Here is a 56,816-nt window from a genome sequence, read left to right as displayed (position 1 = left end):
GCGGCGGCCCTGCAGCAGCGCTGGTCGAGTCTCCAGACCACCCTGGAGGCCCTGGGACCGCCGCGGCGGGTCAGCCACCGATGGGGGCCCTGGCAGGCCACGATCCCCTGGCGCGGCGACACGGTCGTGCTGGTCCACACCGCCCTGCCCAGGGTGAACCACCGGCTGGAGCTGTGGCTCCAGCTCCTGCTCGCCGCCGCCGCCACCGAGCCCCCCGCGGCTGGCCCCCGCCGGGGCGTGCTGGTCGCCCGCAAGGCCGATGTCTTCGCTCCGGTCCTGAGCCTCACCCCCCCGGACGCCGCGGAAGCCCGCGGGGAACTCGAACGGCTGGCGGCCCTGCAGGAGGCCTGGCGGGCCCGGGGCTGGCCCGTCCCCCCCGAGACGGGCTGGAGTCACGTGGTGGCGGAAGCCAAGCAGGCGGGCGAGGGGTTTGGGAAGGCCGCCGGCATCTGGGAGGGTTCGGGCTTCAGCCGCGGTGAGCGCGAGCAGGAGGAGATGGAAGCCTGCTTCGGTGCCGCCCTGCCGGCGGACGAGCTGCTGACCCCGGAGCTGCTGGAGCTGGCCGTCACATTGTTCTCCCCGCTGCTGACGGCGGAGTCGGCACCATGAGCGCAGTGATCCCCGAGGCCTTCGACCCCAACAGCTTCGACCTCGACGACGGGGTCGTGCTGCTGGAGGCCAGCGCCGGCACGGGAAAGACCTTCGCCCTGGCCCATCTGGTGCTGCGGCTTCTGACCGAACGGCGGCTGGGCCTGCGGCAGCTGCTGGTGGTCACCTACACCAACGCGGCGGCGGCGGAACTGCGGGATCGCATCGGTCGGCGGGTCCAGGACGCCCTCAACGGCCTCCAGACCTGCGGCGAGTGGCAGGCGCCCGATGCGGTGCTGGAGCAGTGGCTGGCGCAGCTGCCGGCGGCAGCCGAAGCCCGCGCCACCATGCAGGGGCTGCTGCTGCTCGCCCTCGAGGAGCTCGACGCCGCCGACATCACCACCATCCATGGCTTCTGCCAGCGCAACCTGCGGCGCCAGGCCATGGAGGCGGCCAGCCCCCCCGACCTGACCCTCGAGACCGACGCCACGGAACTGGTGCGCCAGGTGGCCCACGACTACTGGCAGCAGCAGGTGCTGGCCCTGCCGCCCCACCTGGTGGAGGGACTGGTCCAGGCCACCGGCCTGGAGGATCTGGAGCGGCTGCTGCTGCAGCTCGATGGCGACCCCGGCCTGAGCCTCGACCCCCTGCCGGCGGGCCTGGATCTGGAGCGGCCCCTGGTCGGGCAGCTGAAGGTCCTGTGGGAGGCCCCGTGGGAGCGGTTCCGGCACGCCTGGGCCACGGAAGGCGCCGCCCTGGAGCAGGCGTTCCGGGCCAGCGCAGCCCAGTGGCGCGCCGCCGGGGCCGGCAGCACCACGCCCTACGCGGCCAGGCCCCGGAAGGACCACTGCGGTCTCGTCGAGGGCTGGCTCACCGGCCAGCCGGCGGGGGGCAGCTACACCGCCACCTGGGCCGAGAAGGAGCTGGGCACCTACTTCCACCCCGATCCCTTCAGCCAGGTGGCCCGGAAGCTGGAAGGGCCGGCGCGGGAGATCTCCCTGCCCTGCCCCGCACTGATGGAAGCGGTGGCCGGGGTGCGGGAAGGGCCGGCGGAGGCGGTGCTGCTGCACGGCTGCCACTGGGGCCGGGCCGAAGTGGCCCGCCGCCGCGCCCGCAGTGGCAGCGCCGGTTTCGCCCAGCTGCTCGAAGGGCTGGATCCCGGAGCGGACGCCACCGCCCCGACCCCCCTGCTCCGGGCGGTCGGCAACCGCTACCGGGCTGCCCTGATCGACGAATTCCAGGACACCGACCCGGTCCAGTGGCGCATCCTGCGGCTGGCCTTCGCTGACGGGGCCCATCTTCTGGTGATGGTGGGCGATCCGAAACAGGCCATCTACCGCTTCCGCGGCGGCGATCTCGACACCTACCGCCGGGCCCGTCTGGCGGCCGGCAGGGCCCACGCCCTGCTGGAGAACCGGCGCTCCAGCCTGGCCCTGCTCGGCAGCCTCAACCGGCTGATGGCGCCGGCGGGTCTGCCCCGCTCCGCCCTGCCGGTGCCGGCGGTGGAGGCCCGCGCCAGTCGCCACGGCCCCGATGGGCTGGCGCCGGTGCGGCTGCTCTGGCTGGGGGGCGAGCGGGTCGCGGGGGAGCCCCCTCCGGCCAAGGGGGAGCTGGAGGCGCGACTGCCCGCCCTCGTGGCCGCTGGCGTCCAGGAGCTGCTGGAGCAGGCCCCCGTCCTGGATCCGGGCGATGGCCGGGAGGCCCGGGCCCTGGCCGCCGGCCAGATCGCCCTGCTGGTCCACAACCACCGCCAGGCGGAGGAGCAGCGCCGCGCCCTGGAACGGCGGGGCATCGCCAGCCGTCTGGTGAGCAAGGCCGACGTGTTCGCCAGCCCGGCGGCCACCGCCCTGCAGCGCCTGCTGGATGCCCTCGCCGATCCGGCCGATCCCAACCGGCTGCGGCTGCTGGCCGCCTCCCCCCTGCTCGGCTGGTCGGCCCGGCGGATCGCCGCCGCGGGTGATGGGGAATGGAGCGACCTGGCCGGGCAGCTCCAGGCCCTGGCCCAGGAGCTGCCCCAGCGGGGACCGCTCGGGGTGCTCTCCCGGCTGGTGGATGGTGAAGGCCTGGCCCGGCTCAGTGCCGGCGGTCGGCTGCTGGCGGATCTGCAGCAGGTGGCGGAGCTGCTGCAGGAACGGCTGCACAGCGAACGGCTCGGGCTGGTGGCGGCCGCCGACTGGCTGCGGCGCCTGCGGCTGGACCGCACCAGGGCCACCGGGCCCATTCCGGACTCCCATCAGGCCCACAGCGACAAGGTGGACGAGGCGGTGACCGTGATCACCGTCCACCGCAGCAAGGGACTGGAATTTCCCGTGGTGATCTGCCCCTACCTCTGGCAGGCGGGTGGCACCCCCCCGGGGCGGGGGACGCAGGCGGGAGCCCGCTGGCAGCCGCAGCAGGGGGAAGAGGCCCACCTCGACCTGCACCTGCGCAGTCACTGGGGCCAGGGCTGGCGGGCCCATCGTCAGCACCGGGACGCGGAGCGGGCCGAGCGGGAACGGCTGGCCTATGTGGCCGTCACCCGGGCCCAGCACCTGCTGGTGCTCGCCTGGGGACCCGCAAAGGGCCAGCAGGCCAGCCCGCTCTTCCCCTGGCTGTTCCCGGATCAGCCCCTGCCCGATCCCGACGACGACGCCGTCGCCGCAACCGGTGATGGGGACTGGCGCCAGCGGCTGGAGGCGGAGATCGAGCGGCGGGAGCTGGGCCTGGCTGTGTGGGACCCCCGCCCGGCGCCGATCGAGCCCCGGGCCGCGGGAGGAGCGGTCGATGGGGGCGAAGGGCTGCGCTGCGGACCGGTGCCCCGGCGTTCCCTCGACACCAGCTGGGGCCGCAGCAGCTACACCGCCTGGACCCGCACCGCCCACTCCCGCGCCCACGCCGGCGCAGGGTCGGCGGCGGCCCTGGATGAAGGCAGGGACACCAGCGATCCCAGTCCGGAGGGGGAAACTCCGCTGACCGGGGCCGACGCTGACCTGTGGCCGGAGCAGGGCCCCCTGGCCGGCTTCGCCCGCGGGGCCACGGCCGGCGATGGCCTGCACCGCATGCTGGAGCAGCTCGACTACCGCCAGCCCTGCGACGCCGAGGCGAACCGGCAGGTGGTGGAGCGGGAACGGCGCCGGGCCGGACTGGCGGAGGGGCCCGTCGAGCCCCTGCTGCAGGGCCTGGAGCAGATGCGTCTGAGTCCCTTCGGCGGTGAACTGGGCAGCCTGCGGGTGGCCGATCTGGGGCCCGAACGGCGGCTGAACGAGATGAACTTCGACCTCACCCTCGGCTTCGCCCGGGCCGGCGGGCTGGCGGCAGCCTTCCGCGATCACCCCGGCGGGGCCTTCGGCGCCGCCTACGCCGAAGCGGTGGGGTCCCTGCCGGTGGCCAGCCGCGGCTTCCTCACCGGCTCCATCGATCTGGTCTTCACCGCCCCAGGGGGCGATGGAGAGGAACGCTGGTGGGTGGCCGACTGGAAGAGCAACTGGATGGGCCGGCGGGATGGGGAGGGTCGGCCCCTCGCCTGCGGTCCGCGCCACTATCACCGGGGTGCGATGGCGGCGCTGATGGCGGACAGCCACTACCCCCTGCAGGCCCACCTCTACCTGGTGGCCCTGCACCGCTACCTGGGCTGGCGGCTGCCCGGTTACCTGCCGGAGCGGCATCTGGGGGGGTATGCCTACGTGTTCCTGCGTGGAACTCCGGGGGAGGATGGCCAGCGGGCCCTCCCCGGTGCGGTGCCCGGCATGTTCGTGGAACGTCCGCCGCTGCAGCGGATCCTGGCGCTGGATGACGCCCTGGGGGGACACCGGCCTGCCGGCGATGGCGAGGAGGGAGGGTGCTGAAAGGCTCCGGGGAGCAGCTCCAGCCCTGGGTGGAAGCCCTGGCCGCTGCCCTGGCTGAGGCCCTGCCCCGGCTGCACGGCACCGCCGCCGATCCCCTCGTCGCTGAGGTGGTCGCAGCCCTGACCGCCGCCCTGGCCCGGGGGGAACTGGAACTGGACCTGGCGGGAGCGGCTCCCCCGGAGGTGAGTGAACCGCTCTGGCCCCAGGGGCACCTGCAGGCCCTGCGGAGGAGCCCCCTCTGCCAGGACCCCGACGGGCCCCTGGCCCTGGAGGGATCGGGTCTGCAGTGGCGCCGCTGGCAGCGGCAGCGGCAGCAGGTGATCGACACCCTGGTGGGATGGGCCCGCTCCCTGGAGGCCCCGCCGCCTGCCGAAGGCTCAACGGCCACCTCCGGCCCGCTTCGCCTCGATGACCGCCAGCGGGAGGCGGTGGCGGCGGTGCTCGGCCACGGACTGGTGCTGCTGGAGGGCGGTCCGGGCACCGGCAAGACCAGCACGGTGGCGGCCATGATCGCGGCTCATCGGGCCCGGGACCCCGACGCCCGCATCCACCTGGCGGCGCCCACCGGCAAGGCGGCGGCGCGGCTGCGGGCCGCCACCGGGGGCAGCCTGCCCTGCACGACCCTGCACCGGCTGCTGGAGAGCCGGGGGGAGCGCTTCGGGCGCCATCGGGGCCGTCCCCTCGACCTGGATCTGCTTGTGGTGGATGAGGTGTCGATGGTCGACCTCGGCCTGATGGGGGCCCTGCTGGAGGCGCTGCCTGAGAGCTGCCGGCTCGTGCTGGTGGGCGACTCCGCCCAGCTGCCCCCGATCGCCCCGGGGGCGGTGCTGCAGGAACTGCAGCGGCCCGACCGCCGGCAGCGGCTGGGCGCAGCCGCCATCACCCTGGACACCACGTACCGCAACGCCGGGGCGATCGCCAGCGTGGCCGCCGTCCTGCGCCGGGCGATCGCCGCCGGGCCGGACGGGCAGGATCCGGACCCGGTGGCCCTGATCCTGCCCCAGCTGCGCCAGCTGAACAGCGCCGACAATCTGGAGTGGCGACCCTGCTCCCCCCGAACGCTGCCGCAGGCGCTGGTGACCCGGCTCCGGGACCACCAGGCCTCCCTGGCCCGGCGGGCGGAACGCTGCGCGCCCGGCTCCCCGCAGGGCTGCCGGGAGCTGCTCGCCGAGCGGGACCGGCTGCTGGTGATGGCCCCCCGGCGCCAGGGACGCTGGGGCCTGGAAGCGATCCATCAGGCCCTGCTGGGTTCGCGCCTGGAGGGTGAACTGCAGGATCTGCCCACCGGCACTCCCGTGCTCTGCCGCCGCAACCTGCCGGAACTGGATCTGGCCAACGGGGACGTGGGGGTGCTGGTGGGAGGACCGGGCCCCGCGGCCCGCCTGCTGTTCGGCGACGGGGACGGGGAGGGTTTCTGGATCCACCCCGGCCAGCTGGCGGGAGCCGCCGAACCCGCCCTGGCCCTCACGGTTCACAAGGCCCAGGGGAGCGAAGCGGAGCAGGTGATCGTGCTGTTCCCCAGCGGTGGGCAGCGGGACCGGCGCCTGCTCTACACCGCCCTGACCCGGGCACGGGCGGGGGCCCTGCTGCTGACGGCGACGGCGCCCGACGATGACGGGGACAGAGCTCCGGGTGAGCGAACGTAAGCGTTCTTCATGCATTGCCACAGGCGGCAATGTGCCAACGAAAGGTGAACCGCTCGACCGGGATTTCAACCCCCGTTCCATACTTCCTCCATCGGCGCGGTACCCCCGGGCCGAGCTCGCCGGAGCCCCTGCTCCAATAGTCTCCACCTCTGGGATCACTCCCCCCCAGGGAGCCCCTTCATTCCCGGGGACCCCCCCGGTGAATGGCCTCCTGCATCGTCACGAAGGACTGTCCCGGCATCATCGGGGCCTGTCCTTCAGGTGCCCCGAGGTCAACAGGGACAGCCCCATGGATTCCCTGGCCCCAGGTGGCGCCGGTCAGTCTTTTCCCACCGCAGGCCTGTCAGGCGCCAGCCATCAGGGCGCTCCGATGACGGCGCCGCTCCCATGACGGCCGGGCCCTGCGGCGGGATGGCCCACGTCCATCGCAGCCCGTTTCCGGTGGATCCCTTTCATGGCTGAGCGTGTCCAGCGCCCCTGGGGGTGGTTCGAGACCCTGGCCACGGGACACGGTTATCTGGTCAAGCGGCTGAGGATCAGCGCCCAACACCGGATCAGCCTGCAGCGCCATCACCACCGCAGCGAACACTGGGTGGTGGTCGAAGGCGAGGGGGTGATGACGTGCGACGGCCGGAGCTTCGCCGCCGCCGCCGGCTCCACCCTGTTCATCCCCAGTGGCGGGCGGCACCGGGCGGCGGCCGGATCGACGGATCTGGAGATCATCGAGGTGCAGCGGGGCGAGGACCTGCGGGAGGACGACATCGAGCGTTTCGACGACGATTACGGCCGGGTGATAAGATCAGGCCTCAACCTTTGAGCATGGGCAAGGCAGCCCGGGTGCGAGACACCCATTCCCAAGGTCCGCTGCCGGCCTGCGTTGAAGGATTCACCAGGCTCCAGCATCCCGTGACCCAGATTATTGACGGCAGCACCCTCGCCGGTGCCGCCGATTCCCAGGCGGCCATCGAGCAGCCCGATGAGGACGTGCTCGCCACGCCTGCCGTTGTCGACGACACCAGCCAGCCCCCCACCAGCGCCTTCGCCACCTTCGGCCTGTGCCGGGAACTGCTTGATGGCCTGGCGGCCATCGGCTTCGAGGAACCCTCACCGATCCAGAAGGCCGCCATCCCCGAGCTGATGCTCGGCCGCGACCTGGTGGGCCAGGCCCAGACAGGCACAGGCAAGACGGCCGCCTTCGGCCTGCCCCTGCTGGAACGGCTCGAACCCGGCCTGCGCACCCCCCAGGTGCTGGTGCTCACCCCCACCCGGGAGCTGGCCATGCAGGTGGCGGAAGCCTTCAACAGCTATGCCTCCTCGATGAAGGGCGTCAAGGTGTTGCCGATCTACGGCGGCGCCGACTTCCGCGACCAGATCCAGCATCTGCGCCGGGGGGTGCAGATCGTGGTGGGCACCCCGGGCCGGGTGATGGATCACATGCGCCAGGGCACCCTCGACCTCTCCGGGCTGCGCAGCCTGGTGCTGGATGAAGCTGACGAGATGCTCCGCATGGGCTTCATCGATGACGTCCAGTGGGTGCTTGAGCAACTGCCTGCCGAACGTCAGGTGGTGCTGTTCTCCGCCACCATGCCCAACGAGATCCGGCGCATCTCGCAGAAGTATCTCAACGATCCGGCGGAAGTCACCATCCGCCAGAAGGCGGCCGATGGCCGCCGGATCCGCCAGCGCCACCTGGTGGTGAACGGCCCCCAGAAACTCGAAGCCCTCGAGCGGGTGCTGGAGGCCGAGGGCAGCGAGGGGGTCATCATCTTCGCCCGCACCAAGGCCATCACCCTCACCGTGGCCGAGTCCCTGGAGCAGCACGGCTACGACGTGGCCGTGCTCAACGGCGACGTGCCCCAGAACCAGCGGGAGCGCACGATCGAACGCCTGCGGGATGGGCGGGTCAACGTGCTGGTGGCCACTGATGTGGCCGCCAGGGGACTGGATGTCGATCGCATCGGCCTGGTGATCAACTACGACATCCCCTTCGACGGCGAGGCCTACGTGCACCGCATCGGCCGTACCGGCCGGGCGGGACGCAACGGAGAGGCGATCCTCTTCCTGACCCCGCGGGAGCGGCGCTTCTTGGGAGGACTGGAGCGGGCCGTCAACCAGCCCATCGAGGCCATGGAAGTGCCCGGCAACGCCAGCATCAACCAGCACCGTCTCGACCGCCTGCGCGAGAAACTCACCCTCGCCCTGCAGCAGCCGGCCGGAAACCCCGAGGAGCGGGCCCTGCTGGGCGAGATCCTGCAACGGGTCGCCCAGGAACAGAGCTGCAGCCCCGACCAGCTGGCGCTGGCGGCCCTGGAGCTGAGCCTCGGCGGCAAACCCCTGCTGCTGCAGGGGGAGGAGCGCTGGGGTCAGTCGCGCCCCGGGGCGCCCAGCGCCCGGGATCGCGATCGGGATCGGAGCGAGCGCCGACCCTTCCAGGACCGTCACTCAGAGCGGAGTGAGGACGGGCCTGAGGAGAACATGGAACGCTTCCGTATCGAAGTGGGCTGGCGCGACAGGGTCAAGCCGGGCAACATTGTTGGCGCCATCGCCAATGAGTCAGGCCTCACCGGCCGATCGATCGGAAAGATCCGCATCTTCGACGCCCACAGCACCGTCGATCTGCCCAAGGGCATGCCCGACGATGTCTTTGCCGACCTTCGTCGCCTGCGGGTGATGAACAAGGAACTTCAGATCTCCCGACTGGGCTCCTGATTCCCCTCCCCGGCGCTGAACGCGCCGTTCACCCATGCCTCCCCTGCAGCGGAACCACCACCGGCCCCATGGAATTCACCTCCCGGCAGGGCCGGTCGGCCTGATCCTCGTCCTGGTGGCACTGGCCGGCATCATTCCTCTGGAGCGAGAGGCCAAAGCGGGCACCGGTCCCATCATTGAGGTGGTCCGTTCCTTCTGCCTCTCAGCCTTCGAGACGGAACTGGCCCAGTCCGGCAAGAAGGCCCCTGACGGGATGGCCAACTTCGCCTGCAGCTGCGTGGCCGACCGGATCTCCAGCGGCAGCAGCATCGCCTCCGCCCGCAGCAGCTGCAAGGCCGCCACGGCAAGGCGGTACCCCATCTGAGCCGACATGACGACGACGGCTGCCGGCCGCAGGATCAGGCGCAGATCCGGGTCACCTCCTCACAGGCCATCACCTGCAGCTGGCTCACCGAAAGCCTTTCCACGGCCGCGATGAGAGACGTCTGGACCTCGTGACTTTCCGAGGCCACCAGCGTCTGCAGCAGATCAAAGAGATCCTGGGAAGCCAGCTCACCATCCTCTCTCCAGGTGAGACTCCAGGGGACGGGGGCGGTTTTCATAGGGTGGGCTCGATCAGGGTTTGCTGACAATGAAGCACCTGGAGGCGGGGCAAGCAAAATTTTCGACTTGCTTCAGATTTGCTTCAAGCTTCTCCATGGGCTTCCGGGGCCCAGTTGTAGGCTTCCAGCAGTTCCATGCCGCTCCGGCTCCCTTCGGCACGCATCGCCGGCTCGGGCCTCCCAGGGATCGCTCCCTTCCAGGGATCCGGTCTCCCCATCTCGCCCACCGCCTGCTTCCCCTGGGATTCCCGACACCGGAGGAATCCGTTCCAGCTTTTTCATTGCATGACCATCTACGTCGGCAACCTCTCGTTCCAGGCCGAACGCGAAGACCTTCTTGATCTCTTCGGCCAATACGGGGAGGTTCGTCAGTGCAGCCTTCCCCTTGACCGTGAAACAGGCCGCAAGCGTGGCTTCGCCTTCATCGAACTCGCCGACGATGCCGCCGAGCAGAAGGCCATCGATGACCTTCAGGACGTGGAATGGATGGGCCGGATGATCCGGGTCAACAAGGCGACCCCCCGTGAGGGCGGTGGCGGTGGTGGTGGTGGCCGGCCCGGCGGCGGCTATGGCGGCGGCGGCGGTCGTTCCGGTGGCGGCGGCGGCTACGGCGGTGGCGGGCGATCCGGCGGTGGCGGTGGTGGTGGTGGCGGATACGGTGGCGGTGGCGGCAATCGCTGGTGACCCCCCGCGGCCCCGGCCGTTGAAGCCGGTCGCCCGATGAACATCCCGGCTGCGGGGCTGCGGCGCCTCCAGACGAGCCTGCGGCCCCACCGCAGGCTCGTCTGGATGGCGGCCGCCTGCTCCGTTCTCAACAAGCTCTTCGACCTGGCTCCACCTGTCCTGATCGGTCTGGCGGTGGACGTGGTGGTGCAGCAGCGCACCTCCTGGCTGGCCGGACTCGGCTTCCGCACCGTACCCGGGCAGCTGGGGGTGCTGGCGGTGCTCTCGTTCCTGATCTGGAGCGCCGAATCCCTCTTCGAATACCTCTACGCCCTGCTGTGGCGCAACCTGGCCCAGACCGTGCAGCACGAACTGCGCATCGAGGCCTACGACCATCTCCAGCACCTGGAGATGGCTTTCTTCGAGGCCGGCAGCAGCGGACGCCTGCTCACCATCCTCAACGACGACATCAACCAGCTGGAGCGCTTCCTCGACCAGGGCGCCAACGAGATCCTGCAGCTGATCACCACTGTGCTGGCGGTGGGCGGGGCCATGCTCGTGCTCTCCCCCGCCGTGGCGGGGGTCTCCTTCCTGCCGATCCCCGTGATCCTCTGGGGATCGCTCCGCTTTCAGCGCCGCCTCGCCCCCCGCTACCGGGAGGTGCGGGAACGGGCCGGTGATCTGGCCAGCCGTCTGAGCAACAACCTGGGCGGCATGCTCACCATCAAGAGCTATGCGGCCGAGGACTGGGAGAAGCAGCGGCTGACCGAGCAGAGCCAGGCCTACCGCGCCAGCAACGGCGGGGCCATCCGCCTGTCGGCCGCCTTCATCCCCCTGATCCGCTTCGCGATCCTGTTCGCCTTCCTGGCGATCCTGGTGATCGGCGGCCTGCAGGCCTGGAGCGGCGCCATCGCCGTGGGCACCTACAGCTTCCTGGTGTTCATCACCCAGCGCCTGCTCTGGCCCCTCACCACCCTGGGCCGCACCCTCGATGACTACCAGAGGGCCATGGCCTCCACCCACCGGGTGATGGATCTGCTTGACACCCCGATCGCCATCCCCAGCGGCCACCGTCCCCTGCCCTTCGCCAGCGTCCGCGGCCACATCCGCTTCGAGGGGGTCGGCTTCGCCTACGAAGGCCGCGATCCGCTGCTTCGCCACTTCGATCTGGAGGTGCCCGCCGGCACCACCGTGGGCATCGTGGGGGCCACCGGTTCCGGCAAGAGCACCATCGTCAAGCTGCTGCTGCGGCTCTATGCCATCCAGGAAGGCCGCATCCTGCTCGATGGCCAGCCGATCGAAGCCCTCTCCCTGCAGGACCTGCGCCGGGCCATCGGGCTGGTGAGCCAGGAGGTGTTCCTGTTCCACGGCAGCGTGGCCGACAACATCGCCTACGGCAGCTTCGGCGCCGGCAGGGCCGCCATCGAGCGGGCCGCCGGCCTGGCCGAGGCGGCGGCCTTCATCACCGCCCTGCCCGATGGCTACGACACCGTGGTGGGCGAGCGGGGCCAGCGCCTGTCCGGCGGCCAACGGCAGCGCATCGCCCTGGCCAGGGCGATCCTCAAGGACCCGCCGGTGCTGGTGCTGGATGAGGCCACCGCGGCCGTCGACAATGAAACAGAGGCCGCCATCCAGCGCTCCCTCGAACGGATCACCGCCGAGCGCACCACCCTGGTGATCGCCCACCGGCTGAGCACGGTCCGCCACGCCGACCGCATCGTGGTGATGGAGCAGGGGCGGATCGTGGAGAGCGGCCGTCACGACGACCTGCTGGCCGCCAACGGGGCCTATGCCGCCCTGTGGCGCGTTCAGACGGGCCTGCGCCCGGAGGAAGCCCTGCGCTGAGCGGAGGTGTCTTAGCTTGTAGGACGATGAAGATTTCCCAGAACAGCCCGGGACGCCGGCGCGGGCAACGCGTCCCCGTCCTGATCGCCATGGCCATCGGGCTTGTGGGAGGAGCGCTGCTGGCGGGCCCCCTGGCCCAGATGATCTCCGCAAGGACCGGTTCCGAGGGGGACACGGCCGTCACCAATCCCTTCGCCGCCTGGAGCGGCGGCATGGGCGGCCAGGACCTGCTGATCCTCGGCACCGACGTGGGCGGCGGCAACACCGACGTGATCGCCACCCTGCACATTGAGGGGGATCGCACCGAGATCACCCAGATCCCCCGTGACACCTACATCGAAGCCGAAAGCTTCGGACCGGTGAAGATCAACGCCCTCTACAGCCTGGGCGGCACCGACGCGGTGAAGCGGGAGGTCTCCCAGCGCCTGGGCCGTCCGATCCAGCACCATCTGGTGGTCAATCTCTCCGCCATCCGTCAGATGGCCGACATGCTGGGGGGCATCGAGGTGGACGTGCCCAAACGCATGTTCTACGTCGACCGCAGCCAGGGGCTCTCCATCGATCTGCAACCCGGGGTTCAGACCCTGCGCGGCAAGGACCTGGAGGGATTCCTGCGCTTCCGCCACGACGAGACCGGCGACCTGGGCCGCATGGATCGCCAGCAGCTGGCCCTCAAGTCGCTGTTCCGCAAACTCACCCGGCCCGAGTACCTGGTGCGGCTGCCGGCCCTGATGATGGCTGCCCGCAAGGAGATCCGAACGGACCTAGGACCGATGGAGCTGGGGGGCCTGATCACGGCCATGGGGCGCACCCAGCTCAACACCCAGCGGCTCGACGGTCGCCCCTTCTACAAGGACGGCATCAGCTACTGGGACGCCACCTGGCCGAGCCCGTCCGGTCAACCGCTGGAGGCCGAAAACAGCGAGGACCGTCTGGTGAACGGGGACCGCCACCGCTTCCTCTTCTGACGACCCCGGGCCGATGCCACCGGAGAGCAGCCGGCCAGCCTGAGCGCCCATAGGCTCCTGGCTGCCGTGGTCCCGGAAGTCCGTGCGATCCGCCTTGTTGCGCAACAGCCTCAGACTCGGGGTGGCCGCGTTCCTCACTGCCGCCCTGTCCCTCTGGTTCGAGCGCATCGCCTTCGTCTGGTACCCGATGCTGGCGGTGATCACCGTCATGGAGGACGGCGACGACCTGAGCCTGCAGGCCGCCCGGGTGCGGGTGTTCGGCACCATGACCGGCGGCCTGGTGACCTTCCTGGTGCACACCCTGCTGGACGGCTGGGCGGGGGTGCTGCTGTCGCTGCTGTTGCTGCTCCCCCTGCTGCGCTGGCTGGGCTGGCAGTCGGCCGCGGGGACGGCGACCCTGGTGAGCCTGATGTTCCTGATGATCCCGAGCCATGTGGCCCTGAACTGGAGCTACGTGTTCAACCGCACGCTCGACACGGCCGTCGGCTGCGTGATCGCCATCCTGGTGGGTCTGCTGTTCTGGCCGCGGCGGGGATTCGATCGGCTGCAGCGGCTGGAGGAGGGGCTGCGCCGGGTCTACGCCGACCAACTGGAACGCCAGCGACGCTGGATCGGGGGTTCGGGGGAGCGGCCCCAGCCCCTGCCCCCCGCCAGACTCAGCCGGGACCTGGTGGCCATGGAAGGACTGGTGGCCCAGGAACGGCGGGGGCCCCATGCGGGTCGTCTGCAACGGCAGCGCTGGTCCCAGCGGCTCCAGCTCTGGGCCTCGGTGCAGCACCACTGGGTGCAGTGGGAGCGGCTGCTGGACGGCCTGCCTGAGCTCCTGGCCACCCCGGACGAGCCCGGAGTGGAGGGGAGGGAGGATCCGCTGCGGACAGGCATGGCGCGCATGGCCGCCCTGCTGGAGGGGCACACCGATCCGGCACCGCCCCGGGATCCCCTGCCCTGGCAGGGCCTGGGCAGGGACCGGTCGATCCCTCTGCTGCCCCTGCTGGCCCTGGCGGAGGAACAGCAGCCCCTGATCGCCAGCCTGCGGACCCTGGCCCTGGCGGCCCGATGCTGATCCGCCGCTCCGAGCTGAGGCTGGCCCTGGCCGCCGGGCTGATGAACGGGTTCGGCGCCCTGGCCCCCGTCCCCTTCGGCTTCTACGCCCCGATGGCGGTGCTGGTGGTCTGCACCGGCACCTATGGCGGCTCGATCGGTCTGGGCCGGCAGCGGCTGCTGGGATCGGTGGCGGGAGCGCTGGTGCTGCTGGTCTCCTATGCCGGCCTGCAGCATCTGCCCATCCCCCTGGGACTGAGCCTTTCCCTGATCGGCATGCGGCTGCTGGGGGCGGCGCTGGGTCTGGAGGTGGGATACAAGGTGGGCAGCAACATCATCGTCATGGGCTGGCTCGTCCACGACAGCGACCTTGACCTGTGGGTGCCGGTGCGGCTCTTCTGGACCGTGGCCGGCATCCTGGTGGCCCTGCTGAGCCTGCGCCTCTTCTGGCCCGATCTGGCGGTGGACGGGAATCGGCGGCGGCTTTGCCAGTTGCTGACTGACCTCGGCGCCGCCCTGACCGTCCAGGCCGAGCGCATCGGAGGGGCTCCGTCCCCTGGTGTTGCAACGGCCGGTGCGGAAACGGTGCAACGCCTGCGCCGAGAACTGGTGTGCCTGCGCGGCGCCATGCCTGCGGTGGCCGATGAACTCGGCAACAACCCCACCAGCCATCCCACCTACCGGCTCTTCGAGGTGATGAACGGAGCCGGATCCCAGCTCGTCGGGGTGGTGGACGGCCTGCGGCTGCTGCCCCACGCCGGCGGCGATCTGGGGCCCCTCGGCGACATCCAGGCCGCCGAGGCCGAACTGCTGAAGGCTGTGGCGGAACGGCTGGAGCAATGGAGCCAGCGCCTGGCGATGCCGCACCGCCACCGGCCCCCACCCCCCGCCGCGGTCCTGGAGACGCCGGCCCGCTGGCAGGCCATGGAGCGATGGCTCCATGATCCGGATCTGGAGAGCTTCGAGCTCCACCAGCTCCAGCGCAACGCCAGCCGGCTGCTGCTCTGCGGCCAGGCCCTGCGCAGCATCGAACAGGCGGAACAGCGCTGGCAGATTCTGGCGGCGGACCCCCGTTGACCATGGCCGCTGCCGACCCGCTCCCCCCTGGGGCGGAGAAACCGGGCGAGACGGGGCCTGCCCGATTGAATCGATCTGGATCTGGAGCTCCTCGCCCAGGGACTTCGGTGATGGCCTGGTGATCCAGGGGTCCTGCCCGCGTGGCCCTCGACCTGCTGATCTTCGGCCTGGCCTGCAGTGGATCCTCAACTCCGGCGGTGCCGCTCGTCTGCCCATGGTCTTTGCCATCGGGGTCCAACTGGGTTTCAGCTCCTGGGAGTCCGGGATGACGATGTCGAGCAGACTGGGCGCCGGATGGGACATGCAGCGCACCATGGGGGGCAGTGGAGCGGAGCGGTCCCGGGGCAGGCGCAGCGGCGTGGCGCTGATCCTGGGGTTCAGCCTCTGGCCTGCCGTCCTGGTGGGCCCGCCGGCGGTCGCCCAGCCCCTGCCCCTGCGGGGGGCCGGCGCCCAGGAACGGCTGGAGCGCAACTGGAGAGAGCTGGATCGTCAGATCAAAGCCCTTGATGCCCTGCTGCCCTCCGCAGACGAGCCCCGTCCGAGCGATGGTCTGGCCATGCCGGCGCTGCCGCAGACGCTGCTGGCCCCGAATGCCCCCCCAACGGCACCACTGCGGCCCCAGGCGGCGACACCCCCGGCGCCGCTGGCGCTGCCGGAGGCCGGCAGCCTGGGAGCCGGCCTGATCCAGGGCCTCAGCCTGGACCAGGCCCTGGCGATCGGCTTCGCCAACAGCCCCAGCGTGCAGGCCCTCCGCGAAGAGGTGGCGGCAGCCCTGGCTGAACTGCAGAGCCGCATGGGCGCCTACTGGCCACGGATCTCGGCCTTCGCCGGCGGGGGCACCGACCAGGGCAGCACCAGCTTCTTCTCACCGACAGGAACCGGAACTCTCTTCCCCCCCAGCAGTCCCTTCTTCATCCCCCCCGGAGGACGGGCCTCCTTCAACACCAACAACCAGGCGGTGACCGCCGGCCTGCAGCTGCACTACGAGCTGCTGGACTTCGCCCGTACCCCCAGGGCCCAGGCCGCCCTGGCGGGCCTGCAGAGCGCCCGCCAGGAGTACGCCGAGGCCCTGCGGCGGCTTCAGCTCAGCCTGAGCGAGAGCTACTACCAGCTGCAGCGGGCCGACCAGCTCGTGCGCATCCGTGACGCGGCGGTGCGCAACGACCTGCTGATCCTTCAGGACAGCCTGGATCTCAAGCAGGCCGGACTGGTGCCCCGGCTCGACGTGCTGCGCCGCCAGGCCATCGAGGCCAGCGACCAGGAGCTGCTGATCGCAGCCCTGGCGGAACGGGCGATCGCCCGGCGGCGCTTGGCGGCCCTGCTCAATCTGCCGCCCGAACTGACCCCGGCCGCCAGCGATCCGATCCGCCTGCAGCCCCGCTGGCCGCTCGATCTGGAGGCCAGCCTGCTGGCCTCTTACCGGAACAACCCGGAACTGGAGGCGATCCTGGCGACCCGCGACGCCCTGCTGCGCCAGAAGGATGCGGTGGCCGCCGGGCTGCTGCCGAAGCTGTCCCTGTTCGCCAGCGCCGGCGCCAGCGCGGCCAACGCCAACAGCTGGAACGTGCGCAGCGCCGACGGCGGCTGCTGCGGCGCCACCGTGGCCACCTCCCTCAACACCTACGGCAGCGACTGGTCGGTGGGCCTGACGCTGAGCTGGCTGCTCTTCGATGCGGGCAGCACCCGGGGCGAGGAAAGGGCCCTGGCCCGCCGCAGTGCGGCCGCGGCCCAGCGGTACGCGGCTCGCCGCAATGACATCCGGCTGCGGATCGAGCAGGCCTTCCTCGGCCACGAAGCCAGCCTGGCCCGGCTGGTGGCGGCCCGGCGCGGGGTTGCCGCGGGCCTGGAGGCTTTCCGCGACGCCCGCCTCCGCTACCAGGCGGGACTGAGCAGCGAACTCGATCTCTCCAACACCCAGGAGAGGCTGATAACCAGCCTGGTCCAGCGGCTGGAGGCCACCGTGAACGTGAACGTCACCTACGCCCAGCTGCTGCGCGAACTGCTGCCCATGCCCACCGATCCGGCCGCCCCGGTTCCGGCGCTTCTTCAGTGGACGCCATGACCCCCCCCGTACCCGTCATCGGCACCGATGCCGTTGCGGCGGCAGAGGACGGGAGCCTGACCTGCGGGCAGGTGATCACCCTGCTGCTGGCCGCTCCGCTGCTGCTGCTGCTGCTGCAGCCCTACCAGTGGATCTCGGCCCTGGGGTTCCGGCTGCAGAAGCTCTGGCCCCTGGGCGACGGGGGCGGGATCAGGCCGATGAGCCTGCTCCTGGTGTTTGCCGGCACGGTGCTGCTGGCCCTGCTGGCCAACGGCCCCCTGAAGGGCGGCAGGGGCGGGGGGCTGACGGGGGTGCTGGCCCTGCAGATGGTGCAGGTTTCCGTGGGGCCAACCCGCACCGCAGCGCTCAGATCCCTCGATCTGCGCGGCCAGCTGGCCCGCCTGCCCCTGCTGGTGCTCACCCACGGCGCCAGCCTCACGGTGGGTCTGGAGTCCCCCTCCGCCTCCCTGGGCGCGAGCCTGCTGCTGGCGCTTCGGCACAGGGCCGCTCCCCTGCAGCGCCTGCCCCTGCCGGTGCTGCTGGCGACCGGAGCGGGCGCCGGCCTGGGCATCGCCTTCCATTCCGTGCTGCTGGGGGTCACCTACGCCGTGGAGGAACTGTGCCGCCGGCGATCGGCCGCCCTGATCAACGGAACCCTGCTGATGGCTGGCCTGGGCGTGGTCCTCAGTGGAGCCACGGGCCTGTGGCCCATGATCCCCGATGCCGCTCCCGCCCACCATGCGGGCATCAACACGCTGGTGGATCTCGACGGCCGCCTGCTGGGACGGATGGGGCTCCTGATCCTGGTGGCGGGCGGGCTGGGGGGAGTGTTCAGCGCCTTCACCGCCTGGATGGCGCACCGCTGGAGCCTCTGGCTCTCCAGACCCCGGCCCCCGGGCGATCGGCCCGTTCAGCGCCTGCTGCTGGCGGCCGTTCTGGCCGGGCTGGTGATGGCCCTGGCGGCGATCGCCAGCAATGGCTGGAGCCTCAACGATGGACAGTTGCTGATCCTCCAGATGGCCTACGGAGAGAATCCCCCCGGACTCGACCTGTTCCCCTGGCGCCTGCTGGCGTCGGTGCTGAGCATCGCCATCGGCGCCCCCGGGGGAGTGATGCACGATGCCATGTCCCTGGGAGCCCTGCTGGCGGGCCCTTTCAGCGGGGATCTGCCATCGCCGGAGCGTCAGCTGCTGGTGTGGTGCGGGGCGACGGCCCTGTTCAGCGGCGCCTGCCGCACCCCTCTGTTCTGCGCCCTGTTCGTGGCCCAGATCGCCGGGACCATCGCCCTCTCACCACTCCTGCTGCTGGTGGCCGCCCTGGCGGCACCGGTCGGCGGCTGGGTGCGCCAGGACACATGGAATGAAGTGCAGCTGGAGCGCTGGCTTGAGAATCACCATGGCACCGGGGGAAGTGCGATGAAGGGAGGGTGAGTATACGGGGGCGGTACATTGTCTGACCAGGAAACAGACCCCCAGGTGTGATCTGGTTTCGCTTGGAGGCATGACAAGTTCAGGAAAAACACGATAAAATTGCAACTTCAGTCATCAGGTAAAGACGCGTCAGCAACCGGCGATTCCGCCAGCGCTCCCCTTCCCATGAAAGGGGGTCAGGATTTTTGGCAGCATCAGCCGCAGCTTCTGCCACAGCCATCCCCTCGACAACCCTGCGGCCTCCGGTGGCCGGTCAGCTTCCCTTTCCCACCATCCATCAGAGCCAGCCATTGAAACCTCCTTCCACCCCTGAAGACGAAATGCAAAGGCTGGCGAAGCTGCGTTCCCTATGCATCCTGGACACAACGAAGGAGAGTCGGTTTGACCGGCTCACCCGGATGGCTCAGCGCATCTTCAACGTGCCGATCTCCCTGGTGAGCCTTGTGGACGAAAATCGGCAATGGTTCAAGTCCTGCATCGGTCTGGATGCCTCGGAAACATTGAGAGACATCTCCTTCTGCGGACATGCCATTCTCGGATCGGAGGTCTTCATCGTGGAAGATGCTCTTCAAGATGGGAGATTCTCCGACAATCCCCTGGTGGTGGATGACCCTCACATCCGCTTCTATGCCGGTTGCCCCCTCATCCTTGACAACCGCAAGCTGGGAACGCTCTGCATCATCGATCAATCGCCCCGGTCCCTGGATCCGGATCAGATCGACACCCTCAAAGACCTCGCCGCCATGGTCGAGCACGAACTGGCAGTCACCCTGCTCGCCACCAAGGACGAACTCACCGGCCTCTCCAACCGACGCGGTTTCCTGTCCCTGGCCCAGCAGAGTCTCCAACTCTGCACCCGGCAGGGTACTCCGGTTTCCCTTCTCTTCCTCGACCTTGACCGCTTCAAGGCCATCAACGACAACCACGGCCATGAGGAGGGGGATCGGGCCCTGATCACGTTCGCCGAACGCATCCAGCATGTCTGTCGCGATTCCGATGTCATTGCCCGGCTGGGGGGTGATGAATTCACCGTGCTGCTGATCAATGCCACCCAGGCTCAGGCGGAGAAGGTGATCCTCCGGCTGAAGGACGCCCTGAACCACGACAATCGTCTTTCAGACAAAGATTATGAGATTGAATTTTCCTACGGAATCACGGCATTCCAACCGGAAAAACATGAAACCATTGCAGAACTGCTTGCTGATGGTGATGCGTTGATGTACGACCTCAAACGCCTTCGCAACATCGATCGCGATGAGGACGACGACAGCGAGCGGTTCTCCACAGATTCCGAGGCCTCCTGGGCCAGCTTCGTCAACAGATTCCAGGAAACCGCAGGCTGAACAGCCGCACGGATCCCCACACCGATCATGGGGCTCATTCAGGACGTGAGGCCAACCAGCGTTCGACGCGGTATCCCAGGATCACCACCAGCACCACGAGCCAGAACCACAGTTCCGGCGGATTGGCATTGCAGAGCACCACCAGCAGCACCGCTTCACTGACCAGCCAGGGCAGCTCCTGACGCAGCAGGGGATTGCGGATCCGCAGCCGGCTGCGTCGGCTCACGGCAGACCGCCAGGCTGGCGCAGGGGAGGACGGTCCCAGAGGCGATCGATCCGCAGGCTGCGGTAGCCGCCGGTGAGGGAGCGAAGTCCGGGCAGCACGTAGGTGATCGGTGGGCGCCACTCCACATAGGCATGGCCGGCGATCGTGAGTCCCTCGCGAACGGGAAACACGCTGCTGCCGTTCGAGAGGGTCCAGTCATACCCATCCCGGCTGGTGGGGTCGCGCTGAAGGCTGATCTCAGCGCGCATCACCGGTCCCCGCTTGAGCAGGTCGCGGGCCAGCTGGGGATTGCCGATGGTGGTGGAGATGTCCTCCTCCGTGGCCGGCAGGGTCAGCACCCGGCGCACCGTGCCCACGATCCCTCCGAAGCGGCCCCGCTGGTCCCACAGGGGCACCACCTCCACCGGCAGACCCACCGGCAGGCGGCGGGCATCGGCAGGCGCGAAATAGGCCACCGCCTGCAGCCTCGGCGCGTCCTTGCCCGCAGCATCGGGCCGCCCCAGGGTGCCCAGGCGCTGGCCGGTGGCCACCGTCTGGCCCTGGATCACCTGCAGATCCAGCACCGTGCCGTCCCGGTCGGCGAGCACCTGGCCGTCGTAGGCCAGCCGGGCTTCGGTGACCCTGATCTGGCGGCGCAGGTCGTCGATCCGATACCGGCGCTGCAGGGCCTGGGTCTGGATGTCCAGCTCCACCTGCTCGTAGCGGGTGAGCAACTCCTTCTCCTGGATCCGCACGGCGTCGAGACTGACGCCATTGCTGGTGAGGCCCTGCTCGGCAGCCACCACCTCGGCAGCCAGGGGGGCCACCACCTCCCGACCACTCAGCCAGCGAAGGTTGCGCACCTTCTCGGCGTAGGTGGCCCCCAGGGCCTCGTAGCGGCGGCGGTCCTGGGCCAGCTTGGCCAGCGCAGTGTCGACGCTGAGCTTCTCGCTGGCCAGACGCAGGGCATCCCTTCGGTCCAGATCCCTGTTGTGGCGCTCCAGCTGGGCCAGGTTGCCCCGCTGCTGCTGCAGCTGGCGGTCGAGCACCGGCAGATGGAGCTCGATCAGCACCTGCCCCCGCTGCACCCTGTCCCCCACTGTCACCCGCAGACGGCGGACCTGGCCGCCGGAACGGGCATCAAGCAGGCCGGCATTATCTGGATAGAGGAGCACCCCCTGGCCCATCACTTCGGTGGGAACCGGCCAGAACAGCACCCACAGTCCCAGGGCCCCGCCCATGGCCACGAGGCAGGCAGCCACCTGACCCCGGTCGCCCAGACCCCGCCAGCGCCGCCCCAGGCCCGCCACCGGCCGGCGGGGCCGTGGTGCACCGGACGGGGAAGCGGAGGAGTCCATCGGCGCCAGCATGCAGGATGGATCGGCGCCTGTCAGCCCGGCAGGGTTCCCAATCTCGCCAGGGTCGACAGTTCGGAGCCGTCCGTGATGGCTGCCGCCAGCAGGGGGGCAAGCACCGGCACCTGGGCGAAGGCACCGCCGAAGCCGCTGAAGACCCAGAGACCCGCCGCCCCCGGCACGGGACCCACCAGGGGAACGGCGCCGATGCAGAACGCCACCGGGACCTGCAGGAAGGGACCTGGCAGAGCGGCCAGGACCGGATCAAGTCCGGCCAGGCCCCGGCGCAGGTGGCTCTCCATCGCCGCCGCCGCCGGCGGGATGCCGGCGGCCAGCCCCGGCCGCACCAGGCTGCTCTGGCCCAGCAGCAGCCCCTGCCCCCAGGGGGCGAAACCGGCATCCACGATCCAGCGCTCCTCCTGCAGCGCCGCGGCGCCCCCCTCCAGGGCCGGGCGCTGCCAGCGGCGGGGCTGCACGATGCGGCAGGCCGCGGCATGGCGCACCCAGCGGCTGGGTGGCGACCTCGGCAGGTTGGATCGATCCTGCAGAGTGAGCACGCCGGCCCAGCTGGCCCGCAGCCGCTCGGGCAGGCCGGGAGCCAGCTGGCGGCAACCGGCCCCCGCCGCCAGCACCACCTGATCCACCGTCAGGAGCGGGCCCGGCTCCAGATCCAGCAGCCAGCCACCGGAACCGGGCCGCGGCGGACCCACCACCCGGGCACGGCGCCGGGCAACCCCGGCAGCCGCCAGCGCCCCAGGCAGGGCGGCCATCAGCACGGTGCTGTCCACCTGGGCGAACGGGGGCCGCAGCAGCGGGGTGGCCCAGCCGCCGCCATGGAGCCGCAGCCCGCAGCCCCGCCAGCCGAGCGGGCCATGGCGGGCCTCGAGCCGGTGCCAGGCGGCCGGAGCCCGGCGGATCAGCCCGCCAAGGGGACCGGGAGCTCCGGCCCACCAGGCCACGCCGCCGTAGCTGAGGGCCGTGGCCCCGTCGCTGCCGGCATCGATGAGCACCACGGCCAGCCCCCGCTCCGCCAGCTCCAGGGCCAGCAGGCTGCCGGCCAGCCCCCCCCCCACCACAGCCACCCGGACCTGGCGAGCCCCCGCCGGTCCCGGTGCGGTCACGCTCAGATCTGCAGGGTGAAGGAGCCGATCACCACCCCGAACAGGTCCTTCACCTTGGTCCAGCGGGCCTCGTTGGTGCTGGCGGCGAAGGTATAGAGCCGGCCACGGTCCACCACCACCGTGGCCAGCTCGTGGCGGTCCCGGTCGGCCAGATGGACCCGGTATTCGAGATCGAAGTAGGTGTGGCCTCCCTGCTCCCGTTCGCGGGCTTCCACCAGCTCGGCATCACGGCCGCTGCCCTCCGGCGAAATCACGCTGCGGCGCAGGGTCTCCCCCACCTCGACCGCGCTGCCCAGCTGGCTGAGGTCCCGCTCCGGGGTGACCTCGGACACCACCAGGCTGAGGGTCTCGTCGCTGTTGATCAGATCGTGGAAGACCACCTGGGGGCCATCGCTCACCTGCACCCGGGTCCAGCCGGTGGGATAGAGGAAGGCGTAGCGCCCGTCGGGACTCTGGAAGGAATTGAGGCCCGCGGCGGCGGCACTGCAACCCACCAGCACCAGGGTCAGCAGCAGCCCCGTCAGCAGGGAGCCCAGGCCCCGGCGGCGCCCGTTGCGGCGAGCGGAGGCCGGTGGAGCACCGGGGACGGGGGCGGCGGAAGAACCCATGGCGCGAAGCGGGGCAAGGGGGCGGGCGGGAGCCATGGGCCATCTTCACCCGGCGCCCCCCCGCTCCGCGCGCCAGGCCCCTCCTAGATTCTCCCCATCTGCAGCGGTTCGCTGAGCGGTTTCACCCGACCCCTGGCCCGGCTGATCGACCAGTTCGAGCGCCTGCCGGGCATCGGCCCCCGCACGGCCCAGCGGCTGGCCCTGCATCTGCTGCGCCAGCCGGAGGAGCAGATCCGCAGCTTCGCCGATGCCCTGCTGGCGGCCCGCAGCCAGGTGGGGCAGTGCCGCGGCTGCTTCCATCTCTCGGCCGAGGAGTTCTGTGAGATCTGCCGCAACGAGGAGCGCCGCAACGGCCAGGTGTGCGTGGTGGCCGACTCCCGCGACCTGCTGGCGATGGAGCGCACCCACGAATTCCACGGGGGTTACCACGTGCTGGGGGGACTGATCTCGCCGATGGATGGGGTGGGCCCCGAACTGCTGCAGATCCAGCCCCTGGTGGAGCGGGTGGACCGGGACGGGATCACCGAGGTGATCCTGGCCCTCACCCCCAGCGTCGAGGGGGACACCACCAGCCTCTACCTGGCCCGGCTGCTGAAGCCCTTCACCAGCGTCACCCGCATCGCCTACGGCCTGCCGGTGGGGGGGGAGCTGGAATACGCCGATGAGGTCACCCTGGCGCGGGCCTTCGAAGGCCGCCGCCGGATGGAATGAGCCCGCAGCCATGACCAGCACCAGCCGCTACAGCGCCATCCCTCCCGCCGAGCGGCTGCCGGACTGGATCCGCCGGCCCCTGGGGGAGGCCTCGGCCCTGGAGCGGGTGCAGGGGGTGGTGAAGCAGCAGCGGCTGCACACCATCTGCGAGGAGGGCCGCTGTCCCAACCGGGGGGAGTGCTACGCCGCCGGCACCGCCACCTTCCTGCTGGGCGGGCCCATCTGCACCCGCAGCTGCGCCTTCTGCCAGGTGGACAAGGGCCGGGCCCCCGTTCCCCTCGATGGCAGCGAGCCGGAGCGGGTGGCCGAGGCGGTGCAGGTGCTGGGGCTGCGCTACGTGGTGCTCACCGCCGTGGCCCGCGACGACCTGGCCGACCACGGTGCCGGCCTGTTCACTGCCACGATGGCGGCGATTCGCCGGCGTGATCCCGCCGTGGCGATCGAACTGCTCACCCCCGATTTCTGGGGCGGCCACCCGGACCCGGAGGCGGGCCGCCGGGCCCAGCGCCAGCGGCTGGCCACGGTGCTGGCCGCCGCTCCGGTGTGCTTCAACCACAACCTGGAGACGGTGGAGCGCCTGCAGGGAGAGGTGCGCCGCGGCGCCACCTACCGCCGCTCCCTGGAGCTGCTGGCCGCCGCCCGGGAACTGGCGCCGGCGATCCCCACCAAATCCGGTCTGATGCTGGGCCTCGGCGAAAGCCGCCAGGAGGTGGTGGCCAGCCTGGAGCAGCTGCGGGCGGCCGGCTGCCAGCGGCTCACCCTGGGCCAGTACCTGCGGCCCTCCCTGGCCCACATCCCGGTGGCCCGCTACTGGAGGCCGGAGGAGTTCGAAGAGTTGGGCGCCGTCGCCCGGGGCCTGGGCTTCCTCCAGGTGCGCAGCGGCCCCCTGGTGCGCAGCAGCTACCACGCCGGTGAGGATGGATCAGTGCCCACTTGTGAGCCTCAGCGGCTGCGGCCGTAGAAGCCCGTGAAGGTGGCCGTGCCCAGGCTGTTGGCGTTCACCATGTAACCCGCCAGGGCAGCGGAGGCGCCCTCGGGAACCTCCAGCTTCGCCACCTTCAGGGCATGGAGCGTGAACACGTAGCGATGGGGGCTGTCCCCCACCGGCGGGCAGGGACCACCCCAGCCCGGGATGCCGTAGTCGGTGCGGATCTGGCGGGCCCCGGCGGGCAGGCCGGCGCCACCAGCGCTCCCCGCACCGGAGGGCAGTCCCCTCAGGCCGGCGGGCAGGTCGAGCAGCAGCCAGTGCCACCAGCCGCTGCCTCCGGTGGGGGCGTCGGGATCGTGCACCAGCAGGGCGAAGCTGCGGGTGCCCGCCGGTGGTCCGCTCCAGGCCAGGGCAGGGGAGATGTTGGCGCCGGTGCAGCCGAAGCCGTCGAACACCTGGCGCAGCCCGATGGTGCCGCCGGCGGGGATGTCGCTGCTGCGCAGGCTGAACGGGACGGCCCGGGCGCCCGGAGCGGCCACCATCAGGGCAAGGGCCAGAACGACGGATCGCATCAGCGATGGGGGCCGGCGGAACCCACACCCTATCGATCATCCCGGATCCGCGGTTCAGAGCCGCAGCAGGAAGCCGTCCCGGCGGTGGAAATCGGGTTCGGGGCCGGGATGGGCCAGGGCCCAGTAGCTCAGCTCCCCCGCGGCGGACGCGATCACGGCCGTCACCCCGAGGTGGAGCCGCGTCGCGGCCGCCAGGGCCGGGGGCAGGGGGATGGCCGCCCGCAGGGTCAGGCGGCACTCGCCGGAGTCCAGCTGGAGGCTGGGGGTCCCGCAGGCGGACTCGGGCCGGAGGCCGGAGCGGTAGTCCTCGAGCCTGTAGAGGTTCCAGTGCCCGGCCGGTGACAGGTTGACCTCCCAGTAGGGGCCCTGTTCCCCGGTGGCCAGAAAACACTCGAAGCAGGTGGTCGTCCAGAGCTCGTCGCGGCGCCCCGGGGCCTGGGCCCAGGGTGGCAGCCGCAGCGTCTGGAGGGGACCCTCCAGGTGATAGATCAGGCTCAGCCGGCCGTCCTGGCGCTCCACCCGGCCGCTCAGCCGCAGGGCCGGCGGCACGACGCCGGGATCGAAGGGATGGAGGCCGAACGCAGCGCCAGAGGGAAGGGCCATCACCGACACGCGGGGGAATGGTGGGCCCGCAGATCCGCGATCAGGGCAGCGATCTGACGCTCCTGGGCCTCGATGCTCCGCGTCAGGCGGAACTGCACCATGGCCCGCTGCAGGTTGTGGCCAGGATGGTCCGCCCGGAAATAGACATCACCGGCCAGATGGTCGGTGAAGAAGCGCAGACCGAGCTCGAAGCTGATCAGGCGGATGGCGGACTGGAGATGGTCGTAGTCCGCATCGGTGAGAAAACCCGCCGCCGCGGCCAGGTAGCCGCCCAGCACCTGCCGGCAGCGCTCGAGGTCGAAACGCACGCTGTCCAGATCGCTGGTTTCCTCCCCCGCCGGATTGCAGCACGAACGCAGACAGTCGCCGATGTCGTAGTGAATCAGCCCCGGCTTCACCGTGTCCAGGTCCACCAGCGCCACCGCCAGGCCGGTGTGCACATCCAGCATCACGTTGCTGACCTTCGGGTCCCCATGGATGGGCCTCGGCACGAGCAGCCCCCGCGCCCGCGCCTGCTCCAGCACCGGGGCGAAGTCGCGACGGTCCTCCACGAAGGCACGGCAGTGGTGAACATCGGTCCCCGTCACCCCTGCTGCACTCGCCAGCACCGCGTCGTAGTGGGCCAGATAGGAGGGGGTCACATGGAAGCCCTCCAGGGTGTCCGCCAGCCGCTCCGGAGGCAGGTCACTGATCAGGTGATGGAACAGTCCAAGGCCGTAGCCCACCTCCCGGGCCTGATCAGCCGAGGCCACCACGTCGAAGCTGCGGGCGGCTTCGACGAAGGTGAGCAGGCGCCAGAACTCATCGCCCCGTTCCACCCAGGCCCGACCGTCCCGCCGCGCCCGCACCACCTGAGGCAGTTCCCAGCGGCGCTCCCCCCGCACGGGACAGGCCCGCGCCAGTCGCTTGCCCACGTGCTCCCCGATGGTGAGGATGTTGGCCATCACCAGATCGGGCCGGCGGAACACCCGCTGGTTCAGACGCTGCAGCACGTAGCGCCGCCCGGGGGAGCCCTCGGTGCTCACCTGATAGGTGTCGTTGACGTTGCCGCTGCCCAGGGGCTCGACGCTCGCGACCGGTCCGGGCAGGTCAAAGGCCGCTGCCATGGCCTTCAGCCCGTCGCCGCCGTCATCAAGAGTCATCCGTCCGTGCACCGGGGCCGGCGCTGCGGATGATGGCACGGGGGCCGGAGCGATCCGGGGGGGCCAGGCTGGCGGCGAATCAGACCGGTGCCGTGTGGCGAAGCCATCGCTCGCAGCGCCGCAGCCCTTCGCCGCAGTCTGCCTGCATCAGCAGGCCGGCGCCGCCCCAGAGCAGCCGCGGGGCCAGATCCAGCGGATCGCCGCCCAGCTCCCGCAGGGGGACGAAGCCGAGGCGGCGGAAGTAGCGCACCAGCCGCCGGTGCTGGCGATCCCCGTCGCGGATGGCCAGCAGCCGGGCCGTGCGGCAGGGGGTGGTTTCCAGGGCCCAGGCGAAGGTGGCGGCCCAGATCAGCGGCCCGACGGCCTGGGTGTCCTGACCCTGCACGCGCATGGTGTCCAGCCGCAGACCGTCCCGCGCCGGCAGAAACCAGCCCTTGAGCTCCCCCAGCAGCAGCGGCGCAGCCTCCGGCCGGGGCCGGGCCAGCACCACCCGCACCCCCCGCACCCCCACCCACCCACCGACACGCAGCCGCAGCAGCAGACCCCGGGCCCGGGCCCCCTGCTCCACGGCCGCCAGGGTCAGCATGGGGAGGGCGACACCACCGGAGCTGGCGGCCGGCGGGGAAAGGGCTCGGCCGTCAGCACCGCCTTCAGGGGCAGGGGCCCATGGATGTGGGGGAAGCGCTCTCCGCTGGGGGGGGCCGGTTCCCAGCGCACCGGCGCGGAGAGCTGCTGGGGGTCGATGGTGAGCAGCAGCACCTCCCCCGCATCGTCGTAGAAGCGCTGGAAGGTGGCGTCCACCTGGTGGGCGCCGCTGGCGTGGATGAACCCCACCTCCTCCAGGGAGCGCCCCCGGGTGGAGCGTCGGTAGACCCCCTGGGTGCGGGCCTCCCGCCACTCCTCCGCCAGGGCCAGGTGGTAGAGCCAGCGGGGGGATCGCCAGGCGTGGCGGGGAGCCCAGGCCTCCGCCATCACCTCGGCGAGGGCGGGACCTTCCAGGAAGCGGTGCAGCCAGCGGCGCAGCGGGGTGAGGGCCGGCTCCCGATCGAATCCCGCCGGATCGGCGAGCCGGAACTGGCGCACGAAGGGCCACAAGGCCAGATCGGCCAGGGAGGCCCGCGATCCCACCAGCCAGCCCCCCCGCTCCAGGGCCACGCTCCAGCGCATGAGGATCCGCAGGGCGGCGGCCCGGTGCTCCATGGGGTCGGCACCGGGATGGCGGCTGGCGTACTTGAAGCGATCCAGGTGGGTCTTGAACGTTCCGTCGTTCTCCTCGATCAGGGCGGCGATGGCCGCGCGCTCCATGGGGGCACCGGCCCGCAGCAGATCGGCCGGGTCATGGGCGCCCAGGGCCCAGCGCATCACCGCCAGGCTCTCGTCAAGCACCTGCGGCACGCCCGCAGGGCCCGCTCCGGCAGCCGCGGGCAGCCACAGCACCGGCACGGTGCCCTTGGCCGAGGCCTCCAGAAGTTCGGGAGGCTTGTGATCGAGATGGACCTCGCGGAGTTCCAGCTCCGAGCCCGGCCGCAGCCCGGCCGCCGCCAGGGCCATCCGGGCCCGGATGGCGAAGGGGCAGCGGCGGAAGCTGTAGAAGATCGGAGGGTCCATCGGGCAGTGCTCAGCGGTCGGCCGGCGGCATCGCCCGGCCGATGTGGCGGTCGCCGCGGAGGTCGGCCAGGGCCATCTGGCGCTGGCGCTCGGCGAACCGCTCCCGGTCGGCGGCGGAGAAGCGGCCGATGCAGTGGCGGCAGCTCACCCCTTCCACGTGGCTCGCCAGGGCCCGGTCGGCGGGGCTGAGGGGCAGGCCACAGGCATGGCAGAGGCTGTGGTGGCCGGGGACGAGCCGGTGATCGAGGGCCACCCGCTGGTCGAAGACGTAGCACTCCCCCCGCCAGCGGCTGGCGGCCTCCGGCACCCGCTCCAGGTAGCGCAGGATGCCGCCCTGCAGCTGGTGGACGCCGGTGAAGCCCTCCGCCAGCAGGTGGGCCGTGGCCTTCTCACAGCGGATGCCGCCGGTGCAGAACAGGGCCAGCCGGCGCGGGCGCCGATCGGCCACCAGGGGCCGCAACTGCCGCTCCACCCAGACAGGAAAGTCCCGGAAACTGGCGGTGTCCGGATCGATCGCCCCTTCGAAACTGCCCAGGGCCACCTCGTAACCATTGCGGGTATCGATCACCAGGGTGTCCGGGTCGGCCAGCAGGTCGTTCCAATGCTCAGCAGCCACCGGCACCCCGCTGCCGGCCCGGGGCGCGACCGAGGGCACCCCCATGGTGACGATCTCCTGCTTGAGGCGGACCTTGAAGCGATGGAAGATCTGGTGGGTCGCCTCGCTGCGCTTGACCTCCAGCCCCGCCAGCCGCGGATCGGCCTGCAGGTGGTCGAGGAGGGCGCCGACGCCGGTGGCGGAACCGCAGACGGTGCCGTTGATGCCTTCGCCCGCCAGCAGCACGGTGCCGCGCAGGTCCCCGGCACGGCCGAAGGCCTGGAGCCGCTCGCGCCAGAGGGGCAGTTCCGCCGCCGTGAAGCTGACGAACCGATAGAAGGCGGCGACCTGCACCCTCAGCGCGCTGCCGCCACCGGTGCCGGTGCCGTGGAGACCCGCACTCCGGCCGCCTGCAGCAGCTCCCGGTCGCTGGCCACCGCCGGGTTGGAGGTGGTGAGCAGGGTGTCGCCATAGAAGATCGAATCGGCCCCCGCCAGCAGGCAGAGGATCTGGGCCTCCCGCCCCAGCTGCTCCCGGCCGGCGCTCAGCCTCACCCGGCTGCGGGGCATGAGGATGCGGGCGGTGGCCACCATCCGCACCAGCTCCAGGGGGTCCACAGGGGGCCGTTCCTCCAGGGGGGTGCCCGCCACGGCCACCAGAGCGTTGATCGGCACGCTCTCGGGATGGGGATCCAGGCAGGCCAGCACCTGCAGGAGGCCAGCCCGGTCTTCCAGGGCCTCCCCGAGGCCGATGATGCCGCCGCAGCAGAGGTCGATGCCGGCGGACCTCACGCGCTGCAGGGTTTCGAGCCGCTCCTGGTAGGTGCGGGTGGAGATGATCCGGCCGTAGTGCTCCGGGCTGGTGTCCAGGTTGTGGTTGTAGGCGGTGAGCCCCGCCGCCGCCAGCCGCTCCGCCTGGTCGCCTGTGAGCATGCCGGCGGTGACGCAGGCCTCGAGTCCCAGCTCCCGCACACCGCGCACCATCGAGAGCATGGCCTCGAAGGGGGCCCCGTCCCGGATCTCCCGCCAGGCCCAACCCATGCAGAACCGGTGGGCGCCGGCGGCCCGGGCCGCCCGGGCCCGCTCCAGCACCGGTTCCACCGCCAGCTGGGGACGGCCGGCCACGTCGCTGGCGTGGTGCATCGACTGGGGGCAATAGGAGCAATCCTCCTCGCAGCCACCGGTCTTGACGCTCAGCAGAGAGGCCAGCTGGACGTGGTACCCGGGGTTGGCAGTGCGGTGCACAGCCTGGGCCTGCCACAACAGATCGACCAGGGGCAGGGTGAGCAGGGCCTGGATCTCCTCGCGGGACCAGTCGTGGCGCAGTTTCATTGAGCGTTCTCCACACCGTTCTGGACGCCGCCGAAGCGGCGCTGGCGGCCCTGATAATCCAACAGCGCCGCCAGCAGGGCCCCGGTGTCGAAATCGGGCCACAGCACCTCGGTGATGTGCAGCTCCGCATAGGCCAGTTGCCAGAGCAGGAAGTTGCTGATGCGGTGCTCGCCGCTGGTGCGGATCAGCAGATCGGGATCGGCGTCGCCGGCGGTGAACAGCTCGCCGGCGAACAGGGATTCATCGATGCTGGCCGGGTCAAGCTCGCCCCGGGCCGCCCGGTCGGCCAGGCGCCGGGCGGCGCGCACCAGCTCGCTGCGGCCACCGTAGTTGGTGCAGACATTGAAATGGATGCCGGTGTTGCCGGCGGTGCGCTCGGTGGCATCGGCGATCAGGCCCTGCAGGCCCTCGGGCAGCGGCTCCAGATCACCCAGGAAGCGGATCCGCACCTGCTGGCGCTCCAGCGCCTCCAGCTCCCTGGCCAGCACCCGTTCGAACAGGGCCATCAGAAAGGCCACCTCCTCCCCGGGCCGGGTCCAGTTCTCGGTGGAGAAGGCGTAGGCGGTGAGGGCGCCGATACCCCAGTCGCTGCAGTGGCGGAGCGTGCGCTTCAGCGCCTCCACCCCGGCTCGGTGGCCCATGGCCCGGGGCAGACCCCGCTGGCGGGCCCAGCGACCGTTGCCGTCCATGATCACGGCCACATGGCGTGGCAACCGAGCCGGATCGAGCTGGGCGGGCAGCTGATCGGGATCGGAGAATGGAGTGGTCGCCAGGGCGCGACTCATCCGCGATGTTCCGGCGGGTCCGCGGACACGCTACGTCCCGTCGGCACGGTGGCCAGGGCGTCGGTGAGCAGGTCGTGAAGTCGGCTGCTGGTGATGGGCCGCTCCAGTCGGCCCTGGGAGGCCAGGGACAGGGTGCCCGTCTCCTCGGAGACGACGATGCAGAAGCAGCCGTCGTGGCGCTCGGTGAGGCCCATGGCCGCCAGATGGCGGGTGCCGTAGCGATTCAGGCCCTGGCGGGAGAGGGGCAGGATCACACCAGCCGCCACGATCCGGTTCTTCTGGACCAGAACGGCACCGTCATGGAGCGGCGTGTCCACCGCGAAGAGGTTCAGCATCAGGTCGACCGAAAGGTGGGCATCGATCCGGATGCCGGGATTGAGGAAATCCTCCGGCCGCAGATCGCTGCCCAGATCGAGCACGATCAGGGCCCCGCAGCGGACCTGGGAGAGCCGGCCAGCCGCCTCGGTGAGCATGCTGACCGAGCCGGAGGCCAGTTGGTCGCGGCTGCGATCGGCGAACAGAACCCCGATCCGCCCGGTGCCCAGCAGCTCCATCAGCCGCCGCAGCTCGCCCTGCCAGAGGATCGCCAGGGCGAGGCTACAGGCCAGCACCAGGGCATCCACCAGGCTGCTGGTGAGCGGCAGGTTGGCGTAGCGCTGCACGAACCAGGCCAGCGCCACCAGGAACAGATACCCCCGCAGCAGCCAGAGGGTGCGCGCCTCGGTGACCCGGCCGAGCAGAAGCAGCCCGAGCAGGGAGGCGAACAGAAGATCGAGCAGCAGGCGGGGATCGATGAGCCGCAGCCAGATCACAAGGAATGGGAAGGGCAGGCCGGGTCACCGGAAGGCCGCCTGTCGGACTCAGATTACCGGCCGGAGCCGGGCCGGCAGGACGTCGTAGCGCAGTAGGTCTTCCGGCTGCTCCCGCCGCTGCACCAGCTCGGCGACGCCGTCGCGGACCAGCACCGCCGCCGGGCGTGGAATCCGGTTGTAGTTGGAGCCCATGGAGGCGTTGTAGGCCCCGGTGGCGAACACCGTCAGCACATCCCCGGGGGTGGCGGCCGGCAGCCGGACGTCATGGAGGAGCACATCTCCGGATTCGCAGTGCTTGCCCGCCACGGTCACCGTTTCGGTGCCTTCGGCGAGGGGCCGGTCGGCCATGACGGCCGTGTAGAGCGACTGATAGGTGATCGGGCGAGGGTTGTCGCTCATTCCACCGTCCACCGCCAGATAGGTGCGCAGACCAGGAATCTCCTTGCGGCTGCCCACCGTGTAGAGCGTGAGTCCGGCCGTGGCCACCAGGGAACGACCCGGCTCGCAGAGCAGCCGGGGCAGCGCCAGCTGGCGCTGACGGCAGGCTTCGGCCACCGCCCCGGCCACCACGCGCACCCATTCCTGGATGCTCGGCGGATCGTCGGAGCCGACATAGCGGATGCCGAGGCCGCCGCCGACGTTGAGGTCGCCGCAGGGGTGACCGAGGGAGCGGGCCAGGGCCAGGGCATCGGCCATCACTCCGGCGAGGTCGCGGTGGGGTTCCAGCTCGAAGATCTGGGAGCCGATGTGGGCATGCAGGCCATCCAGCCAGGCCCAGGGACAGGCGGCCAGGTGACGCAGCACCGGTTCCAGCTGGTCGGGATCGAAGCCGAACTTGCTGTCGAGGTGACCGGTGCGGATGTAGTCGTGGGTATGGCACTCGATGCCCGGTGTGAACCGCACCAGCAGACGAACGGGCCGCGGCCGCGAAGCCGCCAGCCTGGTGAGCAGTTCGATGTCGTTCCAGTTGTCGAGCACCACGGTGACGCCCCGGTCGATGGCGAGCTGGAGCTCTTCGGCCGACTTGTTGTTGCCGTGCAGAACGATCCGATCGGCCGGCATGCCGCCCTCGAGGGCCGTGAGCAGCTCGCCGGCGGAGACGGCATCGAGGCCCAGTCCCTCGGAGGCCACCAGGGCGGTGATCGCCAGGGAACTGTTGGCCTTGGAGGCGTAGAGGGCCAGGGCCTCGCCGGGGTAGTGCTCAGCCAGGGCCTGCCGGTAGGCCCTGCAGGTGGCCCGCAGGGTGGCCTCGTCCAGCACGTAGAGCGGTGTGCCGTGGGTACGGACCAGATCGCTCAAAAGGGAGCCACCCACCGTCAGCCGGCCCCGGCCGTCACAACGGGCGGTGATGGGGGCCAGGTTGCGGTTCGGACTGAGGAGATCGACGTCGTTCTCGTAGGCCACCCCGCCCTCCTCGGCCGAAACGGTGCTCCCCGCGCCGGGGGATGGGGCGAGGGAATCGGTCGTCGGGGATGCGCTCGTCACCATGACGGCCTGCTCCGGAGGAAGGTCGGGATGCCTGATCGTAAGGAGGTTCATGCCCGTCGGCCGTGCCGCCCCCCTTTCCCCTGCCGGCCCCGACCCTGTTCCGGCTGGCTCCGGCCCACGCGCCCGCCTGCCTGGCCCTGGACAGGGCCGCCCTGGGGGGGCTCTGGAGCCTGGGCCAGTGGCAGCGGGAGCTGGAGGAGGAGGAACGGCCGGGCATCGGCCTGGGCCGGGGCCCGGAGCTGCTGGCCATGGCCTGCGGCTGGCTGGTGCTCGACGAGCTCCACATCACCCTGGTGGCGGTGGCCCCCGGCCATCGCCGCAGGGGCTTCGGACGCAGGGTGCTGGTGGAACTGATGGACCATGCCGCCCTCCGCGGAGCCACCAGGGCGACGCTGGAGGTGGCGGCCGGAAACGACTCCGGCCGCGGGCTCTACGGGGCCCTGGGGTTCCGCACCGCCGGCATCCGTCATGGTTACTACCGCAACGGCGAGGACGCCCTGATCCAATGGCTCAGCATGAAGACGTGAAAGAGTGTGGATAACCGAAGTTATATGTACTCATTTCCGCTGATTCACAGCCAGTTATTTATTTTCTGGTCGGCTTCAGCCCTTGCGGCACAAAGGTTCGAGGCGAGAGTGGTCGCGGGTTCCCACGCCGCCCTTCAATCCTGATAGGTTGGTTGCACTTGCATCTGGTCCCGCCCCATGTTCGAGCGGTTTACCGAGAAGGCCATCAAGGTGATCATGCTGGCCCAGGAAGAGGCCCGCCGCCTCGGTCACAACTTCGTCGGCACCGAGCAGATCCTGCTGGGCCTGATCGGCGAAGGCACCGGTGTCGCCGCCAAGGTTCTCAAGTCAATGGGGGTCAACCTCAAGGACGCCCGGGTGGAGGTGGAGAAGATCATCGGTCGGGGCTCGGGCTTCGTGGCCGTCGAGATCCCCTTCACTCCCAGGGCCAAGCGGGTCCTGGAGCTGTCCCTCGAGGAGGCGCGCCAGCTGGGGCACAACTACATCGGCACCGAGCACCTGCTGCTGGGCCTGATCCGCGAAGGCGAGGGCGTCGCCGCCCGGGTTCTGGAGAACCTCGGGGTCGATCTGGCCAAGGTGCGCACCCAGGTGATCCGCATGCTGGGCGAAACGGCCGAGGTGGCCTCCGGCGGATCGGGCAAAGGCTCCACCAAGACGCCCACCCTCGATGAGTTCGGCAGCAATCTCACCCAGCTGGCGGCCGAGTCCAAGCTCGATCCGGTGGTGGGCCGTCAGAACGAAATCGACCGGGTGATTCAGATCCTCGGCCGCCGCACCAAGAACAATCCGGTGCTGATCGGCGAACCAGGCGTCGGCAAGACGGCCATCGCCGAAGGGCTCGCCCAGCGCATCACCCAGGGGGAGATCCCCGACATCCTCGAGGACAAGCGCGTCCTCACCCTCGACATCGGCCTGCTGGTGGCCGGCACCAAATATCGGGGTGAGTTCGAGGAGCGACTCAAGAAGATCATGGAGGAGATCCGCTCCGCCGGGAACGTGATCCTGGTGATCGATGAGGTTCACACCCTGATCGGAGCCGGTGCCGCCGAAGGGGCCATCGACGCCGCCAACATTCTCAAGCCCGCCCTGGCAAGGGGCGAGCTCCAGTGCATCGGCGCCACCACCCTCGACGAGTACCGGAAACACATCGAGCGCGATGCCGCCCTCGAGCGCCGCTTCCAGCCGGTGATGGTGGGAGAACCTTCCGTCATCGACACCATCGAGATTCTCAAGGGTCTGCGGGAGCGCTACGAGCAGCACCACCGTCTCAAGATCAGCGACGAGGCCCTCGTGGCCGCCGCCACCCTCGGCGACCGTTACATCAGCGACCGGTTCCTTCCCGACAAGGCCATCGACCTGATCGATGAGGCCGGCAGCCGGGTGCGCCTGCTCAACTCCAAGCTGCCACCGGCTGCCAAGGAAGTCGATAAACAGCTACGGGGCGTCCAGAAGGAAAAGGAGGACGCCGTGCGTCAGCAGGACTTCACCAAGGCCGGTGAACTCCGCGACAAGGAAGTGGAGCTGCGCGACCAGATCCGTTCGATCCTGCAGGCCCGCCGTGACGACGAACCTGCAGGCGCCTCCGTGGAGGGCGAGGCGGCGGTCGCGCTCGTCGCCCCGCCTGCCGATGCTGGCGGTACCGACGAATCCCGTTCGCCGCTGGTGACCGAAGAGGACATCGCCCAGATCGTCGCCTCCTGGACGGGCGTGCCGGTGCAGAAGCTCACCGAAAGCGAGTCTGTGAAGCTGCTGAACATGGAGGAGACTCTGCACCAGCGGCTGATCGGCCAGGACGAAGCGGTCAGGGCCGTGTCCCGGGCGATCCGGCGGGCCCGGGTGGGTCTGAAGAATCCCAACCGCCCCATCGCTAGTTTCATCTTCTCCGGCCCCACCGGCGTCGGCAAGACCGAACTCACCAAAGCTCTGGCCGCCTATTTCTTCGGCAGCGAGGAGGCCATGATCCGCCTCGACATGAGCGAGTTCATGGAGCGCCACACCGTGAGCAAGCTGATCGGCTCGCCTCCTGGCTATGTGGGCTTCAACGAAGGCGGCCAGCTCACCGAGGCAGTCCGTCGCCGTCCCTACACCGTGGTGCTCTTCGACGAGATCGAGAAAGCCCACCCCGATGTGTTCAACCTGCTGCTCCAGCTCCTGGAAGACGGCCGGCTCACTGATTCCAAGGGTCGTACGGTCGACTTCAAGAACACACTCATCATCATGACCTCGAACATCGGTTCGAAGGTGATCGAGAAGGGCGGCGGCGGCCTCGGCTTTGAGTTCGGCGGCGGCGATGTTGAGGAGACGCAGTACAACCGGATCCGCTCCCTGGTCAATGAGGAACTCAAGCAGTATTTCCGCCCCGAGTTCCTCAACCGTCTCGATGAGATCATCGTCTTCCGTCAGCTCACCCGCGACGAAGTCAAACTGATCGCCGAGATCATGCTGCGCGAAGTCTTCGCCCGCATGCAGGACAAGGGCATCGGCATGGCGGTCACCGAGGCCTTCAAGGAACGACTCGTGGAAGAGGGCTACAACCCCAGCTACGGAGCCCGTCCCCTGCGCCGCGCCGTGATGCGCCTGCTGGAGGATTCGCTGGCAGAGGAATTCCTCTCCGGCCGGATCGGCGAAGGCGATGCCTGCCTCGTGGATGTCGACGACGACAAGCAGGTGGTGATCCGCAAGCAGTCGGCCACACCGGCTCTGCCGGAACTGGCCAGCGCCAGCGCTTGATCGGCGGTTTCAGTTGGGCAGGGTGGGAAAGATGAACCTCCCGTCCAGACGGGGCAGGGGGGTTGGGGATTCGATCAGCCCCATTTTCACCAGCACGGCATGTTCCCTGCGCAGGGGGCCCATGAGGGTCCCACCCTCGCTGGAGAGCATCTGATACTGCTCCTGCATTCCCGGATACAGCAGGCCCTTCTGTTCCGATCGGAGTTGCTCCACGGGAATTCCCATCATGGAAGCCAACGCGGGCACCACCTTGTCGGGGGAGTTCCGCTCCAGGGAGCGCGCCTCGCGCCAGCCCTCGATCAGGGCCGCCACCGCCCTGGGATGTCGCCGCAGATACTCCGGTGACACCGCCAGCACATCCAGAACCTCCCCCGGCAGAGACCGGGTGGAGATCACCAATCGCAGATCCAGCTTTTTCTGCAACATCGCAGAGCTCGGTGGATAGGTGAGCACCGCCTTGACCTCCCCTGATCGGAGCATGCCTGCGAAAGCCTCCTGGGGCGCGAAACGAAGTTGGGAGGGTGGAGGGCCCCCAAGCTCAGCCCGTTCAAAAATACGTTGGATGAGATACATCGAGAGCGCGGAATCTTCTAAGGCGATAGGCTGATTGCGCAAAGAAGAAAGGGTCTCGTATCCTGGCAGGCCAAGAAGTTGATCGCCGCCGCGAGATTCATCGATCACGAAGACGATCACCGGACATCGCTGCGGCACCTTGGCGCAGACCAGGATGGTGTCCCCCATCGAGAATGAAACCGCATCGGCACCACCCTCGACGTAACGACGAATCTGATCAGCGGGATTTCGGAAGGACTGGATCTTCACCCTGACCGACGACTCCCGGAACATCTTCTGGCGCTGAGCCAGGCGGAAGTAGGCGAAACCAGGCCATTCGTTGATGGCAATGCGCAACTCAGGGACCTTGTTTCCGCAGGCCGACAGAACAAGCGTCAGCATCAGGCCGACAGCCATTCGCCACCGCAGCTGGGGCTGTGTTTTTGACAGGTTTACGCCAGCGACAAGCGGAGATACCACGATGAAAAGATGGCGGTTGCTGGTGAAAATCGTCTTCTCTACGCTGCTGGGATGCAGGAGAGCCCGCCCCGATCCGCCGAGGCTATGCCCGCCCATGCGGATCCGCAGGGTTGGCACCGATGGCTGCCTGCGGCGGTGGGGGTGTTCGGGCTCCTGCTCACAACCCTCTCGCTGGTCAGCACCCTGCGCAGTTCCGGTCGGCTGCAACAGCTGCGCCGGGACCAGGCCCTGAATGCCGTCAGCTCGGCCCTACGCACCCGGCTGGAATCGAACACTGCCTCTCTTCAGGGCCTGGCCGCCCATTTCGACGCTGTCTCCACCCTGGGCCAGGGCCCCTTCACCCGCTATCTCGAGCGGATCCGGCTGCAGACAGACGCCCTGGAAGTGGGTCAGCCGATCGCCTGGATCGAGAAACTGGGGGACGCTCCCGCCCGGCTGAGGCTGCTCGATCCGTCGGACATGCCCCGACAGCAGAGGATGGCCCTGCAGGTCATGCTGCAACAGCCCGCGGCGATCGAGGCGATGAACCGGTCCCGCGATGCCGGTCGCCCCTTGCTGTCGGAACCCCTGGCAGCCGGTCCGTACAGCCTGGAGCCGAACGACAGGATGCTGCTTCTGCTGCTGCCGCTCTACCGAGAGGGCAAGGCTCCCGCGACCCTGCAGGCGCGCCGGGTGGCCCTGCGCGGCTGGTTCCTGCTGCCGCTCCAGCCGGACGAGCTCGTCAACGGCGCCATCCGGGTCTCCGAGTTCCAGCTCAACGAACCGGTCGACGTGCAGCTCTTCGCCGCCCAGAGCCCAACGCCCGCCCGGCTGATTCACGACACCACCCGGAGCCGGCCGCCGGCCGCCTTCAGCAGCGACGACCAGCGGCCGATCGACATCCTCGGCGTCCGCTGGCTGCTGGCCACGCGCCTTCCCTGGCTGGAGCGGGTGCGCAGCGGCCCCTGGGACCGGGTTCTGACCTCCGGATTGCTGCTGACGGGGCTGCTAACGGTCCTGAGCCACCGGCTGGTGCGCCAGAGCCACCGCATTCAGGTGGCTCTGGACGTGGCGGACCGCGCCCATGCCCAGGAAGCCGATGCCCGGGGGGAGCTGAGGATCTCGACGGAGGCCTTCCGCCAGATCGAGGAGGGCGTGGCGATCACCGACCTGGAGGGACGTCTGCTTCAGGTCAACGATGCCTTCTGCCGCCTAGTGGGCAGCAGCCGTGAGGCTCTGCTGAGCCGGAAGGAGCATCTCCTGGCATGCCAGCAGGGCGCCAAGGTGGATGGGGCGAGGCTCTGGGCCACGGTCATCGACCGGGGCAGCTGGCAGGGGGAACTCTGGATCCAGCCCCAGGGGAGATCAGCCTCCCCCGCCTGGCTGAACATCCAGACGATCCGCGACGCCGAGGGACGCACCACCCGCTACATGGGTGTCCTCTCGGACCTCAGCCAGCTCCAGGAAAAGGACGATCGGCTCAATTACCTCGGCTACCACGATCCACTCACGGATCTGCCGAACATGCGCAAGGCCAGGCTGGAGCTGGAGGGGGCCATGGGCCGTGAGGCGAGTGGTCTGGAGATCTTCTGGCTCGACCTCGACGGGTTCAAGCGCATCAATGACGGTTTCGGCCACGACCAGGGAGACCTGGTGCTGAGTGCGACGGCCGCACGGCTGCGCAGCTCCCTGGCGCCGGGTGAGCTGCTGGCGCGCATCGGCAGCGACGAGTTCCTGGTGATCCTGCGCAAGGGAACCAAGACCGGAACGGCGATCAGCCGCGCCCAGGAGCTGATCCGGGTGGTGCGTCAGGCCCTGCCCATGCGTGAAGGGCTGGTGGTGGAACTGAACGCCTGCTGCGGCATCAGTCTGTTTCCGGAGCACGGCCATGACCCCGGTGAGCTGCTCCAGTTCGCCGCCACGGCCCTCACCGAAGCCAAGCAGCTGTCCCCCGGCACAGTGAGGGCCTACGACCCGCGCATGACCAGGGAGAGCCTGCACAGGCTCCGGATCGAGAGCGAACTGCAGTTCGGCATCGAGCACGGCGAGCTCTCCCTCATGTTCCAGCCCCAGACCGATGGCCAGGGAGTCCTGCTGGGGGCGGAATGTCTGTTGCGGTGGCACAACGTCAGGCTGGGACAGGTGTCGCCTGGAGTGTTCATCCCCATCGCCGAAGCCAGCGGCCTGATCCATCGGATCGGCCGCTGGGTGCTGGAAGCCACCTGCCAGCAGATCCGGCAATGGCGGGAGCAGGGATTGGAGGTTCCGCCGCTGGCCGTGAACGTCTCCAACCTCCAGTTTCAGGAAGCCAATGGCGACCTGCCGACCCTGGTGGCGGAGCTGCTGGCCGCCAGCGGACTGCAGGGGGAGGAGATCGAACTGGAGATCACCGAATCCTGTCTTCTGGCCGAGATCGGCGCCCTGGAGAAGATGCGTCGGCTGGAAGCCATGGGTATCCCCATCGCCGTGGACGACTTCGGGACCGGCTTCTCCTCGCTGAGCGTTCTGCATCAGTTCCCCATCCACAAGATCAAGATCGATCGTTCCTTCATCTCCTCCTTCGATCGGCGCGAGTCCTCCCGCGCCATCGTCAAGTCGACCCTGGCCATGGCCCGTGAACTCGGGCTGATCACCCTGGCGGAAGGCCCCGAGCGGGCCGAGGAAGTGGCCCTGCTCAACGCCTACGGCTGCGACCAGTTCCAGGGCTATTACTTCAGCCGACCCCTTTCGCTGGAGGATTTCACCGCCCTTCTCTCCCGTCCCGACCGCAGGCTTCCCCAGATGGAGGAGGACCGCCGGGCCCCGGCCCTCTGAGGGGAATCGTCATCGCGAGGGGGCAGGGCCGACTTCTACATTCCAGAGAGGTGATTGTGGCCATGACGGATCCACTCCAGACCCACGCCATCGCTCCGACCCTCGTGCTGCGGGGGCCCGGTGCCTGGGCCCGGGCCCTGCCATCCATCCTTGCCCTGGGACGACGACCGTTGCTGCTCGGACGGAGCGCGGCCACCTTCGGGCTGCGCCAGCAACTGGCCGTCGATCTGGAGAGGGCCGCTGGCCGCCCCCGGATCAGCCAGGGGCTGAGGGACTGCTGCGAGGAGGATCTCGGCTCCCTGGCGGCCGAGGCCGGCCAGGCGGGCTGTGATGCGGTGATCGCCGCCGGCGGCGGCAAGGTGCTCGATGCGGGCAAGCTTCTGGCCCATCGGCTCGGCCTGCCCTGCATCACCGTGCCCACCAGCGCCGCCACCTGCGCCGGCTGGACCGCCCTGGCCAATCTCTACACCCCTGAAGGGGCCTTCCTGGGTGATCTGGCCCTGGACCGCTGCCCGGACCTGCTCGTCTTCGACCATGACCTGGTGCGTCAGGCACCCAGCCGCACCCTCGCCAGCGGCATCGCCGATGCGCTGGCCAAGTGGTACGAGTCCTCGGTGAGCAGCGGCTCCAGCGGCGACGGCCTGGTGCAGCAGGCGGTGCAGATGGCCCGGATCCTGCGCGATCTGCTGCTGCTGGAGGGGGAGAGCGCCCTGGCGGACCCCCAGGGGGATGCCTGGGTGCGGGTGGCGGAGGCCTGCGCCCTCACCGCCGGTCTGATCGGCGGCATCGGTGGCGCCCGCTGCCGGACCGTGGCCGCCCATGCCGTGCACAACGGGCTCACCCAGCTGGCGGCGACCCACGGCAACCTGCACGGCGAAAAGGTGGGCTTCGGGGTGCTGGTGCAGCTGGGGCTGGAGGAGCAGCTGGCCGGCAACCGGCTGGCGGCCCAGGCCCGCCGGCAGCTGCTGCCCTTCTTCCGCCAGCTGGGTTTGCCCACCGATCTGGAGGCCCTGGGCCTGGCCGGCGCCACCCTGGAGGACCTGCGGGAGGTCTGCCGCTTCGCCTGCCGTCCGGACTCCGACCTGCACCGGCTGCCCTTTGCCGTCGGCCCGGAGGATCTGCTGGCCGCCATGGTGGGTGCCGCCGCCGACCGGCACCCGGCGTGAACGCAGGCCCCTCCGGCCCCAGCAGCGGCCGTGATCTGGTGACGGCCGCCGCCGGCTCCCTGCTCGACCCCCAGGGGCGCCAGCTGGCCGCCCAGGTGCAATGGTGGGAGCTGCCCGACCATCCCGGGACCTGGCCCGTGGCGGTCCTGGGCGAGGGGCCGCCGCTGCTGCTCCTGCACGGCTTCGACAGCTCCTTCCTGGAGTTCCGCCGCCTGGCCCCCCTGCTGGCCGGCGGGCACCGGCTGCTGATTCCCGACCTGCATGGCTTCGGCTTCTGCCCCCGGCCCGCGGAGGCTGACTACACCCCCCAGGCACTGCTGCGCCACCTGGACGCCCTGCTGCTGGAGCTGGACCACCGCTACCCGGCCCATGGGGGCCCCATGGGCCTGATCGGCGCCTCGATGGGAGGCTCGGTGGCGGTGGAACTGGCGCGCCGCCATCCCGACCGCTTCAGCCGTCTCCTGCTGCTGGCACCCGCCGGTCTGACCGGAAGGCCCATGCCCCTGCCACCGCTGCTGGACGGGCTGGGGGTGCGCTTCCTGGGCCTGCCGTCGGTGCGCCGCGGCCTCTGCCGCAGCGCCTTCGCTGACCCGGATCGGGATGTGGGCCCGGCGGAACTGGAGATCGCCTCCCTGCACCTGAAGGCGCCGGGCTGGGCCGAGGCCCTGCGCCGCTTCGCCCGCAGCGGCGGCTTCGCCGGCTGCGGCGCCCCCCTGCCCCCCCAGCCCCTGGCGGTGCTCTGGGGTGCCGACGACCGGATCCTGCGCGCCCCCCAGAAACGGGCCGCCCAGGCCCTGCTGGGTCCGCGCATCACGGAACTGGAGGCCTGCGGCCACCTGCCCCACATCGACCAGCCCGAGCAGGTGGCGGCGACCTGGCTGGAGGGGGCCTGATGACCAGCGACCACCCGGCGTCGACCCTGCAGGAGCTGGCCCCCGAGGTGCTCAGGGCGCACCTGGCGTCCCTGTCCGGCCTGGGGCCCGGGCGCCGACGGCTGGTGGTGCTGCTTGGCCAGCTCGGGGATTTCGACAGCCTCGAGTACGCCCAGGCCCTGGTGCCCGCCCTGCCCCGGCTGGCGGCGGCCGACATCGGCGTTCTGGCCATCGCCATCGGCGACCAGGCCGGCCGGGAGCGGTTCTGCGGCTTCACCGGCTTCCCCGTCGGGCGGCTGGAGGTGAGACCCGACGCCGAGCTGCACCGCAGCCTCGGGCTGTACCCCGGCCTGGAACTGCTGCCGGGCCCCTGGCCCAACCTGCTGCTGATGTGCGCCGGCATCGGTTCGCCGGGCACCCTGGCGGAAGTGCTGCGGGGCTACACCGGCGACCGCCGCGCCCCCCAGCGCTTCGCCGCCGGCGACACGGTGGCCATCGGCGGCCTGCAGATCCAGGGCGCTCTGTTCGAGCGGGCCGGCGGCAGCGGCTTCCTGCGCCCCTTCGAGCTCGCCACCCTGCGGCTCCGCAACATGGTGGAAGTGCTCGGCCACTGGCGCACCTACGTGCCCACGGATCACCACCTCACCCAGCGGGGGGGCACCTTTCTGCTGGATGCCGACGACCGGATCCTCCACCACCACCGTGATCGGGGCATCCTGGGTTTCTCGGCCACGATGGCTCGGCCCCTGAGCTTCCTCGACCCTCACCTGCCGCCGCTCACCCCTTCCCCATGACTTCCTTACCGCGTCCCTCCCTGCCGCGGCTCGTCGCCGGCCTGCTGCTCGCCCTGCTCCTGTCGATGGCGGGGCTGGGGCTTCCGGAGCGGGCCGGAGCCTCGCTGCTTCATCTGGAGGGCCCGGTGCCGGAAGACCTCGGCGTGCACGACGGCTCCCTCTCCTCCTGTCCGTCTCCGGCCCACTGCGCCCGGGCCGACTGGCCGTTGGCCGATCCGGCGGCGGCCCTGAGCGCCCTGTTGCCGGTGCTGGAAACCACCGAAGGACTGCAGATTGTTGAACGCGACGGGCGCTACCTCCATGCCACCGCCACCAGCAGCGTCTTCGGCTTCGTGGACGACCTGGAACTGCATGCGGTTCCCTCCGCCGGGGTGCTGCAGGCCCGTTCGGTCTCGCGGCTGGGGGATTCGGATCTGGGTGTCAACGCCCGTCGACTGGCGATGCTGCAGCAGGAACTGCCCGGCAGCTGAAGCTCTCGACGGCAGCGCGGCGCCGCAGGAAGCGGGGATGCTGCGGGTCCTCCAGGCTCCACCACCAGAGGCCGTCGGTGTAGCTGGGGGGACCGGCGTTGTTGGTGCGGGGCAGCTGCAGCTGCAGACCACGCCACTCCAGCACCACCGTGGCCCCAGGAACCGTTCCCTCCGCAGTGTTGGGGATGCCGGGGGCATCCACCGGGCCGTTGTCGGCGGTGGCCACCAGGGGATCGCCGTCGCAGACGTAGGCCAGGCCCGCTGCCGCCAGCGCCGGCCCCGGCAGGCCGAACCCGAGACCGAGGCAGACCAGCAGCAGCAGGGCCAGCAGCCTCCCCGCCAGATCCTGGGCGCTGCGCAGGGCCCCCTCGATCCGGCCGCAGCCGGGTCCGTCGATCGCGTCGCCGCAGAAGGCCACCCGGGAGTCCGGGCAGACCATGGCAGCGGCGGGGAGACCGGGGGGCACCGGGAAGGCGGCCCCCCAGCGCATCAGGCGGCGCTCCTGCACACCGGGGAGCCCTTCTCCCGGCGTGGGGGGATCACCGAGCCAGGGGGCCAGGACGGTGGCGAGGGTCCCTTCCAGCTGGGTCATGACGTCGGCTTCGTGCCAGGCCGGACCGTAGCGGTCGAACCAGTCCTGGGCGAGGGCGGCACTGGAATGGGTCACCACGGTGCAGCGGCCGTCGGCGAGGGGCTGGATGGCCACCCGCCGCACTCCCCAGCGGCGCTGGGCTTCGTCGTCGCAACCGAGCAGACGGAAGGGGAGGGCCAGCCAGTGGGGCGCCGCGGCCGCCGCGATCGTGAGCAGCAGATTGCCCCGTGCCTCCAACGCGATGGTGCCGATGGCCTCGAGAGCCCTGTCCAGGGCGGGATCCGCCAGGGACGCCGCCGCCTGCCGCAGGGGCACCTCGGGCCAGCCGAACAGCTCCTGGGCGCGTGGATGGGCCAGCAGGGTGCCGGAAAGTACCAGCCAGTCGGCCTCCCCCAGCAGCTCGCCGCTGTCGTCGCGGAGGCGCCAGCCCCCCTGCCGCCGCGGCTCCAGGTGGCGCACGAGCGTGCCGTGGTGGGTGCTCAGAGCGCCGGGAGGGCCCTGGGCCTCCGCCAGGGCCAGCAGGCCACGACAGAGGTCGTCCATGCCCTGGCGGCCCCGCAGGAGCACGCCGCGCAGCAGGGGATCGTCCTGCGCCGGTCCCAGGCACCCGTTCCCAAGCAGCACCGCCGCCGGCTCCCGCCAGGGCACCAGCCAGCCCTCCTCCAGCAGCGGAGCCACCAGCTCCGGAACGGGATCCCCCACCAGGTTCAGCAGGGGTGCTCCGTGGTCGATGTGCAGGTTCCCGTCCCGGCGGGAGCGGCGGGTGGCGGCCCGCCCCCCCGGGCCCCGGCCCGCTTCCCAGAGGGTGATGGGCCCCAGCCAGTTGCCGCGCCGCAGCCCGGCCGCCAGGGCGCAGCCGGCCACCCCGGCACCGATCACCGCCAGGGAAGCCCCACCCGGGGGCCTGCCGGGAGCAGAGTCGGGGGAGAGTGCTGCCACAACGGAGACGACGCCGATGACGCCCGAACGACAACCGATCCTGGCCGCTTCCGCCCCCTGGCTGGGAGCCCTGCTGAACGTGGTGCCGGGCCTGGGCACCGGCTATGTCTACCAGCGGCGCTGGCGGGCCTACTGGATCACCACGGCGCTGGCCACGGGCTGGTTTGTGCTGGGTGCCCTGCTGGGCGGCACCGGCACTGCACCGGACCTGCAGGCCGTCGATCCCCGCAACCAGCTGATCGGCCTGGCGGGCCTGCTGCTGCTGGCGGCGGTGACCGCCGCGGAAGCCTTCCGTGCGGCCCGGCAGGCCCGGATGGAATGAGACTCTGAGGATCCCTGGCCCCTGGTGGCGGATGAGCGACACCCCCGACAGTGATCGTCCCCCCGACGCAAGACCCGACGGGAAGGCGGACGCGGCCCCCCCTGGCGAGGGCGACAGCGGTCCGGTGCTGGCCCTGCTGGCCCGGGGGCTGGAACTCTGGCTCCGGCAGCAGTGCGAGGCCATCGAACGGGTTGAGATCCGGTTGGAGGGGTCGGGGCTGCGGCTGTTGCGGGGCCGCCTGGACGGCGTGCGCCTGCGGGCCCGTCGGGTGATCTATCAGGCCATGGAGATTGAGGAAGTCACGTTGCGCTGCGAGACCATTCAGGTGCGCATGGGGTCCCTGATGCGCAATCAGGCGGTGAAGCTGGAGCAGCCCTTCCGCATCCACGGTCAGGTGAGTTTCAGCGGTGACGGCCTGAACCGGTCCCTCAGCACCCCCGCCTGGCGCAGCCTGGGCGATGGCCTGGCCGATGAGCTGCTCGGCCTCACCCCCCTGGCAGGGTTGCGGATCCGGGAGAGCCGGCTGCTGCTGAGAGCCTTCGCCAACGGTGATCGGGAGCCCGTGGAGCGGGAGGTGCAGCTGCGGGCCGCCGAGGGAACCGTGGAGCTGCGCTGCGTGGATGGAGCTCCGTGCACGCAGCTGCCGATGGATCCCAACATCCGGATCGAAAAGGCCGAGCTGGCCGCCGACCTGCTGCATCTGGAAGGAGAGGCCCGGGTCTCCCCCTGAGCCTCAGCCGCGCTGCAGCAGGGGCAGCACCAGGGTCACCAGGGAGTACACCACCGCCGGCACGAACAGGTAGCTGTCGATCCGATCAAGGATGCCGCCATGGCCCGGGATGGCATCACCGGAATCCTTGAGACCCGCATCCCGCTTCATCATCGATTCGGTGAGGTCGCCGACGAGGGCGAACAGGGACACCACCGCGCCCAGCACGGCCCCGAGCAGCCAGCCCCAGCGCCAGCCGAGCAGCACCCCGCCCAGGGCCCCCACCAGCAGGGCACAGAGCACCCCCCCGAGGGCCCCCTCCACGGTCTTGCCCGGAGAGATGGGCGAGAGGGCGTGGCGCCCCAGGCGCCGACCGATCACGTAGGAGCCGATGTCGGTGGCGACGATCATCAGGCAGGCCATCAGTGTCAGGGCCATGCCCGGACTCCATGGCCAGCCCAGCCCCTCGAGGCCGGGGGCCAGGGCGGGATCGGTCAGGTCCCGCAGCTTGATCCAGTGGCTGGGCAGGAAACCCAGGTAGAAGAGGCCGAAGATCGAAGCGGCGATGTCGGCGATGGTGCCGGTGACCGGCTGGAGCAGCAGCCAGCCGCAGATCACCGCCCCGGAGGCGGGCAGCACGGCGGCGGCCACATCGCCCGCCACCCCACCCCCCGGCCAGCTGCTGCCGGCTGCCGCCTGGGTGGAGACGAGCAGCAGCTGCACCGCCACCAGGGTGGTCTTGGCGGCGGGCCGTATGCCCTTGAAATGGGCCATGCGGAAGAACTCCAGCAGCCCCAGGTGCACGATCACCCCCACAGCCACGGTGAACCACCAGCCACCGAGGCCCACCACCACCAGGCCGAAGCCCCCGGCCAGCCAGCCGCTCAGCAGACGGGGGAGGGACGTGGCGGTGCGGGGGGCGGGAAGCAAGGGCTCGGACTCAGCGCTCGGCGGCGATCACGAAGAGCGGTTCGGCAGCGGCCAGCTTGGCCTGGCTGCCGCGACGCTGCATGCGGTGCACGGTGGCCTGCACCACCTGGACATCGTGGGCCCTTAGCTGGGCCAGGGTGTCGGTGGCCTTCACCAGCCCCTCCAGGTTGACGGTGCTGATCACCAGCCGGCCTGCCGGCTGCAGGGCATCCCAGACGGCCCGCAGCACGTCTTCCAGGGGCCGGCCCACCTCCAGCAGCACCCGGTCGGGGCGGGCGGGCAGCAGGGCCAGGTCGTCGGGAGCCTGGCCGGCGTAGATGTGCAGATTGTGGATGCCGAAGCGTTGCCGGTTCCGCTCCAGCAGCTCGATCGCCTCCGGATCCCGCTCCAGGGTGTGCACCGCCCCGGCGGGCATCAGCCGGGCGATCTCCAGGGCCAGGGCGCCGGTACCGCCGCCCACGTCCCAGACGAGGGAATCGGCCCGGGGGCGCAGATGGGCCAGCAGCATGACGCGCAGCTCCATCGGCGTGGGGCTGAACCCTGGTGCATCCTCGAAGGCGCTGTCGGGCAGCCCGGGGGTGACGAAATCCCAGTGGAACGGGTTCGACAACGGGCTTACGAACCGGCCACGACCTTCACCGTATCAGCGATCTGACCGGGCCAGAGGCGCCGCTGGGCCTGCAGCCAGCCGGCGCGGGCCGGATCGATCCGCTCCCCCGGCACCAGCAGGGGAATCCCCGGCGGGTAAGGACAGATGGGCTCGGCCGCCACCCGTCCGGCGGCCCGCTCCAGGGGAACCGACTCGGCCAGCGCTCGCCAGGCGCTGCCGATCGGCAGCGCCGGTGCGGCCACCAGGGGCAGGGGAGGGGCCGCGAAGGGGGGCAGGGGGTCGCCGCCCAGGGCCCGGCGCAGCGCCAGCAGCGCCCGCGGCAACCGCCGCTCCAGGCCCCAAGGCGGCTGCAGCCCCAGGCAGAAGGTGAGGCTTCCGGGTTCCGGCAGTTCGGCGATCACGTCCCGCTGCAGCAGCCAGCCGTCGGCCGCCAGCCCGTTGATCCCCAGGGGAGCGGTGGCCAGCACCAGGCGCAGGGGATCCCCGTTGGCGACCAGCGGCAGGTCGAGGGCCTCCAGGCGCCGCTGCAGCCGGCGGGCCCGGAGCTCGGCCCGGCGGCGCTGGCCCTGACCGGCGGCGGTGGCAGCGTGCTCCAGCGCCGCTGCCGTGGAGGCCAGCAGCAGGGCGCTGGGGCTGGAGGTCTGCAGCCAGAGCAGGGCTCGCTCGATCGCCGCCGGCGCCACCCGCTCGCCCCGGGCCAGCAGGGCGGCACTCTGGGCCAGACCGGTGCCGCTCTTCTGGAGGGAGAGCACCACCAGATCAGCGCCGGCTTCGAGGGCCCCACCGTCGCCATGGGCCTGATCCACCAGCACCGGCACCCCGGCCCGATGGGCCAGGCCCACCAGGGCCGGCAGGTCGGCCACCAGCCCCTGGTAGGTGGGATCCACAAGCCCCAGGGCTGCCACCGGACCCTCGGCGAGGGCCGCCGCCAGCACCCGCTCCAGCCGCTCGGGCTCCGGGGGCAGCCAGAGGCCGGTGAGGGGATCGCAGGGGAGAGCGAAGAGCAGCGGCTCCAGCCCTCCCAGCACGCAGCCGTGCAGCAGGCTGCGATGCAGATTGCGGGGCAGCAGCACCCGGGAGCCCGGCGGGCAGAGGGCCAGGAGGCCGGCCTGCAGCAGACCCGAGGCGCCGTTCACCCCGAACCAGCAGCGATCGGCCCCCAGCAGGGCGGCACAGCGGCGCTGGGCCTCGGCCACCGATCCCACCGGCTCCAGGGGGCCTCCGAACCCAGGCAGTTCCGGCAGGTCCCAGCTGCCGGGGCGCTGGCGCAGCAGCCGCCGCAGTTCGGGAGCCAGGGCCCGGCCCCGGCCGTGGGCCGGCAGATGCAGGGCCAGGGGCGCCGGCCGCCAGAACGGGCCCATGGGGCGGGAAACACAGTTCCTAGAGTCTGACCACCCCTGCGGCAGGACCCTGGCTGAGGTCTTCACCCCCACGGTCGGCAGTCCCACTGTCGGCCAACCCACTGTCGTCACTCCCGCTCTCGGCGCCCCGGCCCCCATCCCCGTGCCCGCGACCCTGGGACCGACCTTCCCGCGCCCCGACGGGACCCCGGCCCCCCGCTACGACCCCAACGCCGATCTGCGCTGGCTGCTGCTGCGGCCCTGGATCCTGGTGACCCGCCTGATTGTGGTGGTCTGGCGCCTGGCCGGGCTGGCCCTGCGGCTGGCGGTGCAGTCGAGCAGCACCGATCAACGGGTGCAGCAGCGGCTGGCCCGGGCCATCCTGGGCACCCTGAGCGACCTGGGCCCCTGCTTCATCAAGGTGGGCCAGGCCCTCTCCACCCGGCCCGACCTGGTGCGCCGCGACTGGCTGGAGGAGCTGGCCAGGCTGCAGGACGACCTGCCCCCCTTCCCCCATGCCATCGCCCTGGCGATGATCGAGGAGGAACTGGGAGCCCCCGCCGGCACGCTCTACGAGGAGTTCCCCGACTACCCCATGGCGGCCGCAAGCCTTGGGCAGGTCTACCGGGCCCGCCTGGCCGACGGCCACTGGGTGGCGGTGAAGGTGCAGCGGCCGGGGCTGCCCTTCATCCTGCGCCGCGACCTGGTGATCATCCGCTCCCTGGCGGTGCTGGCGGCCCCCTTCCTGCCCCTCAATCTGGGCTTCGGGCTGGGGGCGATCATCGATGAGTTCGGTTTCACCCTCTTCGAGGAGATCGACTACCGGCGCGAGGCCGACAATGCCGAGCGCTTCGGCCATCTGTTCGAGGAGCATCCCGAGGTGACCGTGCCCACCGTGGTGCGGTCCCTCAGCAGCCGCCGGGTGCTGACCACCAGCTGGATCAACGGCACCAAGCTGCAGAGCCGCCGGGAGCTGGAGGCGCACCACCTGGATCCGGCGGCCCTGATCCGCACCGGGGTGATCGCCGGGCTGCAGCAACTGCTCGAGTTCGGCTACTTCCACGCCGATCCCCACCCCGGCAACCTGTTTGCCCTGCCGGGGCGGACGAACGGCATGGGCCATGTGGCCTATGTCGATTTCGGCATGATGGATTCCCTCAGCGATGCCGACCGGCTCACCCTCACCGGGGCGGTGGTGCACCTGATCAACCGGGACTTCGATGCCCTCGCCAGGGACTTCGTGGTGCTGGGGTTCCTGCATCCCCAGACCCCCCTGGGTCCGATCATCCCGGCCCTCGAGGAGGTGCTGGGCGGTGCCCTCGGCGAGAACGTGGGCAGCTTCAACTTCAAGGCGATCACCGATCGCTTTTCGGAGCTGATGTACGACTATCCCTTCCGGGTGCCGGCCCGCTTCGCCCTGATCATCCGGGCGGTGGTGAGTCAGGAGGGGCTGGCGATGCGGCTCGACCCGGATTTCCGCATCATCCGGGTGGCCTACCCCTACGTGGCGCGGCGGCTGCTGGCGGGGGACACCGCCGAGATGCGAGAGAAGCTGCTGGAGGTGATCTTCGACCGCGACGGCCGGCTGCGGGTGGAGCGGCTGGAGAACCTGCTGGCGGTGGTGGAGAACGGCGCCGCCTCCGTCGACCTGCTGCCGGTGGCCCGCGATGGTCTGCGGCTTCTCCTGGGCAAGGAGGGCACCAGCCTGCGGCAGCGCCTGCTGCTCTCCCTGGTGAGCCACGACCGGCTGCACACCGACGACCTGCAGGCCCTGCTGGGACTGATGCGGCGCACCTTCTCGGCCCGCAAGCTGGCCGGGGGCCTGCTGGCCCGGCTGAATCCCCTGGCGGCCTGAGCGCCTGCCCGGGATCCCTCGGACCCGGTTCCTCCACAAAGGATGACGAGGAAGGATCGGATCCGGGGAAGCCGACTAACAGGGAGGTAACGCTTCCACCGCCTGCCACGCCTTGACCGGGGCCCTGCTGCTCATCCTTCTGCCCCTGCTGGTGGCCGCCTGGGTCCTGCAGATACGAGCCATGGAGCAGCGCCTGAAGCGCCTCGAAGCCCAGGCGGCCTCCCTGAGCCAGCGGTTCTTCGCCCTCTCGCTCTGGAGCGAGGTCCTGGAAAAGCGGCTGCAGGGCGACCCGTCTCCCGTGGTAGCGAGGATCTCCGCTGCGCCGCCCGAGGCGCCGGCCAGTCCGCCGCCTCCCCTGCCCGAGCGGTCTGCGCCCCTGCCGGCCCAGCCGGCCCAGAGGCTCCTGCCCTCCCGGCCCCGGCCCCCTGTCCCCCGGCAGGTGCGCCAAGCCCTGCTCTGGAAGCGGATCGAGGGGCTGGTGGTGGAGAACTGGAGCGGCCTGCTGGGCGTGCTGGTGGTGGTGGCCGGTGCCACCTTCATGATCATCAACGCGGGGCTGCAGCTGGAGGCCCGCGAGCGGTTCCTGCTGACCCTGCTGGTGGGGGCCACCCTGGGCCTGCCTTCACTGCTCTGGGGCCGGCAGGAGCGCTGGCGCGATCTCACCGACGGGCTGCGCAGCGGCGGCGGCGCCCTGGTGCTGTTCGCCTGCGCCGCCGCCGGCGGACTGCCCCGTCTCGGGCTGCAGTGGATCGAGGCTCCCACCCCGGCGCTGACCCTGCTGGCGGTGGGGGTGGGGCTCAACCTGGCCCTGGCGGCGGTCGCCCGCACCCCCGCCATCGCCTCCCTGCATGTGGCGGTGAGCCTGGTGCCCCTGGCGATCGGTCCCCAGGGCGCCACCGCCCTGGCCATCGCCAGCGCCATCGCCCTGCTGGGATACGGCCTGCCTCCGGCTCATCGCTGGGAACGGCACCGGCTGGTGGTCCTCTGGGTCTATGCCCTCTTCCAGGGAATCTGGTTCCTGCGCAACGGCGCCGAGCTGGGCGCCTCTCCCGCTCTGGCGGGGGGCGCGGCCCTGGCCGCGGTGCTGGTGTTCGGCCGCGGGCTGCTGGACCTGCACCGGCGGGGCGGGGCGCTCTCCCGGCTCAAGAGCCTGCCCCTGGCGCTGCTGATCAGCCAGTGGGGCGGTCTCGGCCTGGCCCTGCTCGTCTACCCCCGCACGGCAGCGTCCAGGGCGGCGGCCCTGGCGATGGCCGCCGCCCTGGCCCTGCTGCTGGCCCGGGGGGCCCGGCGTCGGGGGGAGGGCTGGCTGGCCCTGGGCGATGGGCTGGTGGGCCAGACCCTGGTGGTGGCCTCCCTGATCAGCCTGGCGCCCCTGATCGCCGACGGGCCCGTGCTGGCGGTCGTTCTGCTGGCGGAATGCCTGCTGTTCCTCGCCATCGGCGTTCGGGAGCAGGCCCCCACCATCCGGCGCATCGGCTGGTGGCTCAGTGTCCTGGCCGGCCTGCTGCTGGCTCTGACGGGCCTGGGGGCCGCCCTGCTGAGCACGGATCCGACCCGGGACCTGCAGACCGCCGCCGTGCTGACCAGCGGGGCCGCCCTGCTGAGCTGGGCGCAGGTGCTGCTGCGGCGTCATGGCGTGCCCCTGCCCCAGCCACCCCTGCTCGGCTGGCTGGCGGGCGTCGTGATCTTCGTCGGGACCGCCCTGGTGGGTCCGGAGCCATGGCGCTCCGGCCTCAGCCTGGTGGTGATGGGCGCCTTTCTGCTGGCGGCCCGACGTTGGCGGCCACCGGGTCTGCTGCTGGGCGTCAGCGGCGCCGTGGCAGCGGCCCACGGCATCACCTGGCTCCGGCTGCTGGCCAGGGAGCCCATGCCAGCCACTCTGCTGCTGCCGCAGCTGCTGCCCCTGATCGGTCTGGCCCTGCTGCTGATGATCGCCGCCGCCGGCAGCCGCCAGCAACGCCTCGGCCTCGGCCTGCTGGGCCTCGATGCGGGCCTGGGGGCCCTGCTGCTGCTGGATCCGATCTCTCCGCTGCTGCCGGGAACGGCCTGGCTGCTGCTGGGCTCGGGGAGCCTCGCCGCCACCCGGCGACTGCGCGGAGCCAGTGTCCAGGCGGGGCTTGTCCTGACCCTCGTGTATCTGGTCGGTTTCCTTGCCTCCTACCTGCTGGTGATCGGTCCCAGCCTGGAGCTGGTGCAGGTCGGTGCCCTGGAGATCCGGGGCCGGTGGTTGATCGAGCTGCTGGCGATCGCCGTCTTCCTGCAGGGCTGGTTCCTGCGGGCGAGCCCCGAGCTGGCACGGCTGCGGACCTGGCAGGTGATCCAGCCCTGCTTCCTGGAGGCCACCCTGGCCAGTGTGGGCGTGATCATCGTGGGCGAGATCAGCGCCCCCTGGAGGCCCGTCGCCTGGACCCTGCTGGCCCTGGCCCTGGTGGCGCCGGCCCTGGGCCGGCGCTTCGCCGTGCGGCTGCAGGTCTACGGGGTGATCGTCTACTGGCTGGCGGTGGCCCGGCTGGTGCTGAGCCTGGGCGGGGACCTCTCCCCTGTTCCCCTCGACGGGGGAACAGCCCGGGCGGCCGGCCTCCTGGCGATCGCCCTGCAGGGGGCCTTCGTCGTGGCCTCCCACCGCTGGCTCGACCGGGAGACGCTGGGCCGGCCGGGGGGCCTGCCGATCCTGGGCTGGATCGGCCAGCGGGTGGCCGCCGCACGCAACCGCTGGCTCTACTACCCCCTGTTCGTGGCGGTGGCCTTCGTGCTGGCCAGCGGTTACGACCGCTCCCTGCTGACGCTCCTCTGGACGGGCGAAGCCATCGCCGTCTACCTGCTCGGGTTGGGGCTGCGGGAGAGCCAGTTCCGCCACCTGGCCCTGATCGGCCTGGGGGGCTGCCTGCTACGGCTGCTGGCCGTCGACATGGCCCAGGCGGACCTGGGCCTGCGGGGACTGGTGTTCATCGGCGTGGGGCTGCTGCTGCTGGCCCTGAACGCCATCGTCCATCGGTTCCGCGGCCGCTTCGACTGAGAGCCGCGCCCACCGGTCTCAGGAGTTCGTTGACCCGGCCGTGTCCAGGTCCAGCCAGCGCCGGAAACCGGGGTCATGCGCCTGTTGCCGGTCAATCGCCGCCGCTGAGATCCGATCCGCCAGCAGCAGCAAACCCCGGAACATCCCGCCGGATGGTGACCATCCAAGAGAGGCCACTGCCACCGGAGGCCGCCGGGGATGTCCCTGGCATGGGGGATGGGGGCCGGCTCGGGCAGCACGCCGATGGCGATGCCCACCAGCCTGTTCGCCAGGCAGCACAACCCGCCGATGGAGGGCGATTGGTGCGGCCCTGGAAGACCGGGGCGGCGTGGGTGATGGCGGAGGCGTTGCCACTGAAGTTGTGCCAGGTCGCCCATGGCTCCAGGGCCTCGTGGCAGGTCGGCACGGGATCCACCAGCAGCAGCGGATGACAGGAGGCCTCTTCGGAGGCGGTCCAGTGGCGGTCCGGTGGCGGTCCTGACGCGGGCGGAGAGCCCGAGGGGATCGCAGAACACCAGCTTCAACGGGGTGGGATGGCCCTCCGCCTGCAGGCTTCGAAGGGCTGGCAGGGGCGGATCGTCGTCGTTCTGCAGCGCCACCACCACCTCATGGGGGGCGGGGTCGTCCTGCTGGAGTCAGCCCCGCAGGTCTGAGCGGGTGTCGCCGTCGAGGCCCCGCAGCGGCATCAGCGCCTAGGGTCGGGCCCGATCACCTGCCGGAACCCCTGCCGTGACCCTGCTGCTGGCCGCCCTCGACACCGCTCCGGTAACCCTGCAGCAGGCGGGACTGGACCTGGCCAGCGGGGACTTCGGCGATCTCGATGCCATGGAGATCCTGCTGGAGTACGCCCCCCTGACCTACCCGCCCTACCTGCTGGCCGGCATCGGCCTGGCCATGGCCATCCTGTGCGGGCTCACCTTCGCGAAGATGGTGCAGAACCGGCTCGAGGGCTGGAAGCAGGACCGGCTGGCCCTGCTGCCGATCACCAATTTCGAGACGATGCTCCCCTACACGGGCATCGTGATCGGGGTGACCCTGTTCATCGGCGGCAGCCTGCAGGTGTTCGGCTTCGCGGCCGGTGCAGCCATCCTGGCGGCCTTCATCCTCTCCCTGCTCACCGGTGGCGCCCTGTGGGTGCAGCTGGAGCGACTGATGGGGCAGGTCCAGGACGGGACGTTCAGTGCCGTCGACTTCGACAACTTCGACCAGTTCTTCTGAAGGCGGTCCGCCAAGGCCCCAGACCAGGAGGCATCCGGCTGGTACGGGGAACCGCAGTACGTAGGCCAGCAAGCCATTGTAATGTTCTGAAACATTGCAAGACGGACATGCAGACCTCCCTTTCCCTCAACCGACAATTCTCGATTGCCATGCACTCCCGCGCGATCGACAGCTGCAACGACATCGAGGAGCTCCGCAAGGTCGCCAAGACCCTGCTCTCCGCCTGGCAGCACCAGGCCGAATTCAGCGAGCACTACGGCGCCCAGCTGCTCGGCATCCGCAAGTAGGTCACCGTGCCGGGCGATCACCTCGCTCATGCCCTGCAGGGTTGTACGATTCAATTGATTCAAAGATGTCTCTACGGCGAGCAACAACTTCCTGCAGGGCTATCGACGAATCGGTTCATAATTTTTTTCTCTGTTCATGACGATTTACGTTGGAAACCTCTCCTTCGACGCGGAGGTTGAGGATCTCAACCATCTGTTCGCCCAGTACGGGGCTCTGCGCAACTGCAGCCTGCCCCTCGACCGGGAAACCGGCCGCAAGCGGGGCTTCGCCTTCGTGGAAATGGCCAACGAGGCCGATGAATCCAAGGCCATCGACGACCTGCAGGACGTCGAGTGGATGGGACGGATGATCAGGGTCAACAAGGCCCAGCCCCGCACCGGTGGTGGCGGTGGTGGCGGCCGGCCCCGCTACTGATCGACCCGGGGGATGCCGTCAGGGTCATGTCCCCAGGCCTGCAAAACTCTTCGCCCCCGGTCCCCCGGGGGCTTTTTCTTGCGGTTCCCAGGGGTGAGCCAGGTCCGGCAGGGACCCGTTCAGGCCACCAGATAGGCCTCCAGAGAGCGGGAATGGTGCCGGATGCCCTCCAGGGCCCGGCGCTCCAGGTTGCGGGTCTTGTCGCGGCTCATGCCAAGGCTGCGGGCGATGCCGGTGAGGCTCATCGGCTCCTGGCCGTCGATGCCGTAGCGCATCTTCAGCACCCGACCCTGCAGGTCCGGCAGCTGCTCCAGCAGCGCCCGCAGGTCGCCCTTCAGGCACTCCCCGTCCACCAGGTCCCCAGGCAGCAGCTCGTCCCCCGCCAGCAGATCCAGCAGTTCCGTATCCTCCCCATCCCCCACCTTCGTCTCCAGGCTCACCGGCTGACGCGCCCGGCACAGCAGGTCCTTCACATCCTCCTCCGGCAGCTCCACCGCCACCGCCAGCTCGCTCAAGGTGGGGGTGCGGCCCAGTTCCTGGCTCAGCTCCCGCTGGCCC

Annotated in this window: 51 protein-coding genes (1 of these 51 running past the window's edge); 30 read left to right on the top strand and 21 right to left on the bottom strand. The window is 70.5% G+C overall.

What is annotated here, in order from left to right; genetic code table 11:
• From KUG41_RS01245 to KUG41_RS01220, 6 genes are all read left to right on the top strand, one after another.
• Positions 1-609, top strand: partial view of an exodeoxyribonuclease V subunit gamma gene (locus KUG41_RS01245; protein WP_216900262.1) — the final stretch only. The gene continues 2,775 nt to the left of window position 1, outside the view; only the last 609 of its 3,384 coding nucleotides appear in the window; its start codon lies beyond the left edge, outside the window; the stop codon is at positions 607-609.
• Positions 606-4,412: a UvrD-helicase domain-containing protein gene (locus KUG41_RS01240; protein ID WP_216900260.1), complete on the top strand. Its 3,807-nt coding sequence runs from the start codon at positions 606-608 to the stop codon at positions 4,410-4,412. Before KUG41_RS01245 ends, KUG41_RS01240 begins: the two co-directional genes overlap by 4 nt.
• The gene (locus KUG41_RS01235) at positions 4,406-6,058 is read left to right on the top strand and encodes an AAA family ATPase (protein ID WP_216900258.1); all 1,653 of its coding nucleotides are present in this window, start codon (positions 4,406-4,408) and stop codon (positions 6,056-6,058) included. The genes KUG41_RS01240 and KUG41_RS01235 overlap by 7 nt, the downstream gene beginning before the upstream one ends.
• 454 nt (positions 6,059-6,512) lie before the next feature.
• Entirely contained in the window at positions 6,513-6,875 is a 363-nt protein-coding gene (locus tag KUG41_RS01230) for a phosphomannose isomerase type II C-terminal cupin domain (RefSeq protein WP_216900256.1), read from the top strand.
• 89 nt (positions 6,876-6,964) lie between these two features.
• Positions 6,965-8,767 (top strand): DEAD/DEAH box helicase, encoded by a 1,803-nt coding sequence (locus KUG41_RS01225; protein WP_216900254.1) that lies wholly within the window; start codon positions 6,965-6,967, stop codon positions 8,765-8,767.
• Between the two features lie 34 nt (positions 8,768-8,801).
• Positions 8,802-9,131 (top strand): hypothetical protein, encoded by a 330-nt coding sequence (locus KUG41_RS01220; protein ID WP_216900252.1) that lies wholly within the window; start codon positions 8,802-8,804, stop codon positions 9,129-9,131.
• Between the two features lie 34 nt (positions 9,132-9,165).
• On the opposite strand, the gene KUG41_RS01215 is transcribed toward KUG41_RS01220, so the two are convergent.
• The gene (locus tag KUG41_RS01215; RefSeq protein ID WP_216900250.1) at positions 9,166-9,369 is read right to left on the bottom strand and encodes a hypothetical protein; all 204 of its coding nucleotides are present in this window, start codon (positions 9,367-9,369) and stop codon (positions 9,166-9,168) included.
• A 285-nt stretch (positions 9,370-9,654) separates the two neighbouring features.
• On the opposite strand from KUG41_RS01215, the gene KUG41_RS01210 reads away from it, so the two are divergent.
• From KUG41_RS01210 to KUG41_RS01175, 8 genes are all read left to right on the top strand, one after another.
• A complete protein-coding gene (locus KUG41_RS01210; RefSeq protein ID WP_216900248.1) occupies positions 9,655-10,053 on the top strand; it encodes an RNA-binding protein in 399 nt (132 codons plus the stop codon).
• Between the two features lie 36 nt (positions 10,054-10,089).
• Positions 10,090-11,877: an ABC transporter ATP-binding protein gene (locus tag KUG41_RS01205; RefSeq protein WP_216900246.1), complete on the top strand. Its 1,788-nt coding sequence runs from the start codon at positions 10,090-10,092 to the stop codon at positions 11,875-11,877.
• Between the two features lie 89 nt (positions 11,878-11,966).
• On the top strand, positions 11,967-12,845 hold the full coding sequence (locus KUG41_RS01200) for an LCP family protein (protein ID WP_216900244.1): 879 nt from the start codon (positions 11,967-11,969) through the stop codon (positions 12,843-12,845).
• An 82-nt stretch (positions 12,846-12,927) separates the two neighbouring features.
• On the top strand, positions 12,928-13,908 hold the full coding sequence (locus tag KUG41_RS01195; RefSeq protein ID WP_216900241.1) for an FUSC family protein: 981 nt from the start codon (positions 12,928-12,930) through the stop codon (positions 13,906-13,908).
• Positions 13,902-14,963 (top strand): FUSC family protein, encoded by a 1,062-nt coding sequence (locus KUG41_RS01190; protein WP_216900239.1) that lies wholly within the window; start codon positions 13,902-13,904, stop codon positions 14,961-14,963. The genes KUG41_RS01195 and KUG41_RS01190 overlap by 7 nt, the downstream gene beginning before the upstream one ends.
• Positions 14,964-15,264: 301 nt before the next feature.
• Positions 15,265-17,025 carry a TolC family protein gene (locus tag KUG41_RS01185; protein ID WP_254216711.1) on the top strand — a complete coding sequence of 587 codons (1,761 nt, stop codon included), beginning with the start codon at positions 15,265-15,267 and terminating at the stop codon, positions 17,023-17,025.
• The gene (locus tag KUG41_RS01180) at positions 17,022-18,434 is read left to right on the top strand and encodes a chloride channel protein (protein ID WP_216900235.1); all 1,413 of its coding nucleotides are present in this window, start codon (positions 17,022-17,024) and stop codon (positions 18,432-18,434) included. The genes KUG41_RS01185 and KUG41_RS01180 overlap by 4 nt, the downstream gene beginning before the upstream one ends.
• 245 nt (positions 18,435-18,679) lie before the next feature.
• Positions 18,680-19,777 (top strand): diguanylate cyclase domain-containing protein, encoded by a 1,098-nt coding sequence (locus tag KUG41_RS01175; protein ID WP_371733989.1) that lies wholly within the window; start codon positions 18,680-18,682, stop codon positions 19,775-19,777.
• Between the two features lie 34 nt (positions 19,778-19,811).
• Here KUG41_RS01175 and KUG41_RS01170 read toward each other — a convergent pair whose 3' ends face one another.
• The 4 genes from KUG41_RS01170 to psbP are packed head-to-tail and all read right to left on the bottom strand — an operon-like array spanning position 19,812 to position 23,102.
• Positions 19,812-20,003, bottom strand: coding sequence for a hypothetical protein (locus KUG41_RS01170; RefSeq protein ID WP_216900320.1), 192 nt, complete (start codon positions 20,001-20,003; stop codon positions 19,812-19,814).
• Positions 20,000-21,340 carry an NHLP bacteriocin system secretion protein gene (locus KUG41_RS01165; RefSeq protein WP_216900233.1) on the bottom strand — a complete coding sequence of 447 codons (1,341 nt, stop codon included), beginning with the start codon at positions 21,338-21,340 and terminating at the stop codon, positions 20,000-20,002. The genes KUG41_RS01170 and KUG41_RS01165 overlap by 4 nt, the downstream gene beginning before the upstream one ends.
• Positions 21,341-21,372: 32 nt before the next feature.
• Positions 21,373-22,458, bottom strand: coding sequence for an FAD-dependent oxidoreductase (locus KUG41_RS01160; RefSeq protein ID WP_216900231.1), 1,086 nt, complete (start codon positions 22,456-22,458; stop codon positions 21,373-21,375).
• A 2-nt stretch (positions 22,459-22,460) separates the two neighbouring features.
• Positions 22,461-23,102, bottom strand: coding sequence for a photosystem II reaction center PsbP (psbP, locus tag KUG41_RS01155; protein WP_254216710.1), 642 nt, complete (start codon positions 23,100-23,102; stop codon positions 22,461-22,463).
• Between the two features lie 105 nt (positions 23,103-23,207).
• Between psbP and recR the strand changes: the two genes are divergently transcribed.
• Together recR and lipA are read left to right on the top strand one after the other, a co-directional pair.
• The gene (gene recR / locus KUG41_RS01150) at positions 23,208-23,777 is read left to right on the top strand and encodes a recombination mediator RecR (protein WP_254216717.1); all 570 of its coding nucleotides are present in this window, start codon (positions 23,208-23,210) and stop codon (positions 23,775-23,777) included.
• A 10-nt stretch (positions 23,778-23,787) separates the two neighbouring features.
• Positions 23,788-24,738, top strand: a complete 951-nt coding sequence (gene lipA, locus KUG41_RS01145; RefSeq protein ID WP_216900229.1) for a lipoyl synthase — start codon at positions 23,788-23,790, stop codon at positions 24,736-24,738.
• On the opposite strand, the gene KUG41_RS01140 is transcribed toward lipA, so the two are convergent.
• The 10 genes from KUG41_RS01140 to lysA form a co-directional block, all read right to left on the bottom strand.
• Positions 24,720-25,277: a YbhB/YbcL family Raf kinase inhibitor-like protein gene (locus KUG41_RS01140; RefSeq protein ID WP_216900227.1), complete on the bottom strand. Its 558-nt coding sequence runs from the start codon at positions 25,275-25,277 to the stop codon at positions 24,720-24,722. The genes lipA and KUG41_RS01140 overlap by 19 nt on opposite strands.
• Before the next feature lie 54 nt (positions 25,278-25,331).
• Complete coding sequence (locus KUG41_RS01135) at positions 25,332-25,880, bottom strand: DOMON-like domain-containing protein (RefSeq protein ID WP_216900225.1); 549 nt, start codon at positions 25,878-25,880, stop codon at positions 25,332-25,334.
• Complete coding sequence (locus KUG41_RS01130; RefSeq protein ID WP_216900223.1) at positions 25,880-27,022, bottom strand: phosphotransferase enzyme family protein; 1,143 nt, start codon at positions 27,020-27,022, stop codon at positions 25,880-25,882. Before KUG41_RS01130 ends, KUG41_RS01135 begins: the two co-directional genes overlap by 1 nt.
• Positions 27,023-27,101: 79 nt before the next feature.
• Complete coding sequence (locus tag KUG41_RS01125; protein ID WP_216900221.1) at positions 27,102-27,608, bottom strand: hypothetical protein; 507 nt, start codon at positions 27,606-27,608, stop codon at positions 27,102-27,104.
• Positions 27,602-28,630, bottom strand: a complete 1,029-nt coding sequence (locus tag KUG41_RS01120) for a DUF952 domain-containing protein (protein ID WP_216900219.1) — start codon at positions 28,628-28,630, stop codon at positions 27,602-27,604. The genes KUG41_RS01125 and KUG41_RS01120 overlap by 7 nt, the downstream gene beginning before the upstream one ends.
• Positions 28,631-28,640: 10 nt before the next feature.
• Positions 28,641-29,585, bottom strand: coding sequence for a rhodanese-related sulfurtransferase (locus tag KUG41_RS01115; RefSeq protein WP_216900308.1), 945 nt, complete (start codon positions 29,583-29,585; stop codon positions 28,641-28,643).
• Positions 29,582-30,556: a biotin synthase BioB gene (gene bioB, locus KUG41_RS01110; protein ID WP_216900217.1), complete on the bottom strand. Its 975-nt coding sequence runs from the start codon at positions 30,554-30,556 to the stop codon at positions 29,582-29,584. Before bioB ends, KUG41_RS01115 begins: the two co-directional genes overlap by 4 nt.
• The gene (locus KUG41_RS01105; RefSeq protein ID WP_216900216.1) at positions 30,553-31,341 is read right to left on the bottom strand and encodes an isoprenyl transferase; all 789 of its coding nucleotides are present in this window, start codon (positions 31,339-31,341) and stop codon (positions 30,553-30,555) included. The genes bioB and KUG41_RS01105 overlap by 4 nt, the downstream gene beginning before the upstream one ends.
• Positions 31,338-32,153 (bottom strand): diadenylate cyclase CdaA, encoded by an 816-nt coding sequence (cdaA, locus tag KUG41_RS01100; protein ID WP_216900215.1) that lies wholly within the window; start codon positions 32,151-32,153, stop codon positions 31,338-31,340. The genes KUG41_RS01105 and cdaA overlap by 4 nt, the downstream gene beginning before the upstream one ends.
• A gap of 48 nt (positions 32,154-32,201) precedes the next feature.
• Complete coding sequence (gene lysA / locus KUG41_RS01095) at positions 32,202-33,641, bottom strand: diaminopimelate decarboxylase (protein WP_216900214.1); 1,440 nt, start codon at positions 33,639-33,641, stop codon at positions 32,202-32,204.
• A 62-nt stretch (positions 33,642-33,703) separates the two neighbouring features.
• Here lysA and KUG41_RS01090 point away from each other — a divergent pair, with 62 nt between their 5' ends.
• Together KUG41_RS01090 and KUG41_RS01085 are read left to right on the top strand one after the other, a co-directional pair.
• Positions 33,704-34,168 (top strand): GNAT family N-acetyltransferase, encoded by a 465-nt coding sequence (locus KUG41_RS01090; protein WP_216900213.1) that lies wholly within the window; start codon positions 33,704-33,706, stop codon positions 34,166-34,168.
• Positions 34,169-34,345: 177 nt separating this feature from the next.
• On the top strand, positions 34,346-36,898 hold the full coding sequence (locus KUG41_RS01085) for an ATP-dependent Clp protease ATP-binding subunit (RefSeq protein ID WP_216900212.1): 2,553 nt from the start codon (positions 34,346-34,348) through the stop codon (positions 36,896-36,898).
• Between the two features lie 9 nt (positions 36,899-36,907).
• Here the strand turns inward: KUG41_RS01085 and KUG41_RS01080 are convergent, their stop codons facing one another.
• A complete protein-coding gene (locus KUG41_RS01080; RefSeq protein ID WP_216900211.1) occupies positions 36,908-37,867 on the bottom strand; it encodes a hypothetical protein in 960 nt (319 codons plus the stop codon).
• A gap of 147 nt (positions 37,868-38,014) precedes the next feature.
• On the opposite strand from KUG41_RS01080, the gene KUG41_RS01075 reads away from it, so the two are divergent.
• The 5 genes from KUG41_RS01075 (at position 38,015) to KUG41_RS01055 (ending at position 44,025) form a co-directional block, all read left to right on the top strand.
• Positions 38,015-40,723 (top strand): EAL domain-containing protein, encoded by a 2,709-nt coding sequence (locus KUG41_RS01075; protein WP_216900210.1) that lies wholly within the window; start codon positions 38,015-38,017, stop codon positions 40,721-40,723.
• Positions 40,724-40,785: 62 nt separating this feature from the next.
• The gene (locus KUG41_RS01070; RefSeq protein WP_216900208.1) at positions 40,786-41,889 is read left to right on the top strand and encodes an iron-containing alcohol dehydrogenase family protein; all 1,104 of its coding nucleotides are present in this window, start codon (positions 40,786-40,788) and stop codon (positions 41,887-41,889) included.
• Complete coding sequence (locus KUG41_RS01065; protein WP_216900206.1) at positions 41,886-42,782, top strand: alpha/beta fold hydrolase; 897 nt, start codon at positions 41,886-41,888, stop codon at positions 42,780-42,782. The genes KUG41_RS01070 and KUG41_RS01065 overlap by 4 nt, the downstream gene beginning before the upstream one ends.
• Positions 42,782-43,555 (top strand): AhpC/TSA family protein, encoded by a 774-nt coding sequence (locus tag KUG41_RS01060; protein WP_216900204.1) that lies wholly within the window; start codon positions 42,782-42,784, stop codon positions 43,553-43,555. The genes KUG41_RS01065 and KUG41_RS01060 overlap by 1 nt, the downstream gene beginning before the upstream one ends.
• Complete coding sequence (locus KUG41_RS01055; RefSeq protein ID WP_216900202.1) at positions 43,552-44,025, top strand: DUF1499 domain-containing protein; 474 nt, start codon at positions 43,552-43,554, stop codon at positions 44,023-44,025. The genes KUG41_RS01060 and KUG41_RS01055 overlap by 4 nt, the downstream gene beginning before the upstream one ends.
• Here the strand turns inward: KUG41_RS01055 and KUG41_RS16020 are convergent.
• Positions 43,976-45,556 carry an NAD(P)-binding protein gene (locus KUG41_RS16020; protein WP_371733988.1) on the bottom strand — a complete coding sequence of 527 codons (1,581 nt, stop codon included), beginning with the start codon at positions 45,554-45,556 and terminating at the stop codon, positions 43,976-43,978. The two genes, KUG41_RS01055 and KUG41_RS16020, sit on opposite strands and share 50 nt — an antisense overlap.
• A 16-nt stretch (positions 45,557-45,572) precedes the next feature.
• Here KUG41_RS16020 and KUG41_RS01045 point away from each other — a divergent pair, with 16 nt between their 5' ends.
• The gene (locus tag KUG41_RS01045; protein WP_216900200.1) at positions 45,573-45,878 is read left to right on the top strand and encodes a hypothetical protein; all 306 of its coding nucleotides are present in this window, start codon (positions 45,573-45,575) and stop codon (positions 45,876-45,878) included.
• Positions 45,879-45,909: 31 nt separating this feature from the next.
• Positions 45,910-46,608 (top strand): DUF2993 domain-containing protein, encoded by a 699-nt coding sequence (locus tag KUG41_RS01040; RefSeq protein ID WP_216900198.1) that lies wholly within the window; start codon positions 45,910-45,912, stop codon positions 46,606-46,608.
• A 3-nt stretch (positions 46,609-46,611) separates the two neighbouring features.
• Here KUG41_RS01040 and KUG41_RS01035 read toward each other — a convergent pair whose 3' ends face one another.
• From KUG41_RS01035 to KUG41_RS01025, 3 genes are read right to left on the bottom strand one after another with little or no spacing between them, the layout of a single operon-like run.
• Entirely contained in the window at positions 46,612-47,517 is a 906-nt protein-coding gene (locus KUG41_RS01035; RefSeq protein WP_216900196.1) for a phosphatidate cytidylyltransferase, read from the bottom strand.
• A 10-nt stretch (positions 47,518-47,527) separates the two neighbouring features.
• Complete coding sequence (cbiT, locus tag KUG41_RS01030; protein WP_216900194.1) at positions 47,528-48,127, bottom strand: precorrin-6Y C5,15-methyltransferase subunit CbiT; 600 nt, start codon at positions 48,125-48,127, stop codon at positions 47,528-47,530.
• Positions 48,128-48,132: 5 nt separating this feature from the next.
• Positions 48,133-49,488 (bottom strand): aminotransferase class I/II-fold pyridoxal phosphate-dependent enzyme, encoded by a 1,356-nt coding sequence (locus tag KUG41_RS01025; protein ID WP_216900192.1) that lies wholly within the window; start codon positions 49,486-49,488, stop codon positions 48,133-48,135.
• On the opposite strand from KUG41_RS01025, the gene KUG41_RS01020 reads away from it, so the two are divergent.
• From KUG41_RS01020 to KUG41_RS01000, 5 genes are all read left to right on the top strand, one after another.
• Positions 49,487-51,322 carry an AarF/ABC1/UbiB kinase family protein gene (locus KUG41_RS01020; protein ID WP_254216709.1) on the top strand — a complete coding sequence of 612 codons (1,836 nt, stop codon included), beginning with the start codon at positions 49,487-49,489 and terminating at the stop codon, positions 51,320-51,322. The two genes, KUG41_RS01025 and KUG41_RS01020, sit on opposite strands and share 2 nt — an antisense overlap.
• A 112-nt stretch (positions 51,323-51,434) precedes the next feature.
• Positions 51,435-54,338, top strand: a complete 2,904-nt coding sequence (locus KUG41_RS01015) for a hypothetical protein (RefSeq protein WP_216900190.1) — start codon at positions 51,435-51,437, stop codon at positions 54,336-54,338.
• 738 nt (positions 54,339-55,076) lie between these two features.
• Entirely contained in the window at positions 55,077-55,556 is a 480-nt protein-coding gene (locus tag KUG41_RS01010; protein WP_216900303.1) for a hypothetical protein, read from the top strand.
• A 107-nt stretch (positions 55,557-55,663) separates the two neighbouring features.
• On the top strand, positions 55,664-55,843 hold the full coding sequence (locus tag KUG41_RS01005; RefSeq protein ID WP_216900188.1) for a hypothetical protein: 180 nt from the start codon (positions 55,664-55,666) through the stop codon (positions 55,841-55,843).
• Between the two features lie 136 nt (positions 55,844-55,979).
• Complete coding sequence (locus tag KUG41_RS01000) at positions 55,980-56,258, top strand: RNA-binding protein (protein ID WP_216900186.1); 279 nt, start codon at positions 55,980-55,982, stop codon at positions 56,256-56,258.
• 119 nt (positions 56,259-56,377) lie between these two features.
• On the opposite strand, the gene KUG41_RS00995 is transcribed toward KUG41_RS01000, so the two are convergent.
• The coding region (locus KUG41_RS00995; protein ID WP_305798558.1) for a sigma-70 domain-containing protein at positions 56,378-56,816 on the bottom strand (439 nt) is incomplete at its 5' end.

It is taken from the genome of Synechococcus sp. CCY 9618, from assembly GCF_019038415.1.
Classification (GTDB): domain Bacteria; phylum Cyanobacteriota; class Cyanobacteriia; order PCC-6307; family Cyanobiaceae; genus Cyanobium.
Note: the sequence above shows the minus strand (reverse complement) of the source record. Positions and strands in the feature narration are given on the sequence as shown.

What these genes read in the sequence shown, in the direction of transcription:
- KUG41_RS01045 (WP_216900200.1), top strand. Translation starts at nt 45,573, where the DNA reads ATGACGCCCGAACGACAACCGATCCTGGCCGCTTCCGCCCCCTGGCTG.
- KUG41_RS01060 (WP_216900204.1), top strand. Translation starts at nt 42,782, where the DNA reads ATGACCAGCGACCACCCGGCGTCGACCCTGCAGGAGCTGGCCCCCGAG.
- lipA (WP_216900229.1), top strand. Translation starts at nt 23,788, where the DNA reads ATGACCAGCACCAGCCGCTACAGCGCCATCCCTCCCGCCGAGCGGCTG.
- KUG41_RS01230 (WP_216900256.1), top strand. Translation starts at nt 6,513, where the DNA reads ATGGCTGAGCGTGTCCAGCGCCCCTGGGGGTGGTTCGAGACCCTGGCC.
- KUG41_RS01120 (WP_216900219.1), bottom strand. Translation starts at nt 28,630, where the DNA reads ATGGACCCTCCGATCTTCTACAGCTTCCGCCGCTGCCCCTTCGCCATC.
- KUG41_RS01215 (WP_216900250.1), bottom strand. Translation starts at nt 9,369, where the DNA reads ATGAAAACCGCCCCCGTCCCCTGGAGTCTCACCTGGAGAGAGGATGGT.
- KUG41_RS01130 (WP_216900223.1), bottom strand. Translation starts at nt 27,022, where the DNA reads ATGACTCTTGATGACGGCGGCGACGGGCTGAAGGCCATGGCAGCGGCC.
- KUG41_RS01025 (WP_216900192.1), bottom strand. Translation starts at nt 49,488, where the DNA reads ATGGGCCCGTTCTGGCGGCCGGCGCCCCTGGCCCTGCATCTGCCGGCC.
- KUG41_RS01075 (WP_216900210.1), top strand. Translation starts at nt 38,015, where the DNA reads ATGCCCGCCCATGCGGATCCGCAGGGTTGGCACCGATGGCTGCCTGCG.
- KUG41_RS01185 (WP_254216711.1), top strand. Translation starts at nt 15,265, where the DNA reads ATGCAGCGCACCATGGGGGGCAGTGGAGCGGAGCGGTCCCGGGGCAGG.
- KUG41_RS01200 (WP_216900244.1), top strand. Translation starts at nt 11,967, where the DNA reads ATGGCCATCGGGCTTGTGGGAGGAGCGCTGCTGGCGGGCCCCCTGGCC.
- KUG41_RS01070 (WP_216900208.1), top strand. Translation starts at nt 40,786, where the DNA reads ATGACGGATCCACTCCAGACCCACGCCATCGCTCCGACCCTCGTGCTG.
- KUG41_RS01190 (WP_216900239.1), top strand. Translation starts at nt 13,902, where the DNA reads ATGCTGATCCGCCGCTCCGAGCTGAGGCTGGCCCTGGCCGCCGGGCTG.
- KUG41_RS01080 (WP_216900211.1), bottom strand. Translation starts at nt 37,867, where the DNA reads ATGGCTGTCGGCCTGATGCTGACGCTTGTTCTGTCGGCCTGCGGAAAC.
- KUG41_RS01005 (WP_216900188.1), top strand. Translation starts at nt 55,664, where the DNA reads ATGCAGACCTCCCTTTCCCTCAACCGACAATTCTCGATTGCCATGCAC.
- KUG41_RS01210 (WP_216900248.1), top strand. Translation starts at nt 9,655, where the DNA reads ATGACCATCTACGTCGGCAACCTCTCGTTCCAGGCCGAACGCGAAGAC.
- KUG41_RS01040 (WP_216900198.1), top strand. Translation starts at nt 45,910, where the DNA reads ATGAGCGACACCCCCGACAGTGATCGTCCCCCCGACGCAAGACCCGAC.
- KUG41_RS01000 (WP_216900186.1), top strand. Translation starts at nt 55,980, where the DNA reads ATGACGATTTACGTTGGAAACCTCTCCTTCGACGCGGAGGTTGAGGAT.
- KUG41_RS01205 (WP_216900246.1), top strand. Translation starts at nt 10,090, where the DNA reads ATGAACATCCCGGCTGCGGGGCTGCGGCGCCTCCAGACGAGCCTGCGG.
- bioB (WP_216900217.1), bottom strand. Translation starts at nt 30,556, where the DNA reads ATGAAACTGCGCCACGACTGGTCCCGCGAGGAGATCCAGGCCCTGCTC.
- KUG41_RS01055 (WP_216900202.1), top strand. Translation starts at nt 43,552, where the DNA reads ATGACTTCCTTACCGCGTCCCTCCCTGCCGCGGCTCGTCGCCGGCCTG.
- KUG41_RS01020 (WP_254216709.1), top strand. Translation starts at nt 49,487, where the DNA reads ATGGGGCGGGAAACACAGTTCCTAGAGTCTGACCACCCCTGCGGCAGG.
- KUG41_RS01085 (WP_216900212.1), top strand. Translation starts at nt 34,346, where the DNA reads ATGTTCGAGCGGTTTACCGAGAAGGCCATCAAGGTGATCATGCTGGCC.
- KUG41_RS01125 (WP_216900221.1), bottom strand. Translation starts at nt 27,608, where the DNA reads ATGCTGACCCTGGCGGCCGTGGAGCAGGGGGCCCGGGCCCGGGGTCTG.
- KUG41_RS01105 (WP_216900216.1), bottom strand. Translation starts at nt 31,341, where the DNA reads ATGAGTCGCGCCCTGGCGACCACTCCATTCTCCGATCCCGATCAGCTG.
- psbP (WP_254216710.1), bottom strand. Translation starts at nt 23,102, where the DNA reads ATGGCTCCCGCCCGCCCCCTTGCCCCGCTTCGCGCCATGGGTTCTTCC.
- KUG41_RS01135 (WP_216900225.1), bottom strand. Translation starts at nt 25,880, where the DNA reads ATGGCCCTTCCCTCTGGCGCTGCGTTCGGCCTCCATCCCTTCGATCCC.
- KUG41_RS01140 (WP_216900227.1), bottom strand. Translation starts at nt 25,277, where the DNA reads ATGCGATCCGTCGTTCTGGCCCTTGCCCTGATGGTGGCCGCTCCGGGC.
- KUG41_RS01220 (WP_216900252.1), top strand. Translation starts at nt 8,802, where the DNA reads ATGCCTCCCCTGCAGCGGAACCACCACCGGCCCCATGGAATTCACCTC.
- lysA (WP_216900214.1), bottom strand. Translation starts at nt 33,641, where the DNA reads ATGGTGACGAGCGCATCCCCGACGACCGATTCCCTCGCCCCATCCCCC.
- KUG41_RS01180 (WP_216900235.1), top strand. Translation starts at nt 17,022, where the DNA reads ATGACCCCCCCCGTACCCGTCATCGGCACCGATGCCGTTGCGGCGGCA.
- KUG41_RS01165 (WP_216900233.1), bottom strand. Translation starts at nt 21,340, where the DNA reads ATGGACTCCTCCGCTTCCCCGTCCGGTGCACCACGGCCCCGCCGGCCG.
- KUG41_RS01240 (WP_216900260.1), top strand. Translation starts at nt 606, where the DNA reads ATGAGCGCAGTGATCCCCGAGGCCTTCGACCCCAACAGCTTCGACCTC.